Below are 45,553 nucleotides of genomic sequence, written 5' to 3'. Positions count from 1 at the left end.
CTCGCCGTGCACCACCGCCGTCAGCTCGCGTGCGAGCACCCGTTGGGCGTGACGGCGCTCCGGTGCCTGCTCGTGGGCGGCCACGACCTCGTCCACCTCGGCGGGGCCGAGAAACGTCAGCTGCAGCAACAGCTTGCGCATCTCGGAGTCCTCCGCCTGCATCCACGCCTGGTAGAAGCGGTAGGGGCTCATCCGATGGGCGCCGAGCCACATCTGCTCGCCTGCAGCCGACTTGCCGTACTTCGACCCATCGGGGCGGGTCAGCAACGGCCAAGTGAGCGCGTGGGCCTGGCGACCGAGACGGCGACGGACCAGGTCGACCCCCAGCGAGATGTTCCCCCACTGGTCGGATCCTCCGACCTGCATCTCACACCCCTCGAGCTCGGCCAGGTTCACGAAGTCGTTGGCCTGCAACAGCATGTAGCTGAACTCGGTGTAGGAGATGCCGGCCTCGCTCTCGATCCGGGTCCTGACCGACTCCTTGGCCAGCATCTGGTTGACCGAGACGTGCTTGCCGACGTCGCGCAGGAACTCGATCACGCTCATGGCGACCGTCCACGACCGGTTGTCGACCAGACGAGCACCCGTCGGCCCGTCGCCGAAGTCGAGGAACTGCTTGAGCTGGGGCACGATCCCCTCGAGGTTGCGGGCCAGCGTGTCGTCGTCGAGCAGGTTCCGCTCCTCCGATCGACCACCAGGATCGCCGATCATCCCGGTTGCACCACCCGCGAGCACGATCGGACGGTGCCCGGCCTCCTGGAACCGCCGCATCACCAGCAAGCCGATCAGGTTTCCGACGTGCAGGCTGTCGGCGGACGGATCGAACCCGCAGTAGACGGTGACCGACCCCTCCTCGAGTCGCGTCCGAAGCGCGTCGAGGTCGGTGTGATCGTGGATCAGACCACGGACGAGGAGATCATCGAGGATGGCGGAACCGTGTTCAGGCACCCGGCAATGGTGGTCGGCGCCCTCCGCCGTCGTCCAGCCGGTTCGACGCCTCACCCGGCCGGCGATCGGCGACGCTGGTCGGACATCGGCGCACCGATCGGCGACAATGGAGTCATGAGGCGATTCCTCACCCCATTGCTCGCGCTCGCGCTCATCGCCACAGCGTGCAGCTACTCCCCCATCACCATCGCTCCCGAGCTTCCCACCACTGCCCAGTCGTCGTCGATGTACGCATCCGACGGCACGCTCCTCACGGCGCTGCACGGCGAGGAGAACCGGGTCAACGTGCGCTACGGCCAGATGCCGTCGCACCTCATCGACGCCGTCATCGCCATCGAGGACGAACGCTTCTGGCTGCACCGGGGCGTCGACCCGATGGGGCTGGTGCGCGCCGCACGTCGCAACGTCGCCGAGGGCGGGATCACCGAGGGTGGGTCGACCATCACCCAACAGACCGTGAAGAACCTGCTGCTCGAGCGTGAGCGCAGCCTGGGCGGCAAGCTCGAGGAGGCCTCGCTCGCGCTGCAGCTCGAGCGCACCCACTCCAAGGAACGGGTGCTCGAGCTGTACCTGAACTCGATCTACTTCGGGAAGGGCGCCTACGGCGTCGAGGCCGCGTCCCGCACGTACTTCAACAAGTCGGTGACCGACATCACCCTCTCGGAGGCCGCGGTCATCGCGGGGCTGATCAAGTTCCCCAACGCCGCCAATCCCATCGACTACGAGGTGCGCGCCCTCGACCGCCGCGACATCGTGCTCGAAGCGATGTTCGACCAGGAGCTCATCACCCGCGACACCTATGAGCAGGTGCTCGCCGAACCACTACGGGTGCGCCCGCCCACCCCTGCGGCGCTCGAGCGCTATCCCGCCCCGCACTTCGTCGAAGAGGTCAAGCAGTGGTTCCTCGACAACCCTGCCTTCGGCGAGACCCGAGAAGACCGGATCCAGCTGCTCTTCGGTGGCGGTCTGCGCATCCACACCACGATCGACCTGGATCTGCAGGCCAAGGCCGAGGCTGCCCGCGACGAGATCCTTCCCGACCCCGAGACCCATCCCGAGGTCGCCATCGTGGCGCTCGAACCCCGCACCGGGCAGGTGCGGGCCATGGTCGGTGGCCGGGACTTCTTCGGCGAGAGCCGGTCGGCCAAGTACAACATGGCCATGGGCGTCGGGCGGGGCGGCGGATCGTCCTACAAGCCGTTCGTGCTCGCCACCGCGCTCAGCCAGGGCATGCCCCTGAGCCGCCGGTACCCCGCCCCCACCCGGCGCACCTTCGAGTTCCCCGGCCAGGATGACTGGACCGTCACCGGCGGTGGCGGCGGGTCGGCCGACCTGATCGGGATGACCGTCGGTTCCTACAACACCGCCTATGCCGCACTGATGCTCGACGTCGGTCCGGCCAACGCCACCGCCATGGCCCGCCAGCTCGGCATCACCACCCACCAGAACCCGGTACCAGCGGCGGTGCTCGGATCCGAGAACGTCACCCCGCTCGACATGGCCAACGCCTACGGGACCTTCGCCAACTCCGGGCTCCACGTGCCGCCGGTGATGGTCGAGCGCATCGTGCGAGCAGACGGGACCATCTTGTGGGAGCACACCCACGAGCAACGGCGCGTCATCTCGGCCGACATCGCCGACACCATCACCAACATCTTGGCCCAGGTCACCACCAGCGGCACCGGACGCAACGCCAACCTGCCGGGCCGGCCCCTCGCCGGCAAGACCGGAACCGGAACCGGGTTCAAGGACGCGTGGTTCGTCGGGTACACGCCCCAGCTCTCCACCGCGGTGTGGGTCGGCTTCCCGGAGGAGGAGATCTCCATGGAGCCACCCAACACCCCGATCCCGGTCTTCGGCGGGACCTACCCCGCGAGGATCTTCCGGGCGTTCATGGGTCCCGCCCACGAGGACGAGCCCGTCCTCGACTTCCGCCCTATGCCGACCACCACCACGATCCCGCGCCCACGCCCGGCACCGAGCCCCGGTCAGGCGCAACCGGCCACGACGACGCCACCCACCAGCGCCCCCGTTCCCGATCCGGGCGTCGAGGGCGGCGAGCTCCAAGAGGAGGACCCCGATGCCGCCGATGGCTGACACCGAGAACCTCGAGGCGCCACGACGGCGACGCCTGCGGCCGTCGGTGGTGGTAGCGGTGCTGTTCTTCGTGCTACTCGCCGGGTTCTGGGGGTGGATCTGGTACTACCACGTGAGCGGCTACGGCGAGCGCGACATGCCCGACCGCCTCGATGACCTGGCCTGGACCACCCAGGCCGACCGGATCTGTGAGGCCACCGACGCCCGGATCGATGGCCTCCCCGGCGCCCACACCGCCGCCTCGGCCGACGAGCGAGCCGTGGTCATCGAGGCTGCGACCGACGAACTCGAGACCATGCTGGGCAACCTCGAAGCCATCGCTCCCACCGGTTCCAGCCGCGACGCGACCATCACCGCGAGCTGGATCGACGACTACCGGATCTTTCTGGCCGATCGGTACCGGTACGCGGACGCACTCCGCGACGACCCCGGTGCACGATTCCTCGTCACCGAGAAGTACGGGAAGCACATCACCGCGCCCATCGACCGCTTTGCCCGGGTGAACGAGATGGAGCACTGCATGACCCCAGGCGACGTCTAGCCGGGTACAGCTAGCCCCGCGAGGCGTCGACGATCAGCGACACGCTGGTCTCGACCGACAGTGCGGTCGTGTCGATCCAGAGGTGGAAGTGGTCGGGGTCGCGCCAGTCGCACTGGTAGAGGCGACGCCAGTACAGGCGTCGCACCTCATCGGTGCGTTCCAACCTCTGTCGCGCCGCGTCCTCGTCGATGCCCTCGATCTCGGCGCCACGGCGAAGGCGACGTTCGGCGGGCCCGTCGAGGCGCACGCGGTAGGCACCGGGGAGCACCAGCGCCGCCGCCCAGCCCAGCACCACGCCTCCTTCACCCGACGCGGCGAACTCGCCGAGTCGCTGCTCGGCTTGGGCCCGGAGCGCCCGGTCGGGGTGCTCGGTCGTCTCGGTGCCACCTCCCAGCTCGATCGGGGCCGGAGTGGCGGCCAGCGCGTTCAACATCCGCTGCCAGAGGCCTCGTTCGAGCTCCTCCTCGGTGTAGGCGGCCTCGCGAGCCTCGCTCTCGATGCGCTGGCTGTCCCTGGCGGCCACCGCCCGAGCGAGATACGACACACCGAGCCGCTCGGCCACCAACGGGGCGATGACGCTGCCCCCGGCTCCGTAGCTCGAAGAGATCGTGACGACCTGCATCTGGGCTCATCCTTCCGTCGGCGACCTCATCACGGCAGCACCATCATGGCCGCGCCACAGACGCAGTCGCTCGATCCCCGCTCGGGCCATGCGCATCATCCCCGCATCGACGTCGAGGGACCCCAACTCATCGCGGCCCACCCATCGGAGCGCCTCCGACTCGTGGTTTCGCGTCGCCGCCGCGTGGGACGGGGCGACGACCAGGTACCGGGCATCGAGGTGGTCGTGTGCCGGTTCGCCCGGCGGGGCGACCCGGTGGATGTCGAGGTCGATCGGCACCGGGTCGATGCGCAACCCGTCGATGCCGGTCTCCTCGGTGGCCTCGCGCAGCGCGACGGCGGCGAGGTTGGCGTCGCCGTCGGCGTGCCCGCCGGGCTGCAACCAGCGCTGGAGTTTGCGGTGGAACAGCACCAGGATCTGCTCGGTGGCCTCGTCGACCACAAGGGCCGAGCCGGTGAGGTGGCCGTCGAGGCACGTGCGATGGAGCGCATCCGGATGGGCATCGATGAAGTCGAGCATCCGTTGCCGATGATGGTGCACCTCGGGATCGGATGCCAGCGATGAATCGACGATCGCCCGGGCGACGGCCAGGTCGTCGCTCGACGCCAGGTCTGGGTCGGCGTGCGAGAGCCACGGGCTCATCGGAGATCCAGCGAGCCGGTGACGGCCCAACGCCCGTCGCCGTCCTGTTGTAGGACGCTGAGCTCGGTGAAGGTCACTTCGATGACGAAGGTGAGCGCGCTCTCGCGCTCGACCGGGCTCACCGGCGAGCCACCGCTCGGGGCACGGGCTTGGAGAGGTTCGGGTCGCCGGGCAGGCACCACCGCCACGGATGTTCGGTGGCGACCGAGATGCCGACCCGAGGGCAAGCCGCCGGAGCGACATCGGACTCCCACCCGTCGTCGACGATGCGAACCGACGAGCGCCGGTCGCAGAGGTCGAGGCCGTCGTGCGCACCGTCGATGCCGAGGGCCTGGGTCAGCTTGGCGGGGCCGCTGCAGAGATCGCGCTCGGTGCGGGCCCGTGGACGGGCCCAGCGCATCTCCTCCACGCCGGTGATCGGCGCCAGCGCGCGCAGCAGCACCGCGCTGGCCACCCCCTCCTCACCGGTGACCACGTTGGCGCACCAGTGCATGCCGTAGGTGAAATACACGTAGAGGTGTCCGGCCGGCCCGAACATCGTGGCGTTGCGAGCTGTCTGGCCCCGGTGTGCGTGGCTCGCCGGATCGTCGGCGCCCATGTACGCCTCGACCTCGACGATGCGGCCGGCGAGCGCTCCGGCCACGAGGATCGTGCCGAGGAGCGATGGAGCGATCTCGGTCGCCGGGCCGGCGAGCTGCTCGCGCTCGATCACATGGGCGGTCGAGAGCTCCGACACCGTCACGCTTCGGTGGCCTGCACCCGAGCCTCGTCGAGGCGGAGGCGTCCGCGGAACTGCTCGATCTGGACGGCGACCGGTCCGGGGCCACCACCGCCGGGGGTGGTCCGCCGCTGGGCACCGATCCCCTTGCCGATGAGCGCGGCAGCGTCGGGGCCCAGATCGGGGTGGGCCACCACCAGATCGGCCAGCGACCGGTCGCCGTTCAGCGACTCGCGGACCAGACCCCCGACGATGGCATGGGCCTCGCGGAACGGCGTGCCACCGACGACGAGATGCTCGGCCAGGTCGGTCGCGGCCGAGGTGGGGGCGTCGGCCGCGTCGGCCATGCGGGCGTGGTCGAAGGTGGTCGTGGCCATGAGACCCTGCACCGCCGACAGGCCCAGGGCGATCTGGTCGACGGCGTCGAACAGGGGCTCCTTGTCCTCCTGCAGGTCGCGGTTGTAGGCCAACGGCAGGCTCTTGAGGGTGGCGAGCAGCCCCGTGAGGTGACCGATCAGGCGACCGGACTTGCCCCGTGCGAGCTCGGCGATGTCGGGGTTCTTCTTCTGGGGCAGCATCGACGAACCGGTGGCGTAGCCGTCGTCGAGATGGGCGAAGCCGAACTCCTCGCTCGACCAGAGCACGATCTCTTCTCCCATGCGGGAGAGGTGCACTCCCAACAGCGCCAGATCGAAGAGGGCCTCGGCGACGAAGTCTCGGTCGCTCACCGCGTCGAGCGAGTTGGTGAACACCCCGGCGAACCCCAGCTCTTCGGCCACCCAGGCAGGATCGAGCGGTAGCGATGAACCGGCCAGCGCCCCGGCTCCCAGCGGTGACACATCGAGACGAGCGCGGGTGGCCAGGAGCCGGTCGAGGTCGCGGGCCAGTGTCCAGCCGTGGGCCAGGAGGTGGTGGGCGAGCAGCACCGGCTGAGCCCGTTGCAGATGGGTGTAGCCGGGAAGATAGGCATCGCCTGCGTCCGCGGCCCGTTCTACCAAGGTCTGTTGCAGGCTCAGCACCCGCGCAGCGACCGCGGCCAGCTCGCGCTTGGCGAACAGCCGCAGATCGGTGGCCACCTGGTCGTTGCGGCTGCGCCCGGTGTGCAGCTTGGCTCCGGCCGGTGCCAGTTCGGTGACCCGCCGTTCGACCGCGGTGTGGATGTCCTCGTCGCTCGCCATGAACTCGAAGTTGCCGCTGCTCAACTCGTCGGCAACCGTGTCGAGGGCCGCCAGGATCGAGTCGACCTCCTCGTCGCTGAGCAACCCGGCGTGGCCGAGACCCTTCACATGGGCCCGGGAGCCGGCGATGTCGTCGATCGCGAGACGACGGTCGAAGGGCAAGCTGACCGTGTAGGCCAGCAGCTCCTCGGCGGGACCATCACCGAACCGACCGTGCCAGAGCGTCACGATCCCGCCTCAGGGCCGAGCACGTGGAGATCGGCAGCATCGGCGAGCGAACCCGCGGCACGGTAGATGCCCAGCTTGCTCCGGGAGTCGTCGATGTCGAGGTTGCGCATGGTGAGCTGGCCGATGCGATCGAGTGGTCCGAACGCGCTGTCGCTGCGCTCCATCGACAGCCGGTCGGGTTCGTAGGAGAACCCAGGACCGGTGGTGTCCACGAGGGAGTAGTCGTCGCCCCGACGCAACCGCAGCACGACCTCACCGGTGACGGCGGCTCCGACCCACCGCTGCAGCGGCTCGCGCAACATCAGCGCCTGGGGATCGAACCAGCGACCCTCGTACATCAGGCGGCCGAGGCGCCGACCCATGGCGCGGTAGTTCTCGATCGTCGCCTCGTTGTGGATGGCGGTGATGAGTCGCTCGTAAGCGATGTGCAGCAGCGCCATGCCCGGCCCCTCGTAGATGCCGCGGCTCTTGGCCTCGATGATGCGGTTCTCGATCTGGTCGCTCATGCCGAGTCCGTGCCGGCCACCGATCTGGTTGGCCCGCTGCACCAGCTCGACACGATCCTCGATGGACTCGCCGTTGATGGCCACCGGCCAACCGGCCTCGAACCGCACGGAGACGTCCTCGGGGTCGATCCGGACCGACTCGTCCCAGAACCGCACGCCCATGAGCGGCTCGACGATGTCGATGCCGACCGACAGTTGCTCGAGGTCCTTGGCCTCATGGGTGGCGCCCCAGATGTTGGCATCGGTGGAGTAGGCCTTCTCGGCGCTGTCGCGGTATGGCAGGTCGCGCTCGGCCAACCAGGCACTGAGCTCGGCCCGTCCCCCGAGCTCGTCGACGAAGGTCGGGTCGAGCCACGGCTTGTAGATGCGCAGGTTCGCGTTGACCATCAGCCCATAGCGGTAGAAGCGCTCGATGTCGTTGCCCTTGTAGGTCGAGCCGTCGCCCCACACGTCGACGCCGTCGTCCTGCATGGCGCGCACCAGCATCGTTCCGGTGACCGCCCGGCCGAGGGGGGTGCTGTTGAAGTAGGTGCGGCCCGCGGTGGTGACGTGGAACGCGCCGCACTGCAACGCCACCAGACCCTCGTGCACCAGTTCGTGGCGGCAGTCGATGAGCCGGGCGACCTCGGCCCCGAAGGCCTCGGCCCGGCCGCGCACGCCCTCGAGGTCGGGTTCGTCGGGCTGGCCGATGTCGGCGGTGTAGGTGTAGGGGACGGCGCCCTTCTCCCGCATCCAGGCGACCGCGACGGAGGTGTCGAGCCCGCCGGAGAAGGCGAGTCCGACCCGTTCACCGACGGGCAGGGAGGTGAGCACGCGTGCATCGGACCCCGAGGTCACGTTGCATCAGTCCTTTCGATCGAGGGGAAGGCCGGCCAGGCCCGCGAGGATGGCGCTCAGGCGCTCGCCGCCGAGAACCTCGGCGGCCACGCAGAGGAGGGTGTCGTCGCCCGCCACGGTACCGAGGAGCCCGTCGAGGTGTGACCGGTCGAGCGCGGAGCCGACGACGTGGGCCGAACCGGGCGGGGTGCGCAGCACCACCAGGTTGTGGGAGTGGTCGACCTCGACCACCCAGTCGCCCAGCACCCGGCGGAGGTGGTCCTCAGGGGCGTGCTGCTCGGCGGGCAGCTCGGGGATGGCATAGGCCACCTCTCCCCCCGCGACCCTCACCTTGACCGCACCGAGGTCCTCGAGGTCGCGCGAGACCGTGGCCTGGGTGGCCACCACCCCGTCGGCACCCAACAGCTCGACCAGCTGTGACTGGCTGACCACGGTGTTGGTCTCGAGCAGGTTGGCGATCCGGTGCTGGCGCTGGTTCTTCGACAGACGGGTCTCGGTCATGTCGCGGTCTGCTCCATGAGCCACCACAGCAGACCACGCGCCGCGTGCATGCGGTTCGTCGCCTGATGCCAGATGTGGCTGCGCGGACCGTCGACGACCTCGGCCTCGGCCTCCTCTCCCCGGTGGGCGGGCAGGCAGTGCAGGAAGATGCCTCCGTCGGCCATCGCGGCGAGCATGGTGTCGGTGATGGTGAAGCCCTCGAAGGCCCGGAGGCGGGCCTCGGACTCGGCTTCTTGGCCCATCGAGGTCCACACGTCGGTGTAGACGACGTCGGCGCCGTCGATCGCCGGTTCGGGTCGGTCGTGCTCCTCGACGGTCGTGCCGGCGGCGGCGATGCGGTCGAGGGTCGCTGGATCGAACCGGTGTCCCGGCGGGGCGGCGATGCGGAACCGCCCACCCGACAAGGCCACGGCGAGGGCGAGCGAACGGGCCACGTTGTTGGCATCGCCCACGTAGGTGACGGTGACATCGAGGCGGCCGACGGCCTGGCGGATGGTGAGCAGATCGGCCAGGGCCTGCATGGGATGGGCCTGGTCGGAGAGGAGGTTCACGATCGGAACCGCCCCCACGGCCGCCATGCGCTCGACCTGGAAGTGCTCGAACACCCGGGCACCGATGGCCGCGTGGTAGCAGGCGAGGGTGCGGGTGATGTCCTCGGTGGTCTCACGGACGTCGAAGCCGACCTCCTCGCCCCTGATGGTGACCGGATGGCCGCCGAGCGCCACGATCGCCAGCTCCATGGAGTTGCGGGTGCGCGCCGACGGCTTCTCGAACAGCAGCGCCATGCCCTTGCCGCCGAGCACGGGGTCGGCATCGGGGGCTTCGGCTCGGTCGAGCACCGCGTGCAGCTCGGCGCTGGTGAGGTCGTCGACCTCGAGCAGGTGTCTCATGCCAGCACCGTCCCGAGCGTGTCGATGGCGGTGTCGATCTCGTCGTCGGTGACCAGCAGCGAGGGAGCCAGCCGCAACGTGGTCGGGGTGACCCCGTTGACCACCAGGCCCGCGTCGAGCGCCGCCCCGGCCACCTCGCGCGCGTCGGGTCCGTCCAGCTCGACGCCGAGGAGCAGCCCCCGCCCCCGCACACCCGTGACGTGGGGAAGCGTCGACACCCGCTCGGTGATGGCGGCCCCCGCTCTGGTCGCCCTGGCGGGCACGTCCTCGGCCTCCATCGTCGCCAGGACGGCCCTGGCGGCGGCGGCGGCCAGTGGCTGGCCCCCGTAGGTGGTGGCGTGGTCGCCCGGTTCGAAGGCAGCGGCAATGCCGGCGATGGCCCAGCAGGCGCTGATGGGCACGCCGTTGCCGAGGGCCTTGGCCATGGTGACGACGTCGGGTCGGATGCCGGCGTGCTGGTGGCCGAACCACGCTCCGGTGCGTCCGAGTCCGGTCTGGACCTCGTCGAGGATGAGCAGCACTCCACGCTCGTCGCAGATCCGCCGAAGGCCGCGCAGGTAGTCGGCACTGGCCGGGTTGACCCCGCCCTCGCCCTGGACCGACTCGACCAGCACGGCCGCCACCGTGTCGTCGATGGCGGCCTCCACCGCGTCGAGGTCGTGCCAGGCCACGTGGCGGAAACCCTCCGGCAGCGGTTGGAACGCCTCCCACTTGCCGGGTTGGCCGGTGGCGTGGAGGGTGGCGAGGGTGCGTCCGTGGAACGAGCCGTAGGTGGAGATGACCTGGTAGCGGCCGTGACCTCCCCACTTGCGGGCCAGCTTGATGGCGGCCTCGTTGGCCTCGGCCCCGGAGTTGGCGAAGAAGACCTGGCCGCCGCCGCCCAGCAGTCGGTCGAGGGTGATGGCGACCTCGGCACCGGGTTCGGTGCCGAAGAGGTTCGAGACGTGCACGAGGGTCCTGGCCTGCTCGGCGAGGGCCTCGGCCACCGCGGGGTGGGAGTGGCCGAGCGAGGTCACCGCCAGGCCGGAGAGGAAGTCGAGGTAGCGGTTGCCGTCGCGATCCCACAGCCACGACCCCTCACCCCGGACGAACTCGATCCGCGGTGCTCCGTAGGTGGGCATGAGCGGGCAGCGGTCGAGGTCGGACGAGCCCATCGCCTCGGCATGGGCCGATGCGTCGGTCATGGTTGGACCTCCTCGTCGGCCTGGGGCTCGCCCACGGGCGGGTGGCGGGACACCATGGTGCCGATCCCTTCGTCGGTGAAGATCTCGAGCAGCAGCACGTGCGGGGTCGTGCCGTTGATCATGTGGGCCGAGTGGACTCCGTGGGTGGCCGCGTGGATGCAGGCCGCGACCTTCGGGATCATGCCGCCCCACAACGTGCCGGCGTCGAGCAGCTCGGCGAGGGTCTCGGGGGTGGCACGCCGGATCAGGCTGTGGGGATCGTCCACGTCGGCGAGGAGGCCCTCGACGTCGGTGAGGTAGACCACCTTCTCGGCGCCGAGCGCCACCGCGATGGCTCCCGCCACGGTGTCGGCGTTGATGTTGTAGGCCTGCCCGGCGACATCGGCACCGATGGTGGACACCACCGGGACCAGTCCCTCGGCGAGGAGACGCAGGATGATGCCGGGATTGACCGCCTCGACGTCGCCGACGAAGCCGAGATCGGGGTTGCGGGCGCTGGCCAGAAGGAGCCCGGCATCCTCTCCCGACAACCCGACCGCGATGGGCCCGTGCACGTTGATCGACGAGACGATGTCGCGATTGACCTTTCCGACCAACACCATGCGGGCGATGTCGAGGGTCTCGGCGTCGGTGACCCGCAACCCGTCGCGGAACTCGGGCTTCTTTCCGAGCCGATCCATGAGTTCGCCGATCTGGGGACCACCCCCGTGGACCACCACCGGCAGCATGCCGACCGAACGCATCAGGACCAGGTCCTCGGCGAAGGCTCGCGCCAGGTCGGCATCGACCATGGCGTTGCCGCCGTACTTCACGACCACGACCTTGTCGCGGAACTGGCGGATGTAGGGCAGGGCCTCGAGCAGGATCTCGGCCTTGGTGCCGGCCGGCAGCGTCGAGCGCGGTGTCGTCGTCATGAGGTGCCCATGTTCTCGTCGATGTAGGCGTGGGTGAGGTCGTTGGTGAGGATCGTCGCCCGGCCCGAGCCAAGACCCAGGTCGGCGGTGATCTCCAGGTGGCGTTGCTCCATGTATGCGCTCAGAGCGTCGTGGTCGTGGGCGACGGTCACCCCTCCGGCGGCGACCTGGTGCGGGCCGTAGCTGATCGTGATGGCGTCGGGATCGAACGCGATGCCGGCGCTGCCCAGTTCGCTGGCGATGCGACCCCAGTACGGGTCCTGGCCGTACCAGGAGCACTTGACGAGCTGGCTCTCGGCGGTCTTGCGGGCCCCGGCGGCGGCCTCGTCGTCCGAGGCCGCACCGGTGACGGTGAGGCGAACCACCTTGGTGGCCCCCTCGGCGTCGCCGGCCATCTGCAACGCCAGGTCGGCGCACACCTCGGCCACCGCCGAGGCGAGCGCGCCGGGGTCGACCGGGCCGGCGCGGCCGCTGGCCATGAGGATGACGGTGTCGTTGGTCGAGGTGCAGCCGTCGACGCTCAACGCGTTGAACGACACGGCCATGGCGTCGGTGAGTGCGTCGTGGAGCTGGGAGGGGTCGGCCTCGGCGTCGGTGGTGAGCACCGCCAGCATGGTGGCCATGTTGGGGGCGAGCATGGCCGCGCCCTTGGCCATGCCTCCGACCACGAAGCCGTCGCCGCGGGCCACCGAGAGCTTGCGAACGGTATCGGTGGTGAGGATGGCATCGGCCGCGGCCAGCCCGCCGTCGGCACCCGGGGCCCTGGCGGCGACCAGCGCGGGAAGGCCGGCCTCGATGGTGTCGATCGGAAGGGGGATGCCGATGAGCCCGGTGCTGCACACCAGCACTTCGGTCGGCTCGCACCCGAGCCCGGAGGCGGTGTTCGCGCACATCCGCTCGGCATGCTGGCGGCCGCTGGCCCCGGTGGCGGCGTTGGCGTTCCCGCTGTTGAGGACCACCCCGGCAGCCCGGCCGCTGCTGACCTCCAGATGGTCGCGAGTGGTGACGACCGGCGCGGCGGTCATCTGGTTCTGGGTGAAGACGGCGGCAGCCGGAACCGGCCGACCGTCGTCGGTGGCGACGAGGGAGAGATCCGGTGCTCCACCGGACTTGATGCCGGCGGCGATGCCGGCGGCGACGAAGCCTGCTGGTGCGGTCACGCTCATGTGGTGCTCGGGTTCCTTCGCGGGTTCAGGGGTGGAGTGCCACGAGCGGCAATCCGGTGGTCTCGTCGAGCCCGCAGGCCAGGTTGGCGCACTGGATCGCCTGTCCCGATGCTCCCTTGACCAGGTTGTCGATGGCGCCGATGACGATCAGCCAGCCGGTGCGGGGGTCGACCCTGGCGGTGAGCTGGGCGGTGTTGGCACCGAGGGTGGCCTTGGTCGACGGCGAGGCATCGGTGACCACCACGAACGGTTCGGCGGCGTAGTGGTTGCGGAGCACACCGATGGCGTCGGCGGTGGTCATCGCCTCGGTGGGCCGGGCGTAGCAGGTCGCCAGGATGCCCCGGTTCATGGGCACCAGGTGCGGGGTGAACAGCACCGAGGCGCCGAGGACCTGGTCCATCTCGGGGGTGTGGCGGTGCTCGAGCAGTCCGTAGGCGGCGAAGTTCTCGTCGACGGTGCAGAAGGTGGTGTTGGGCTTGGGTGGGCGACCGGCCCCGGAGACACCGCTCGCCGCGTCCACGATGATCCCGTCGGTGGCGACCAGCCCGTCGCGCACGAACGGCGCCAGGGCGAGGCTGGCCGCGGTGGGATAGCAGCCCGGGACCGCCACCGCGCGGGCACCGACCAGATCGTCGCGGAACAGCTCGGGAAGGCCGTAGGCGAAGCGCTCGAGCAGATGGGGGGCCGTGTGCTCCTCGCCGTACCACACCGGGTACAGCGTCGGGTCCTTCAGACGGAAGTCGGCCGCCAGGTCGATGACGACGATGTCGTCATCGAGGAGCTGAGGCACGATCGCCTGTGAGGCCCCGTGGGGCAAGCCGAGGAACACGAGGTCGACACCGCCGAGCAGCGATGGATCCCACTCGCTGAAGGCCAGGTCGGGGTGGGCGCCACCCAGGCTCGGGTAGAGGTCGGCCACCCGGGTGCCGGCCTGGGTGTCGCCGGTGGCGAAGGCCAGGTCGAGCTGGGGATGGCCGGCGCTGAGCCGGAGGAGCTCGGCGCCGGTGAACCCCGACGCCCCGATGATGCCGAATGTGATCACCCCACGACCATACATATGACTGAATGGCTATGCAACCCGAAGGTGGGTGCGTTACCCGCTGGGAAACTCTGGTGGCGAAGGCCGGTGACCCATGACCTAGTCTGGCCCTTCCGCAACCCAGGGGGGGAACCCGAATGACGATCCGAACCCGGCCGAGATGGTGGCGCGTGCTTGCCGCGCTGACTGCGCTGCTGCTGCTCCTCGCAGCGTGTGGCAACGACGACAGCACCGACGACGCCCAAGACGACACCACCACCGACGACACCGAACCTGACAGCGACGGCGACGACGACAGCGGCGACGACAGCGGCGACGACAGCGACGGCGACGAACCGCAGTACGGCGGGAGCATCGAGATCGGCGTCGAGGCCGAGGCCGGCGGCTATGTCCCCGCGCTGACCGCAACCGGTACCGCGAGCGCGACGGTGGACGGCGCGATCTACGACGCCCTGGTGATCATCAACGGTGAGGGCCAGTACGAGCCGTTCCTCGCCGAGTCGGTGGAACCCAACGACGACCTCAGCGAGTGGACCATCACGCTGCGCCCCGACGTCGAGTTCCACGACGGCACCCCTCTCGACGCCGAGGCCATCGTGTGGAACTACGAGAACCTCCACCGCGACCCCGAGTCGCTCACGGCCGGAACGCTGGACACCGCAGGTGTCGAGTCGGTCGAGGCCGTCGACGAACTCACCGTCGTCTACCGCCTCAGCGGGCCCAACGCCGCCTTCCCGGACCTGCTCTATGGCCGGATCGGCATGCCGGTCTCGCCCACCGCGTTCGAGGAGATGGGCCTCGACGCCTTCAGCTCCGCACCCGTCGGCACTGGCCCGTTCGTCGTGGAGCAGTGGGTCCGCGACGACCGGATCGAGCTCACCCGCAACGAGAACTACTGGCTCACCGACGAGCAGGGCAACCAGCTGCCCTATCTCGACGAGGTCGTCGTCCGACCCATCCCCGACGAGGACAGCCGCATCAACACCCTCCTCGCCGACGATGCCCAGGTCATCCACACCACCCGCGGCTTTGCGGGCAAGCGGATCGTCGAGGCCGCCGACACCGGCCCCTACGAGAGCAACATCGCGCAGGGCAACATCGCCGGGTCGTCGCTGTTCAACACCATCAGCCCGCCGCTCGACGACGTGCGGGTCCGGGCCGCGATGGTGATGGCCACCAGTGCCGACGACGTCGCCGTCGCCCAGGGCTATGACGGCATCACGACCCCCGCGAGCCAGTTCGTCGGAGTCGACAGTCCGTGGTACTCCTCGGCCGCCGAGGATGCCTACCCCGGGTCGGGCGGCCAGGACCTCGACGCCGCCGCCGAGCTGCTCGAGGAGTACATCAACGACCCCGACCGCTCCGACGGTCAACCGGTGGGCTCGCGCCTGAGCGTGCGGTACCAGTGTCCACCCGAGGCGAGCCTCCAGGACATGGCCGTGGTGCTCCAGTCGGCCTGGAACGAGATCGGCATCGATCTCGAGTTGGTCTCGGTCGACCAGCCCACGCTCATCTCCAACGTGATCGGCGGTCCCGACAACGGGTTCAGCGGTGACTACGACATGAGCTGTTGGCGCACCGGCTCCAACAACGACCCGCTCAACTACCTGTCCGGCTTCTTCGGCCCGGTGGAGAGCTCGGTCCTCAACTTCGTGAACTTCACCGATCCTGGAATCGACGAGGCATTGACCACCCTGCGCACCTCGGCCGACTTCGAGGAGCGCTACGAGGCCAACGAGGCGATCAACACGATCGCCAACGAGAACGTGGTCGTGGCGTGGCACATCAGCTACTCGTCGATCGTCGGATGGCGCGACGACCTCCACGACGTCAGTGAGTGGTCGACTCCCGAGGGCAGCCCGGGACGCGGCAACCTCGCCGGTCGGATCTGGGTCCACTGGATCTGGATGGACCAGTAATCACCGGGTCCACCATCTGAGCTGAACGATGGTGCCCCGGCCTCCAGGGCCGGGGCACCGTCGCGTGCGGGTCCGAGTCAGCCCCGGAGCGAGGCCGGAACCGCGGCTTCGACCGCCGCGACGCAGCGGCTGCGCACCTCGGCCAGCTCGGCGTCGGTGAGCGTGCGGTCCGAGGCCTGAAAGCGCAAGCGCCACGCCAGGCTCCGCCGACCTGGGGACACCGACGACCCACGGAAGACGTCGAAGAGCTCGAGCTCGACGAGGAGGTCGCCCGCGGCCTCGCGCAGGATCGGTTCGACCCGGCCGGCAGGAACGGACTCGTCCACCTCGAAGGCGAGATCGAGGTCGCTCGAGGGGAACAGCCGCACCGGGTCATAGGGCCGGGCGCTTCGGTCGACCGCCAGCACGGCGGTCAGGTCGAGGTCGAACCAGGCCACCCGCCCCGGCACCTCGAAACCCCTCAGCACGTCGGGGTCGACCTCGCCGACGGCACCGACCACCGTGGCGTCCACGACGATATCGGCGGCCCGGGTGGGGTGGAGACCGGGGATCTGGCGTGCCGACAGCTCGAAGGGCACCTTCAAGTGCTCGGCCACCGCCCGCCACGCCTGCACCGCTACCGGGGCCTCGGCCCCGGCGATGGCCGCCGCCACCCGCTCGGTCTCGTCGGGCAGGTCGGCAGCTGGGGAGCCGGGTCGCCGATAGACATGGCCCAGCTCGAAGACCGAGACGTCGGGGTTTCGGTGCGAGGCGTTGTAGGCGAGCACCTTGCACAGTCCCGGCAACAGCGAGGAGCGCATCACCGACTCCTCGGCCACGAGCGGGTTCGCGACCCGGATCCCGTCGTCGTCCAGGCCGGCTCTGGCCAGGTCTCCGGGAGCGAGGAAGGGCAGGGGCATGACCTCGCTGAACCCGAGTCCCACCAACGCCTGGCGCACCCGCCGGCGATCACGTTGGTAGCGGGTGAGTCCCCCGCTCTCGGTCGAGCGGGGGACCGAACGGGGGATGCGCCCGTACCCGTGGTGGCGGGCGATCTCCTCGATGACGTCGATCTCGGTCTCGGTGTCGGGCCGCCACGACGGGATGGTGACGTCGTGGTCGTCGCCCGCAGATTCGCACCCGAACCCGATCGGCTCCAGCAGATCTCGTACGGCGACCGGCACCAGGTCGATGCCGATAACGGCGTTGGCCCGGTCGGTGCGGACCCGCACCGGCGGCCGCGCGGGCAGCTCGCCACGCGCGTCGATGACACCAGGGGCGAGCGACGCGGTGTCGCCCAGCAGCTCGGCGAACCGCAGCGCTGCCAGCTCGAGCACCTCGGGGTCGGTGCCCTTCTCGAACCGGGCCGACGCCTCGGTGCGCAGACCGAGCCGCCGAGCCGTGCGGGCGACCGCGAGCGGCTGGAACCAGGCGAGCTCGACCAGGACGTCGGTGGTGTCGGCGGAGATCTCGGTGGCCTCACCCCCCATGATCCCGGCGATGCCGACCGCGGTGTCCTCCGCGTCGCAGATCAACAGGTCGTCGGCGACGAAGCGACGCTCGACATCGTCGAGGGTGACCAGCGCCTCGCCGTCGCGGGCCCGTCGGACCCGCAGACCACCGCCGGCCAGCCGCGACAGGTCGTACGCGTGGTTGGGCTGGCCCAGCTCGAGCATGACGTAGTTGGACACGTCGACCAAGCTGTTGATCGGGCGCATGCCCATGGCGGTGAGCCGGTTGGCGATCCAGGCCGGCGACTCCCCCACCGTCACATCGTGCAGCACCCTGGCGACGAACCGGCCGCACAGGTCACCGTCGATGATCTCGACGCTCGCCCGCTCCCCGGCTGCTGCTCCCGCCGATGGAGCCACCACCGGCTCGGGGATGGCGAAGGGCAGCTTCAGGCGTGCCGCCAGGTCGCGGGCCACACCGGCGATCGACATGGCGTCGGGCCGGTTCGGGTTGATCTCGAGGTCGTAGAGCACGTCGGACTCGATGCCCAGGGCGCCGGTGAGCGGGACGCCCACCTCGCTGTCGGGCGGCAGGACCATGATGCCGCTGTGATCAGCGCCGAGCCCGAGCTCCTGGCTCGAGCACAGCATCCCGTTGGACCACTCGCCGCGCATCTTGCGCCGCGCGATCTCCATGCCGCCGGGCATGGTGGTGCCGACGGTGGCCAGCGGGACGTGGTCGCCGATCGACATGTTGAACGCACCACAGCAGACCTGCTGGGCCTGGCCGTCACCGGCGTCGACGTCGACCAGCTGGATGCGGTCCGCGTCGGGATGCGGACGCAGATCGAGCACCCTGGCCACGACGATGCCATCGAGGCCCTCGCCCAACCGGTCGAGCGACTCGACCGCCATGCCGAGGTCGCTCATCGTCCGTCCCAGCTCGACAGGATCGCCCTCGAACGCAGCGAAGTCGCGGAGCCACGACAACAGGACCTTCATGTGGCCGCTCCCGGGAGCGGCGCGCTCGGCTGGCACGTGATGGTGGGAAGCATCTGCCTGCTCCTAGAACTGGCGGAGGAACCGGATGTCGTTGCTGAACATGTCGCGCAGGTCGCTGATGCCGTAGCGCATGAGCGACAGGCGGTCGGTGCCGAACCCGAAGGCGAACCCGGTGTAGACCTCGGGGTCGATCCCTCCGTTGCGCAACACGTTGGGGTGCACCATCCCGCAGCCACCCAGCTCGATCCAGCCGGTGCGGGAACAGGTGCGACAGCCCTCGCCCTCGCAGAGGACGCAGGTGATGTCGAACTCGGCTGAGGGCTCGGTGAACGGGAAGTACGACGGCCGGAGACGGGCGTGGATCGCGCCACCGAAGTACGCGGTGGTGAACTCGTCGAGGGTGCCGGCGAGGTCGGCCATGGAGATGTCGCGGTCGACGACGAGCCCTTCGATCTGGTGGAACACCGGCATGTGGCTGGCGTCGGGGGTGTCGCTGCGGAACACCCGCCCGGGGCAGACGACATAGATCGGGGGTTCGTTGTGCTCCATCACCCGCATCTGCACCGGCGAGGTGTGGGTGCGCAACAGGGTCGACTCCGGTTCGCCGAACTCGACATAGAGGGTGTCGTACATCGCCCGCGCCGGGTGGCCGGGCGGGAAGTTGAGCGCGCCGAAGTTGTACCACTCGGTCTCGATCTCGGGTCCCTCGGCGATGGTGAAGCCCATGCCGCAGAAGGTGTCCTCGAGCTCGTCGTGGGCCTGGGTGACCAGGTGGAGGTGTCCCAGCCGGGGCCCGTCGACCACCTCGGTGAGATCGAGTCGCTCGGCCTCGAGGCGCTGACGGCGAGCCGTGGCCTCGAGGTCCCGGCGGCGGTCGGCGATGGCCGCTTCGAGGTTCTGTCGGCATTCGTTGAGCCGGGCACCTGCGCTGCGGCGTTGGTCGGGGTCGAGCTGACCCAACCCGGCCTTGAGCCTGGTGAGTTCGGAGCGCTTGCCCAGAAGCTCGGTCTCGAGGGTCCGCAACCGGTCGAGGTCGTCGACGGCGGCCACGGCCTCGAGTCCCTCTCGTTCCAGGCGTTGCAGTTCGGCGATCATGAACCGATCACCTTGTCGCCACCAGGCGGCGTCGTCCAATCGGATTCGGACGAACCCATCGGTGGCACCGGTCCCCGTCGCCGCTGGCGCAGCGCCTCGAAGCACACGACCGAGGCCGCCATGGCCACGTTGAGCGACTCGGTGGAGCCTTCCATGGGGATGGTGAGCCGGTGATCGATCAGCTGGTCGACCGCCCGGTCGAGGCCGCGCGCCTCGTTGCCGAGCACGACGGCGAACGCCCCGCCCAACAGGGCTTGGTCATAGGCGGTGGCCTCGCCCACGACGGTTCCCCACGTGGGAATCTCCGCTTCGGCGCACGCCTGCAGCGTGGTGGCGAGATCGAGCCCGGTGACGATCGGGACCGACAACACCGCGCCCGCCGAGGACCGCACGACCTTGGGCGACCACGGGTCGACGGTGCCCTTCGTGGCGATCACGCCGGCCGCGCCCGAGGCGGCCGCGGCCCGGATGATCGTGCCGAGGTTGCCGGGATCGCGAACGTCGGCCAGCACCACCAGGTGGTGTCGGGTCGCCTGGCAGCGCTCCACCACCTCGCCGAGGCCGAACGTCGGGAGCGTCGCCACGCCCAGGATCGGGCGCGGGGTGACCACGTCGGTGAGGGTGCCCAGCACACCGGCGCTGACCAGGTGCACCGCCACCCCGGCCCGTTCGGCACGATCGACCGACCCCGTGGCGTCGTCGTACTGCTCGTCCACGAACACCGCCTCCACACCGCACTCGGCGTCGAGCGCCTCGCCCACGAGGGTGGGCCCCTCGAGCACGAACACGGCTTCGTCCAGACGCGCACTGCGGCGCCCGAGCAGGCGCCGCAGCCGACGGATCCGATGGTTGGATGCGGCCAGTGGCGGCATCGGGGCCCGGCTCAGGACGCGGTGGAGCCGGCCTCGTTGGCGTCGAGCGCCGTGCGCGACGCGTCGACCAGAGCGGCGAAGGCGGCGGCGTCGGTGACGGCGAGGTCGGCGAGGATCTTACGATCGACATCGATCTCGGCCAGGCGCAACCCGGCGATGAACCGGCTGTAGCTCATGTCGTGCTGGCGGCAGGCGGCGTTGATGCGCTGGATCCAGAGCTTGCGGAACTCGCCCTTGCGGGCGCGCCGATCGCGGTAGGCGTACTGCAACGAGTGCATGACCTGTTCGTTGGCGGCACGGTACGACCGGCTCTTGTTGCCGTAGTAGCCCTTTGCCCGCTCGAGGGTGGACCGGCGGTGCTTCTTGGAGTGAACAGCGCGCTTGACCCTGGCCATGGGGCGCTCCTTTCAAGTCGGTGGAATGAGGGGTGGCGATGCGGGCTCAGCGCATGCCGAGCTGGCGCTGCACCTTGGCCTTGTCGCCCCCGGTGACCTCGGCGGGTCGGGCCAGGCGGCGGGTGCGCTCCGATGGCTTCTTTTCGAGGAAGTGGCCTCGAAACGCCTTGCGGCGCACGATCTTGCCCGTTCCGGTGACCTTGAAGCGCTTCTTGGCCCCGCGGTGGGTCTTCATCTTGGGCATGGGATACCTCGTGGTGTGATCCCCGGGCCCCACGCGGATGCCGGGGCCGGGAGGTCGTTCAGTTGTCGGGGGTCGACGCGTCCGGGTCGGACGTGTCGGGATCTGGATCGGACGCATCGTCGGCGTCGCGCTTGGCTGCTGCGGCCTGGGCCTTCTTGTCGGGGGCCAGCACCATGATCATGTTGCGACCGTCGAGCTTGGGCACCACCTCGACCCTGGCCACGTCGGACACCTTCTCGGCCACCTCGTCGAGGATCTTCTTGCCGAGCTCGGGGTGCTGCATCTCGCGCCCCCTGAACATGATGGTGACCTTGACCTTGTGGCCCTCGCCAAGGAACTCCTCGACCTTGCGGGTCTTGGTGTCGAAGTCGCCGCCGCCGATCTTGGGACGGTACTTCATCTCCTTGACGACGATGTTGGTGCTCTTCTTGCGGGACTCCTTGACTCGCTGTGCGGCCTCGTACTTGTACTTCCCGTAGTCCATGATCCTGCACACGGGCGGGCTGGCCTTGTCGGCCACCTCGACCAGATCGAGGTCCTGCTCGCGTGCCATGGCCAGCGCCTCGGGAAGGGGCTTGATCCCGATCTGTTCGCCGCTGGCGGCCACGAGACGAACCTCGCGGGCTCGGATGCGATCGTTGATACGGGGCTCGTTGTTCGCCGGCGCAGCTATCGCCACTCACTCCTCATCGATGCGCAGATCCTCTCTGTGCGCTGGGTGTCTGGGACCGTCCGCAAAACCACGAAGCGGACGCCGGAAAGCCGACGTCCGCGACCGCTGTCACCGGTGGCGACAGCAGCGTGTCGATCGACCCGACTCACCTGGTGGTTCCGGCCAGCGCCGGACCCGGTGGAAGGGTGGGGGTTGGGACCCCGCTTTCCGTTCTCAATTGTCGGCCTAGAGTACCAGGAACGAACAACGAGAACCACGCCGGTGCAGCGCCATGCCGGGCGGCCTGGCAGAACCGATGACGACCGAAGGATCGACCCGATGAGCTTGTGGACCCCCGGTGGAGAACACCCCGTCGACCGCAACCAGCCCTCCGAACCCGCCGATGGCCAGACCCCACCCAGCCAGGGCGACGCCGGACCTGACATCCTGGCCGGGCTCACCGAGGAGCAGCGGGCCGAGTTCGACCGCCTCTCGCCCGAGGAGCAGGAGCAGGCCAAGGCGATGATCGCCCAGATGGCCGAGTCTCGCCAGCACATGGCCGAGACCCCCGCCGCGGTGGTGGTCGCCAACCACGCCATGGGGCTCTACGAGCTGGCCGCCATCCACCTCGGCGCCGACGCGCCCAAGGTCGACGAGGCCAAGCTGGCGATCGACGCCCTGGCGGGCGTCCTCGACGCGGTCGGCGACCAGATGGGCGAAGACGGAACGACCCTGCGCGACGCCCTGGCCCAGATCCAACTCGCCTACGTGCAGGTCAAGGCAGCCGCCGATGCCGGCAGCGGTGACCCCGGCGGCGACGACGGCTCCTGAGTCACCCAGCGATCCGTCGCCGGCATCAGGACGGGGGAGGCTCGGCCACCTGCAGCGGGCGCAGGCCTGAGGCCTCCCACTCGCCGAGGCGCCCGGCGACGAGGTCGAACGCGACCTTGGTGCCGATCTGGATGGTCCGGGTGCCATCGGCGATGGCGGTGCAGTGGAAGAACCACTGCTCGCCCCCGCTGTCGGTGACGGTCCCGTAGCCCGCGGCGTCGTCGAAGTCGGTGACGGTTCCGGTGGCGGTCTCCATCACGTGTCCTTGGTGAGCGTCCGCACCAGGTTGGCCATCTCGATCGCTGCCGCAGCCGCCTCCTCGCCCTTGTTGCCCGCCTTGGCCCCGGCGCGCTCGATGGCTTGGTCGACGGTGTCGGTGGTGAGCACCCCGAAGATCACCGGCACACCGGTGTCGAGGGCGGCGCGTTGCACCCCCGCTGCACACTGGCCGGCGACCTGCTCGTAGTGCCCGGTGGCCCCGCGTATCACGGCCCCGAGGGTCACCACGGCGTCGACGGTGCCCCCCACGGCAAGCTGCCGGGCGGCGAAGGGGATCTCGAACGCTCCGGGCACCCACACGACCGTGGTGTCGGCCGGGTCGACCCCGTGTCGGCGCAGCGCCCGTTCGGCCCCACCGAGGAGCCGGTCGGTGACGAAGTCGTTGAACCGACCGCACACGACCCCGATGCGCAGGCCGGCACCGGCGAGCGATCCCTCAATCACCTGCAGCCTCCTGTCCTGGCTGGTGCTGGGCGGGATCGGCGTCGTGAGGCTCGAGTCCGGTGTCATCCAGTCCCTCCAGGAGGTGTCCGAGGCGGGCGCGCTTGGTCCGCAGGTAGTTGATGTTCTCGATGGTGGGCGTCGACTGCAGCGGCACCCGTTCGACCACCTCGAGCCCGAATCCTTGCAGACCCCCGTACTTCGCGGGGTTGTTGGTGAGGACCCGCAGCTTGTCCACGCCGAGATCGACCAGGATCTGGGCGCCAACACCGTACTCCCGGCTGTCGATCGGCAACCCGAGCTCGAGGTTGGCATCGACCGTGTCGTGACCCGAGTCCTGGAGCCCGTAGGCCCGCAGCTTGTGCCCGAGACCGATCCCACGGCCTTCGTGGCCTCGCAGGTAGACCACCACGCCCGAGCCCTCCTCGGCGATCCTCGACAGTGCCGCGTGGAGCTGAGGGCCGCAGTCGCAGCGCAGTGAGCCGAAGATGTCGCCGGTGAGGCACTCGCTGTGCACGCGCACCAGGACCGGATCTCCGCCGGCGACGTCGCCCTTCACGAACGCCACGTGCTCGGTCCCGTCGATGAGCGAGCGATAGGCGTGGGCGACGAAGGTTCCCCACCGCGTGGGCACCCGGCCCTGACCGGTCGCCACCACCAGCTTCTCGTTGGCCCGCCGGTGGCGGATCAGGTCCGCGATGGAGATCATCAACAGGCCGTGCTCGGCGGCGAAGACCGCCAGATCGGGTACCCGGGCCATGGTCCCGTCGTCGTTCACGATCTCGCACAGGGCGCCGGCCGGCTGGAGCCCGGCCAGGCTTGCCAGGTCGACCGCCGCCTCGGTGTGACCGGCCCGCTTGAGCACTCCCCCGTCACGGGCCCGGAGCGGGAACAGGTGGCCGGGACGGTTGAAGTCGCTCCAGGCCACGGTGGGGTCGGCCAGTGCCCGGATGGTGGCCGTGCGGTCACCGGCGGAGATGCCGGTGGTGGTGCCGTGCCGGTAGTCGACGGTGTGGGTGAAGGCGGTGCGCTGGTACTCGGTGTTGTCGGCGACCATCAGTGGCAGACCGAGCGCGTCGCAGCGTTCGCCGGTGAGGGCCACGCAGATCACCCCCGAGGTGTGGCGCACGTAGAACGCCACCTTCTCGGGCGTGGCCGCCTCGGCGGCCATGATGAGATCGCCCTCGTTCTCGCGATCCTCGTCGTCGACCACGACGACGACCTCACCCCGCCCGATCGCGGCGATGGCATCGGGGATGGCGGCGAACACTGGGTCGCGACGCTCGGTCATGTGGGGATCTCCTCTTCGAGACGGGTCGAGGCCGACCCGTCAGGGACGCCATGGGTGGTGTCGGCTGGTAGGGGGTGGAGGTCGATGCGGAGGTCGTCGCCGAACCGCTCGATGCCCGCCACCGACCCCCGCCACAGCGCGTCGATGGTGGACGCACCGGCTCCGGTGAACAGGGGGCGGGCATCGTCGCCGCCGAAGAGCGCCGGTGCGAGGTAGACGACGTAGTGGTCGACGAGACCGGCCCGGTGGAAGGCTCCGGCCACCGTCGGCCCGCCTTCGACCAGCAGCTGCAGGACACCCCGGCGGCCGAGCTCGTCGAGCACCTCTCCCAGATCGCCCGACATCTCGACCGCGGGGTGGACCCGCGCGTCGGGCGGGGCGTGACCCAGCACCACCCGCAACGGTTCGTGGACGATTCCGGGCAGCGGGGACTCGACGCCGCGGACGGTGAGCGCGGGGTCGTCGTCGCGAACGGTGCCGGCACCGACGAGGATGGCGTCGCTGGCCGCTCGGAGACGGTGGACATCGGCACGGGCTTCGGGCCCGGTGATCCAGCGGCTGGTGGCGTCGGGGGCTGCGGTTCGGCCATCGAGGGTGGCCGCCAGCTTCAGCACGACAGAGGGGCGCCCGGTCCTGCGGTGGGTGAGGTAGGGCGCCAGCAGCCGGGTGGCCTCACCGGCCATCGAGCCGATCTCGACCGCGATGCCTGCAGCACGCAGGGCGGCGACGCCACGACCACCCACGTTGGGATCGGGATCCTCGATGGCGACGACCACCCGCTCGACCCCAGCGGCGATGATGGCGTCGGTGCAGGGCGGGGTGCGACCGTGGTGGGCGCAGGGCTCGAGGGTGACATACAGGGTCGCTCCCTGGGCCGCACCGCCGAGCTGTTCGAGCGCGTGGGCCTCGGCGTGGGGTCCACCGGCGGGATGGGTGACACCGTCGACGGTCCGGCCGTCGGCCAGCGCGACCACGCACCCGACCCAGGGGTTGGGCGCGGTGAGGCCCTGCACGGAGGCGGCATTGGTCAACGCCCGCTCCATGTGGCTCGTGTCGCGCTCGTCGCTCATCCGGTGCTGCTCGCTCCTCGCCTCACGGGCGGGCGCCCGGACAGGCGCGAGCGGGCAGGGACCGGTGCCCTGCGTGCTCTCGCTCCCATCCGGACTGTCACCGTCGGCCCCGGAGTTCCACCGGGTCGGCCCTGGCCGGAGCCAGGGTTCGCGGGCTCTCACCGCCGGTCGGGAGTTTCACCCAACCCCGCGAGATGTCGTGTAGTTGTCACATCAAACGGTACCCGGCCCGGTCGCGAGCAGCACACTCGACCTCGGTGCGGGCACCGAGACCACCCGGACTCTGGTCACCTCCGCTGGCGCAGGTGACACGCCACGGTGACCAGACGCGAGATCAGTGGGCGGTGTCGCCTGCGAGCAGCCGGACGGCGTGGGGCAGCACGTCGAGCACGGCTTCGAGGGTCTCGACCGCGCCCGCGGTGGACCCGGGCCCGTTGACCACGAGCGCCTCACCGATGGTACCGGCGACGCCTCGGGACAGCCGCCCGAGCGGGTTGACCAGCCGCATGGCCTCGGCGATGCCCGGAGCCTCACGGTCGATCGCCTCCGCGGTGCCCTCGGGCGTGAGGTCGCGAGGACCGAACCCGGTTCCGCCGGTGGTGGCGATGAGCCCGTTGAAGTCCCGCGCCATCTCCAGCAGCACCTCACGGACGCTCTGGGTGCCGTCGGCGACCACTCGGTGGTCGAGCACGGTCCATCCCGCCTGGGTCAAGCGCGTCGCCAGCGCCTCACCCGAGCTGTCCTCGCGGGTCCCGGCCACCACCCCGTCGGACACGGTGAGGACCTTGGCACAGAGCGGTTGTGGATGATCGGACATGTCGACTCCTCGGTGATCAACGGGGCCGGCGAAGGCGCAGCACCATCATGGCGTCGGTCCCGGCGGCCTGGGGCAACAACAGCGCTCCCCGACCGTGGGGGACCCACGGTTCGCCTGGGGGCTCGAGCGCCTCCATCTCGGGGTGATGCTGGGCCAGGTGCTGGTCGATGCCGAGTGTCTCGGCATCGGTCATCGTGCACACGCTGTACACGAGCACACCCCCGGGCCGAACCAGCGGCACTGCCGCGTCGATGATCCGACGTTGCAGGGCGGCGAGGTGCTCGACGTCATCGGGGGCGATCCTCCAGCGTGCATCCGGGCGGCGGTGCAGCACCCCGAGCCCCGAGCAGGGCGCATCGACGAGCACCCGGTCGAAGCTGTCCGGGGCATAGGGCGCAGCAGTGGCGTCGGCCACCACCACCGCGACCCCGCGGTGGCCGGTTCGTTCGACGTTTCCACCGATCAGCCCCGCGCGCTGGGCGGTGAGGTCCGACGCCACCACCCACGCCCCCGATGACGCGAGTCCGGTCGCCTTCCCCCCGGGGGCGGCACACAGGTCGCCAACCCGCTCCCCCGGCTGGGCGCCCACCAGCTCGACCACCCACTGCGAGCCCCGATCCTGGGTGTAGCCGTCGGATCGAACCGTCACCGCCGGAGCCTGGTTCATGGCCTCCAGCGCCGCCAGGGCCACGTCGGCACCGAGATCGATCGAGAGCCGATCCACGATCCAGTCGGGGTAGCTGAGTCGGGTAGCGAGGTCGGGCCACTCGATGGCGGCGCCCGCCACCTTGCGGAGGATGGCGTTGACGAACCCCCGGGCCGCTCCATCGACCGCACCCACCGTCGCCGACACCGCCGCGTGGGCGGGGATGTTGGTGAACGCCAGTTGGTAGACACCGACCCGTAGCGCCGCTCGAACCGCCGGATCGACATCGCGCAGGACGAACCGGTCGGCCAGGTGGTCGCAGGCCCGTTGCATGCGGGTCGCTCCATAGACCAGTTCGGTCACCAGGCCACGATCGCGCTCATCGAGCGTGCTGCGCCCCAGCATCGGCGGCAGGGCCAGGTTCGCGTACGCCCGATCGACCTCGATGCGCACCATCGCCTCGATGGCCAGGCGGCGCACCACGACGCCGGGTGGCTCGGTCCTGGTGATGGTCTGCCGGGAGCCGCTCCGGCGCCGGGTCATCGACCCAGCCGGTCGTCGGGGCCCGGTCGGGCGCCGTTGAGCCATGCCGCGGCGTCTTGTCGAGGTTTGCCTTCGGGCTGGACCTCGATCAGCTCCAACCCGCCCTCACCGGCGGCGACCGTCCGACCGTCGAGCGAACCCGGCTCACCACGGTGTTCGGGCACCAACCGGGCGACGTGGACCTTGAGGCGACGCCCCCGCCAGGTGGTCCAGGCACCGCCCAGCCGCACGACCCGATGCAGCTCGACTGCGCGACGACCCCAATCGAGTTCGAGCTCGGAGGGCTCGATCTTGTCGGCGTAGGTGGGTTCGCCCTCCTGCGGCACGGGATCACCGAGGTCTTCGCTCAGGGAAGCGACCAACAGTTGCGACCCCCGCTCTACCAACCGCCCGCGCAACTCGTCGAGAGTCTCGTCCGGGCCGATGTCGACCTCCGCCGAGCGGTAGACACCGCCGGTGTCGAGCCCCTCCTCGACCGCCATGACGCACACGCCGGTCACGTCGTCGCCGGCGAGGATGGCCCGCTCGACCGGGGCGGCACCGCGCCACCGGGGCAGCAGGGAGAAGTGCAGGTTGACCATGGGGACGGCGTCGAGCACGTGGGGCTTGATGATGCGGCCGAAGGCCACGACGACCCCGAGGTCGGCACCACTGTCGATCACGGCATCGACGTCGGTGGTGACAGGGATCCCCAGCTCGCTCGCTGCCACCTTCACCGGACTTGGCGACAGACCGGATCCGCGGCCGCGGCGCTTGTCGGCGCGGGTGACCACCAGGGCGATCTCGAAGCCGGCGTCGTGTAGGGCCTGCAGCGGCGCCACGGCGGCCTCGGGTGTGCCGAGATAGACCAGACGTCGAGGCTGGTTCGGCGCAGGAACGACCACGGTCAGCCGAGCGCGAGCCCACCGGTGGGCCGCGTCTGGTCGTCGGCTGCAGCCAGCGTGTCCTCGCGCAGCGCCCTGAGGGCGCGCGTGCGTTCGTCGTCGGCGAGGCGCTCGAGCAGGAGGATCCCGTCGAGATGGTCGAGCTCGTGCTGGAACAACCGAGCGAGCAGCTCGTCGGCCTCCAACGAGACCTCGTTGCCGTCGAGGTCGAGCCCGGTGAGGTGCACCTGCTTCGGCCGCACGATCTCGAAGGTGTAGCCGGGCACCGAGAGGCATCCCTCCTCGTAGCACCACTCGCCGTCGGACTCGGCGATCGTGGGGTTGACCAGCGCCTCGGGACCCTCGCCGACGTCGTAGACGAACACCCGCTTGCCGACACCGATCTGGGGTGCGGCGAGCCCGAGCCCGGGAGCTCCGTACATGGTCGTGAGCATGTCCTCGACCAGGCGGGCGAGACGGCCGTCGATGTCGGTGACCTCGTGGGCGACACGGCGCAGCACCGGATCGCCGAAGGTGCGGATCTCGAAGGGGGCCATCCGGCAAAGACTACCGTCGCGGTGTGGAACTGCTGCAGCCGGACAACCGATGAGCCCGGGGCACTACTTCGACCCCGACCCCACCGCCCGCTCCCGGATCCGGGAGGTGGCGCTGGTGCTGCCTGACCTGTCGTGTCACCTGCAGACCGACTCGGGGGTGTTCTCCGCCGATCGTGTCGATCCGGGCACCAAGCTGTTGCTGCTCGAAGGACCCGAGCCCGATGCCGGTCACGGCCCCCTGCTCGATCTGGGGTGCGGGTACGGCCCGATCGCCATCACCCTCGCCCACCGTTGTCCGGACGCGACGGTCTGGGCGGTCGATGTCAACCAGCGGGCCAGGGACCTGTGCCGGCGCAACGCCGAGCTCCAAGGAGTCGCCGACCGGGTGCTGGTCGCCTCCCCCGACGATGTCGACCCCGACCTGGTGTTCGGACAGATCTGGTCCAACCCTCCGATCCGCATCGGGAAGCAGGCCGTCCACGACATGCTGTCCTCGTGGTTGGCGCGGATGCACCCGCAGGGCGGAGCTCACCTCGTGGTGAGCCGCCACCTCGGGGCCGACTCACTCGCCCGATGGTTGTCCGAGGCCGGGTTCGAGGTGACACGCCGTCGATCGCGGATGGGGTACCGCCTCCTCGACGTCGCTCCCAGGGTCGGCCATCGGGACTGAGGCCACCTCACCGAGGCTCAAGATGTCACCCCGAGTGGTCGAAGGGTGACAGATGGCACGCAGGCGGCGGCAACCGGGCACGGGGACCGGGATCACCGACTCACGGGGTTGGATCTGTCAGTCTGTGGAACGCAGCGGTCGAGACGACAGGGGGCGGGAGTACACGTGGTGAGCGGCGAGGAACTCCACATCATCGTGAAGCGGAGCATCCACCAGGGACGGATCTGGTCGGCGCAACCCCAGTTGCTCCTCGACGACGGCCCCGACGAGCTGGTCACCCTCAGCATCCCGGGAAGCACGTGTCACCTACCCCGGAACAGTCACGACATGCACCATGTCCGGGAGAGCTTCCGGTCGGGCGAGTGGACGCTCGAGGCCTCCTCCGGGGCGCAGTTCGTGGGCGTGTGCCGTCACCGCCCGGACCGCTACTTCAACGTCATGCACCTGTTCGCCCCCGAATCCGGCGAGTTCCTCTGCTGGTACCTGAACTTCGAGCGCCCGATCAGCCGCCACCCCGACGGGCTGGTGATCGACACGCTCGACCTGTGGCTCGACCTCATCGTGTTGCCGGACGGCAACACCTTCTGGAAGGACACCGACCACTGGAACTGGGCGAGCGAGCAGCGGCTGTTCTCGCCGGGCGAGGTGCGCCGCGTCGAAGCGCTCCGCGACGACCTGCAGACCGCTGCCCGCAAGGGTGTCGGGCCCTTCGACGGCACCTGGACCGAGTGGGTACCGATCGAGCTCGACCCGCTCGACCCGCCTCCGTACTGGGACCGGCCGCCGGTGGTGGTCGACGCACGCGAGGCGTTCGACCGCGCCTGACCCCGAAGCGTTCGGACCGGCCAGGTTCAGGTTCGGATCCTCGTCACACCCGGACCGGATCCATGGCGATCCGCAGCCGGCCCGATGGCCGCGGTGTCGATGCCACCGCATCGCAGAGCGTGTCGTGGTCGGGTGCCCGCAGCAGGTAGCGCCCGTCGGAGGGCCCGAGCACCTCGACCCCGGCCGGCGAGCCGAGCTCGGCCACGAAGGCGGCGGCCGACTGGCCCGACACCTCGGCGATCGCTGTCTCCGGAGGCATGTGCAACGTCGCACGGCGTGCAGCCTCGGCCGCGGAGAACCGTGCGGGATCGGCCGTCAGCGCCGCTTGGAGCACGTCGTGGCGGGGCACCCGGGTCTGCACGGCGACACGACCACCACCGGAACGGGGCCCCACCAGCCGGGCGGCCCTCGCCAGCAGCGCCAGCGCCTCCTCGCCGGCACGGTATCGGGGCGCCAGCAGCTCCTGGTCGATGTCGAGGAACGCCACCAGCGAGGCCCCACCGACGCGGTGAAGCACCGCTTCTGTGCCGATGTAGACGCGCGCATCGGCGATCTCGGTGTCGGACGCACCCGTCACCTCGACCACCGGTTCGCCCACCAGCGCCTCGAGCTCCTCGCGCGCCCTGGTGACGCCCGCTCTGATGTTGCGCAGGTTCGTCGCACCGCACGCCTGGCAGATCACCGGGCGCTCACCGCCGCAACGTCGGCATTGCAGCCGATCACCGTCGGCCTGGACCATGGCTCCGTCGCAGTGCTCACACCGGCTGACGTCGCCGCACCGGCCGCACGCCATCAGGCGCGAGCGTCCGGTTCGGTTCAACACGCACACCGCGCGCTCGGCCGACCGCAGCATGGGCGTGAGGCGCTCGGACCACAGTCCGCCTCTCATCGGGTCGTCCTGTCTGCGGTCGATCACATCGAACAGCGGCCATCCCGCCCGCTCGCCCGCACGCGTCGGCGCCGAGAGCGACCCGACGGTCAGCGCCTCGAGTGACGGCGTGGCCGACACCAGCACGCACGGAGCTCCGGCGCGACGAGCCCGTTCGACCGCGACCTCGCGCGCGTGCCAGGTGGGGGCCCGTTGCTCTTGCCACGCCTCGTCGTGCTCGTCGAACACCACCACCGCCGCGAGATCCGGAGCAGGCGCCCACGCCGCAGCCCTCGTACCCACCACCGACGCCCCCGCTGCCGCCGCCGCCCAGTCGCGTGGGTGCAGTGCCACCTCGATCCCGGCGCGGCGCAGCGCCAACGCCATTTGCCTGGCACCGGTGACCGTGGGCACGAGCACCAACGCCTGGCCTCGAGCGCACGCGGCGACCGCGACCGGGACCGGATCGGTCGTGGGAGGTCGGCGCAGCACCGACACACCGGTGCCGAAGGCGGCGACGATCTCGTCGGCCACCACCGGCACCGGGTCGTTCGAGCGAGGCCGCCGCTCGATCCCCGCGACGGTGGTGGGAGGCGAGGCCGTGGCCAAGAAGCTGGCCCGGCGACCGGCGAAGCGCCATGCCGCCCAGGCCGCCATCTCGATCAGCTCGCCCGACGGGCCGACGCCGCTGCGCTTGGAGAGCGCCAGCAGTCGCACCCCTGGTGGGGGCTCGACATCGGTGGCGACGACCCACCCACCCACGCGCCGACCGTGCAACGAGATGCGGACCATGTCGCCGATCCCGATCTCGGGGATCGAGTCGGGGACGAGGTAGTCGAACTCGCGGTCGATGGCGGGTACGTCGGGAAGGACCCGAACAACCCGCGGCGCGGTTGGCAGCGGCTCAGAGCCCGAGTGCGGACTTGAGGTCGTCGACCCGATCGGTGCGCTCCCAGGTGAACGACATGTCGTCGGGGCGGCCGAAGTGCCCATAGGCGGCGGTGGGCCGGTAGATGGGGCGGCGCAGATCGAGTTCCTTGACGATGGCCGCGGGACGCAGGTCGAACACCTCGCTGACCGCCCGCTCGATCTCGGCCTCCTCCACCCGTCCGGTGCCGAAGGTGGAGACCATGACAGAGATCGGACGAGCCACGCCGATCGCATAGGCCACCTGGACCTCACAGCGCTCGGCCGCGCCGGCAGCCACGAGGTTCTTGGCCACCCACCGGGCGGCGTAGGTGGCCGAGCGGTCGACCTTGGACGGGTCCTTTCCGGAGAAGGCGCCACCTCCGTGGCGACCCATGCCGCCGTAGGTGTCGACGATGATCTTGCGCCCGGTGAGCCCGGCGTCGCCGACCGGGCCGCCGATCACGAAGCGGCCTGTGGGGTTGACATAGACCTCGTAGTCGTCGTCGGCGTAGCGCTCGGGGATGACCGGACGGATGACCTGTTCGATCAGGTCGGGACGGATCATCGAGTCGCGATCGATGCCCTCGTCGTGCTGGGTGGACACCAACACGGTGCGCAAGCGGACCGGCTTGCCGTCTTCGTAGTCGAAGCTGACCTGGGTCTTGCCGTCGGGGCGCAGGTAGGGAACGGTGCCCGCCTTGCGCACCTCGGACAAGCGCTCGGCCATGCGGTGCGCGAGGTGGATCGGCAGGGGCATCAGCGCGTCGGTCTCGTTCGAGGCGTAGCCGAACATCATCCCCTGGTCGCCCGCACCCTGTTGCATCAGGGCTTCCTCGCCGGAGCCGCCCGAGCGCACCTCCTCCGACGCGTCGACACCCTGGGCGATGTCGGGCGACTGCTCGTCGATGGTGACCATCACCCCGCAGGTGTTCCCGTCGAAGCCGTACGACTCGCGGTTGTACCCGATCTCGTTGATGGTGCGACGCACCACGCTCGGGATGTCGACGTAGGCCTCGGTCGTGATCTCTCCGGCCACGATCGCCAACCCGGTGGTGACCAGCGTCTCGCATGCGACCCGGCTCTGAGGATCCTGCTCGAGCAGGGCATCGAGGATGGAGTCAGAGATCTGGTCGGCCATCTTGTCGGGGTGGCCCTCGGTCACGGACTCGGACGTGAAGGTGAAACGGCTCATTGTGCTCCTGGATAGGTGGACAGGGATGGGTTCAGGTCGTGGGAACGGGCGAGTGCCGTGCCACGACCGCGTCGATGACCGCTCTGGCCACCGAACGCTTGTCGGTGAGACCAACAGTGTGGTCCATTCCGTCGGTGCCGATGATCATGACGGCGTTGGTGTCGTGCTCGAACCCCACCTGGGGGGCCGAGACGTCGTTGGCGACGATGACGTCGGCGTTCTTGCGGGTCAGCTTGTCGCGGGCGTTGGCGACGACGTCGTCGGTCTCGGCGGCGAATCCCACCAGGATCTGTCCCGACGGCTTGTCTCGCCCGAGCTCGGCCAGGATGTCGACGGTGGGCTCGAGGACGATCCGGGGTGCACCGTCGTGCTTCTTGAGCTTGGTGTCGGCCACCTCGACGGGTCGGAAGTCGGCGACGGCGGCCGCCATCACGACGATGCCCGCCGACGCCGCGTGGGCCCTGACCGCATCGAGCATCTGAGCGGCGGATTCGACGGTGACGACCTCGACGCCCAGGTTCGGTGGCGGCGCGACGCTGGTCACGAGCACGACCTCGGCGCCTCGTGACCTGGCCTCGGCCGCGAGGGCGAAGCCCTGCTTGCCCGAGGACCGGTTGCCGATGAAGCGCACCGGGTCGATGGCCTCGCGGGTGCCGCCGGCGGTGACCACGACCTTGGTGCCGGTGAGGTCGCCGGGCCCGAGCACCCGTTCGACCGCGGCGACGACGGCGGCGGGGTCGGCCAGGCGTCCGGCACCGACATCGCCCCCGGCGAGGCGGCCCGATTCGGGGGCGACGATGTACACCCCCCGCTCGGCGAGCACCGAGAGGTTCTCCTGCACTGCGGGGTGTTCCCACATCTCGGTGTGCATGGCCGGGCAGATGACGACGGGGGCACGGGTGGCCAGTGACGTGGCGGTGAGCAGGTCGTGGGACCGACCCGTGCGCAGGTCGGAGATGACCTTCGCGGTGGCGGGACAGATCAGGACGAGGTCGGCACCCTGACCGAGCCGGGTGTGGGGGATGGGGCTGGCTTCGTTCCACAGCGACCGCTGCACCGGTTCCGACGCCAATGCCGAGAAGGTGGTCTCACCGACGAAGTGGAGCGCCCCGTTGGTGAGGACGGGGCTGACGTGCGCGCCCGCGTCGACCAACCTCCGGCAGACCTCGACCGCCTTGTACGCGGCGATGCCGCCGGTGACACCGAGGACGATGCGGCGACCGTCGATCACGACGGTGGGCTACTCGGTCGGGCTGTCGGTGTCGGCAGCGGACTCATCGGACGCGTCCGGCGTGTCGGTGCGCCGCGCCACGATCTTGTCGGCTGCGATCTCCTCGAAGGCGATCGACAGCGGCTTGCGAGCGGTGGAGGCCACCTGCGGTGGGATGGCGGGGCCACCGGCGTCGCCGAGCTGGCCGAAGTAGCTGTTGATCTGGCGGGCTCGGAGCGAAGCGAGGGTGACCAGGTCGAACTTGGATCCGGTGCGCTCGAGCAGGTCCTCGAGCGAGGGGTTCATCATCGAGTCGTTGAACTGGGTCATGGGTGCTCCAGAGGTGGGCGAGGCCGACCAACAAGACTAGCAGCGGGAGGTGCTGCCACCCCAGCATCGCCTCAGCTCGCTCGTCGGTCCCTGGCCTCGGCGATGAGTGCCTCGAGCTCGGCGACGGTTTTCTCGACCTGGTCGTTGACCACCACCGTGGCACCCAGGGCTTCTCCGCGTGCACGTTCGGTATCGGCGTTGGCCAATCGCCTGGCGACCTGTTCCTCGGAGTCGCCACGCACCCGCAGCCGTGCCGCCTGCTCCTCGCGCGACGGTGCGTCCATGAAGACGAACAGCGAATCCGGGTCGCGGGACAGGACCTGCTCGGCCCCCTGGACATCGATCTCGAGCACCAGGTCGACGCCCTCGGGGAGGCCGTCGGGCGTGGGGGTGCCCATCAGCTGACCGAGGAAGTCGGCCCATTCGAGGAACCCGTCGGCGGCGACGCGCGCCTCGAACTGCTCGCGGGAGACGAAGTGGTAGGCATCCTCGGCTTCGCCCGGGCGGCGGTCGCGGGTGGTCCACGAACGGCTCAACCAGAGCTTGGGGTCGCGCTCGACGAGCTCGCGCACCACGGTTCCTTTGCCCACCCCGCCGGGGCCGGCGACGATCACGATGATGGTGGCACCTACCGGTAGGGCGAGGGGAAGGCCTCGATGAGGGCCTTGCGCTGCTGGTCGCCGAGCCCCCGCACCCGCCGGGTCTCGCTGATGCCGATGCGCTCCATGGTGCGGCGGGCCTTGACCTTGCCGACACCAGGCAGTGATTCGAGCACGGCGAGGACCTTCATCTTGGCGATGGTGTCGTTGGTGCCGGCGGTGTCGAGCAGCTCGGCGAGGCTGATGGAGCCCATCTTGAGACGCTCCTTGACCTCGGCGCGCTCGCGACGCACTTCGGCAGCCTTGGCCAGCGCGGCCTGGCGTTGCTCGTCGGTGAGCTGAGGGGGCTGGGTCATGTTCCGACAGTAGCGCCCGCGGACGGGTTCGGGGCACGGTTCAGGAGAGGCTCTCGACGATGTCGACGGCGGCGGCCTCGGGATCATCGGCTTGGGTGACCGCGCGGCCGATGATCAAGAGGTCGGCCCCGGCGTCGAGCGCGGCACGCGGGGTCGCGACTCGAATCTGGTCGTGGTGGTCGGCCCCTTCGGGTCGGATACCGGGGACGACGGTGAACAGGCTCGGTCCGACCTCGCGAACCGTGGCCAGGTCGGGAGCGCCACAGACCACTCCCCCACACCCGGCTTCGACGGCGACGTCGAGCCGGTGGCGCAGGACCGATTCGGATGAGTCCTGGTCGCTGGTCAGCACGGTGACGCCGAGCATCATCGGTTCCGGGAGGCCCGCCCGCTCGGCCCCATCGGCGAACCCCTCCACCCCGGCGCGCACCACGTCGACTCCGGCCGAGGTGTGGACGTTGAGGTAGCTCGCACCGAGCGCGCCGATCACCCGGGAGGCCCGGTTGACCGTGGTGGGGATGTCGTGGAGCTTCAAGTCGCAGAACACGTCGTAGCCGAGGTTCATCAGCCCGGTGACCACTTCGGGTCCGACGGCGCTGTAGAGCTCGAGGCCGACCTTGGCGACCCGGAAGAACGGACGGAGCTGCCCGGCGAGGCGCATGGCGGCCACGTGGTCGTCGACGTCGAGGACGAGCGCGAGGTGATCCCAGGGACCGGGGTCGTCGAAGTCGTCGAGGTCGACCTCGGTGGCCGAGGTGGAGCTCGTGGGATCATCGGTCATGGACTGCTCCTGTCAGGTCGGCGACTCGGGTGATGCCGTGGTCGACACACCAGTTCTCGAGCTGGTGGAGGACCTTGGCGACAGACCGGGGATCGGCGAAGGTGGCGGTGCCGACCTGGACCGCGTCCGCGCCCGCCATCACCATCTCGACCGCGTCGGCACCGGTGGCGATGCCGCCGACACCGATGATCGAGGCGTGGGGGTGGGCGACGCGGCAGTCGCTGACGGCCTTGACCGCCACCGGATGGATGGCGGGACCCGACACGCCCCCGGGACCTCCCCCGAGGACCGGCCGGCGATCCTCGAGATCGATCACCAGTCCGGGAACGGTGTTGATCAGGGTGAGCGCCTCGGCGCCGGCATCGAGCACCGCCCCGGCGATCGCCGGCAGATCGGTGACCAGAGCGGTCAGCTTCGCCCACCGCGGACGTCCGCACACCGCCGCGGCCTCGATGACCGCGGCGCTGTCGGCGGCCGACTGGGCGAAGATGCCGTGACCGGACAGGTTGGGACACGACAGGTTGACCTCCACGGCCACCACCTCGGGGGGCGCGGCCGCGACGGCTTCGGCCGCGGCACGGTACTCGTCGACGGTGCGGCCCCAGATGCTGACCACCACCCGGGCACCGGCGTCGATCAGCGGCGGTAGATCCTCGGCCAGCCACGCTTCCACCCCGGGACCCTGCAGACCCACCGAGTTGATCATCCCCGCAGGAGTGTGATGAACACGCAGTGGCGGGTTCCCGGGCCAGGGCTCGGCCGACAACGACTTGACCACGACCGCGCCGAGGCCGGCCAGATCGACATAGGCGCCGAGCTCGGCGCCGTGACCCGCGGTCCCCGATGCGGTCATCACGGGATTGGGAAGCCGCACCGAGCCCACCTCGACCGACAGGTCGACCGAGTCGCGAGGACCGCGCCGGTGTCGGGTCATCTGGTGGCCCCCAGCTCCGACGCCGCCACGCCGCGGTGGTACTCCTGCAGGCTCCGGACCCGCAGGGGATGAGCCATCATGTCGGCGATGCCGGTCGCTGCGGCCAGCGCCGCCTTGGCGGTGGTGAGCAGCGCGACATTGTGCACCCCGGCCGCCTGTCGGATGTGGGCACCGTCGGCACGCGGGCCCCGACCACGGGGACTGTTGACGACCAGGTCGATCTCGCCGCTGGCGATCAGATCGACCGCGTTGGTGCCGTCCTCGCCGATCTTGGCCACGACGGTGTCGACGGGGATCCCCGCTTCGGCGAGGTGGGCGGCGGTCCCACTGGTGGCGACGAGCCGGAACCCGATCGCGTCGAACCGGCGGGCCGCCTCGACCCCCACCGCCTTGTCGCGGTCGGCGAGGGACAAGAAGACGGTGCCCTCGGTGGGCAGCCGGAGGCCGGCGGCCAGCTGGGACTTGGCGAAGGCGAGTCCGACCGTGAGGTCGATTCCCATGACCTCTCCGGTGGATCGCATCTCGGGGCCGAGCACCGCGTCGGCCTCGGGGAACCGGTTGAACGGCAGGACCGCCTCCTTGACCGAGATGTGGTCCCCCACCGCCCGCGGCCGCAGGATCCCCTCGTCGCGCAGCTCGGCCAGGGTGGCGCCGAGCATGATCCTGGCCGCGACCTTGGCGAGGGGCACACCGGTGGCCTTGGCCACGAACGGCACGGTGCGCGAGGCCCTGGGGTTGGCCTCGATGATGAACACCTGGTTCGCCTTCACCGCGAACTGCACGTTGATCAGGCCGCGGACGTCGAGCGCCTCGGCCAACGCCGCGGTGTAGGACTCGATCACCGCGATCGTCTCGCCGGACAGCGTGGTGGGCGGCAGTGAGCAGGCGCTGTCGCCGGAGTGCACGCCGGCTTCCTCGACGTGCTCCATCACCCCGCCGATGTGGACCTCGCCGGTGACGTCGCGCAGGGCGTCGACGTCGACCTCGGTGGCGTCCTCGAGGAAGCGGTCGACCAGCACGGGACGGCTGGCCGACAGGCCACCCTCGCGGCCGAGGGTGCCGAAACCGGCCAGCTCGGCCATCGCCCGGGTGAGGCTCTCGTCGTCGTAGACGATCTCCATGGCGCGCCCGCCGAGCACATAGGAGGGCCGCACCAGCACCGGGTAGCCCACGCGCTCGCTGATCGCCAGTGCTCCGTCGAGATCGGTGGCGGTGCCCCCGGCGGGCTGGGGGATCTCGAGGCGGGCGCACAGCGCGTTCCACTTGTCGCGGTCCTCGGCCAGGTCGATCGAGTCGGGGCTGGTGCCCGCGATGAGCGCACGGTCGAGCAACCCGGCCAGCTTGAGCGGGGTCTGGCCTCCGAGCGCCACGATCACCGCGACGGGCGCTTCGGCATCGATGACGTTCTGGACGTCTTCCTGGGTGAGGGGCTCGAAGTAGAGCCGGTCGCTGGTGTCGTAGTCGGTGGAGACCGTCTCGGGGTTGCAGTTGAGCATGATCGTCTCGTAGCCGGCGTCGCGCAGGGCGAAGCTGGCGTGGACGCAGCAGTAGTCGAACTCGATCCCCTGACCGATCCGATTGGGGCCGGAGCCGAGGATCAACACCTTGGGGCGGTCGCTCGGGCGGACCTCGTCCTCGTCCTCGTAGGTGGAGTAGTGGTAGGGCGTCTGCGCCTCGAACTCGGCACCGCAGGTGTCGACGGTCTTGAACGTGGCCCGCACGCCGGCATCGAGGCGCCGCCGGCGGACCTCGTCCTCGGAGACGTCCCACAACCATCCCATCTGAGCGTCGGCGAACCCCAGACGCTTGGCCCGGCGCCACGTGGCGGTGGTCATGGCGTCGATCCCCACCCCGGCGAGATGGGCGCGCTCCTCGACCACCATCGACATCTGATCGAGGAACCAGGGGTCGACCTTGGTGGCCTCGGCGACCGCGTCGACCGACAGCCCCCGCCGCAACGCCGCTTCGAGCTGGAACGGACGGTCGGGGGTGCCGATGCCAGCCCGGGCGAGCAGCTCGTCGTCGTCGAAGCGGTCGAGGTCGGCTTCACCGGGATCGCAGTTGAGCCCGTAGCGTCCCTGTTCGAGCGACCGCAGCGCCTTCTGCAGCGATTCGGGGAAGGTACGACCGATCGCCATGACCTCGCCGACCGACTGCATCGAGGTGCCCAGCACCCCGGTGGTTCCCGGGAACTTCTCGAACGCCCAGCGCGGGATCTTGGTGACCACGTAGTCGATCGTCGGCTCGAAGCTGGCCGGGGTCTTCTGGGTGATGTCGTTGTCGATCTCGTCGAGCCGGTAGCCGACGGCCAGGCGGGTGGCGATCTTGGCGATCGGGAACCCGGTGGCCTTCGACGCGAGCGCGGAGGACCGACTGACACGGGGGTTCATCTCGATGATGACCATGCGGCCGGTCTCGGGGTGCAGGGCGAACTGCACGTTGGAGCCGCCGGTCTCGACCCCCACCCGGCGGATGCAGGCGAAGGCGGCGTCGCGCATGAGCTGGTACTCGACGTCGGACAGGGTCTGGGCCGGGGCGACGGTGATCGAGTCGCCGGTGTGGACACCCATCGGGTCGACGTTCTCGATCGAGCAGATGATCACGCAGTTGTCGGCGTGGTCACGCATCACCTCGAGCTCGAACTCCTTCCAGCCCGCGATGGACTCCTCGATGAGGATCTCGCTGATCGGGCTGGCCGAGAGCCCGAACCGGGCCATCCGCTCGAACTCCTCGGGGGTCGAGGCGATGCCGGTGCCGCGGCCACCGAGGATGTAGGCCGGTCGGATGACCACCGGCAGCCCGATCTCCTCGACGACGTCGAGCGCGCCCTCGATGGTGTGGGCGATGGCCGACGACGGGGCATCGATGCCGATCTCGGCCATCGCCACCTTGAACTGCTGGCGATCCTCGGCGGTGGCGATGGCCTCGGCGTTGGCGCCGATCAGCTCGACCCCGTACTGGTCGAGCACCCCGGCCTCGACCAGCTCCATCGACAAGTTGAGCGCGGTCTGGCCGCCAAGGGTGGGCAGCAGCGCGTCGGGCCGCTCCTTCTCGATGATCGCGGTCAGCACCTCGATGTCGAGCGGTTCGACGTAGGTGGCGTCGGCGAAGTCGGGGTCGGTCATGATCGTGGCCGGGTTGGAGTTGGCCAGGATCACCCGGTACCCCTCCTCGCGCAGCACCCGGCAGGCCTGGGTACCCGAGTAGTCGAACTCGCAGGCCTGGCCGATGATGATCGGCCCCGAGCCGATGAGCAGGATCGACGACAGATCGTCGCGACGGGGCATCAGTTCGCTCCCTTCAGCGCGGCGAGGTCTTTGCCCTCCATGAGCCGGTCGAACAGCGTGAACAGATAGCGCGAGTCGTGGGGCCCGGGACCGGCTTCGGGGTGGTACTGGACGCTGAACGCCGGAACCTCGGTGCTGCGGATGCCTTCGATGACCCCGTCGTTGAGATTGACGTGGGTGACCTCGGCCGAGTCGAGGCTGCCCTCGGTGACCGCGTAGTTGTGGTTCTGGCTGGTGATCTCCACTGCGCCGCTGTGGAGGTGTCGCACCGGGTGGTTGCCACCGTGGTGACCGAACGCCAGCTTGTGGGTGCTGCCCCCGAGGGCCACCGCCATGAGCTGGTGGCCGAGGCAGATGCCGAACACCGGTACCTGGCCCAGCAGGTCACGGACCGCGTCGACGGCGTAGGAGACCGCGGCAGGGTCGCCGGGCCCGTTGGAGAGGAACACGCCGTCGGGCCGGCGCTCGAGCACCGCCGCCGCCGGGGTCGAGGCCGGCACCACCTCGACCACCCCGAGCTCGCCCAGATGGCGCAGGATGGTCGACTTGATGCCGTAGTCGTAGGCGACGATGCGCTTCGGCCCGTGGCCGACGGTGTAGGCCTCGCCGGTGCTGACCGTGTCGACGAGATCGATGCCCTCGGTGCCCGGCTCGGTCGCCGCGGCCGCGACCAGCGCCGAGTGGTCGGCGGTACCGAAGGCGGCGGGCATCGACCCTGCCTCGCGGATGTGGCGGGTGAGGCGTCGCGTGTCCACCCCACCGATCCCGGCCACACCGTGTCGGCGCAGGAACGAGTCGAGGCCGTCGGTGGCCCGCCAGTTGCTGTGCCGGCGCGCCATCTCGCGCACCACGACGCCCCGGCAGGCGGGATGGGCGGCTTCGTCGTCGCCCGCGTTGGTGCCGTAGTTGCCGATGTGGGGATAGGTGAAGGTGATGATCTGACCGGCATAGGACGGGTCGGTGATGACCTCCTGGTAGCCGGTGAGCACGGTGTTGAACACGACCTCACCGGTGGCGATCCCACCGGGTGGTTCGGCGCCGATGGCCTCACCTTCGAAGGTGGTGCCGTCGGCGAGGACCAGCAGTGCAGGGCGTATGGTCATCGGGTGGTTGCTCCATCGATCACGGTGGGTTGGCCCCACAAGAGGGTGTGGCGGACTCGGCCGGTGAGGGTGCGACCGGCATAGGGGGTGTTGCGGCTTCGGCTGGCGGTGTCGGCGGGGTCGACGGTCCAGGTGGCGGTCGGGTCGAACACGGCCAGGTTGGCCGGCTCGCCCGGAGCGACGGGACGACCGTGGCGGTCGGCGGCGCCGGCGATGACAGCGGGGCGCCACGAGAGCAGTGCGACGATGTGGTCGAGGTCGAGCTGATCACCGAGCTCGGTGATGGCCAGCGCCAGGGCCGTCTCGAGCCCCAGCATGCCCGGCGGCGCGGCGTCGAAGGGTCGTTCCTTGTCCTGGCTGGTGTGGGGCGCGTGGTCGGTGGCGATGGCGTCGATGGTGCCGTCGACGAGCCCGGCGCGCACTGCAGCCACGTCGGCACTGCTGCGCAGGGGCGGGTGGACCTTGAACACCGGGTCGTAGGACCCGACGCACGCGTCGGTGAGGGTGAAGTGGTGGGTGGCGGCCTCCGCGGTGACGGGGAGGCCCTGGGCCTTGGCTGCCCGCACCAGCTCGACCGAACCACCGGTGGAGAGGTGCTGGAAGTGGATCCGTGCACCCGTGAGGCCCGACAGGGCGATGTCGCGGGACACCATCAGCTCTTCGGCCTCTGCGGGCTGGCCCGGCAACCCGAGACGGGTCGACCACTCGCCCTCGTGCATGCAGGTCCCGGCCGACAGGCTGGTCACCTCACAGTGCTGGGCCAGGGTCACCCCCAGCCCGCGGGCGTACTCCATGGCGCGCCGCATGACCGCGTCGTCCTGCACCCCGGTTCCGTCGTCGGTGAAGATGTTCACCCCCAGATCGGCCAGCTCGCCCATGGGCGACAGCTGTTCGCCCTCGCGCCCCACGGTGATGGCACCCGACGCCAGGATCTCGCAGGAGACGCCGTTGCCGAGCTCGAGGACCTCGGCCACCACCGAGGCCGAGTCCATGGCCGGCGTGGTGTTCGGCATGGCGACCACGGCGGTGAAGCCGCCCCGGGCGGCCGCCCTGGCCCCACTCCCGATGGTCTCGGCCTCTTCGCGGCCGGGCTGGCGAAGATGGGTGTGGAGGTCGACGAAGCCGGGACTGACGATGCAGCCCGACGCGTCGAGGATCCGGTCGCCATCGAGATCCGTTCCGAGCTCGACCACCCGACCGTCGGCGATGGCCACGTCGGTCTCGTGACTGCCGTTCGGGTCGATGATCGTCCCGCCCCTGATGACCAGTTCAGCCACGTGCGGCCACCGTCCCCTCCACTCGTTCGTCGGGACGTCCCGACCCCAACAACAAGAACAGCACCGCCATGCGCACCGCCACCCCGTTCCGGACCTGGTCGAGGATCACCGACCGGGGCCCGTCGGCCACCTCGGCGGCGATCTCGACACCCCGGTTCATGGGTCCGGGGTGCATCACCAACGCGTGCTCGGGCAGCCGCGCGGCCCGCTCGGCGCTGAGCCCGTAGCGGTGGGTGAACTCGCGGAGGCTCGGCACCGGCGCGGCGCGCTGGCGTTCGAGTTGCATCCGCAGGGTGTAGGCGACATCGACGGTGGGCAACACGGCATCGAGGTCGTGGCTCACCTCGACCGGCCAGGCATCGAGGTTCGCCGGTAGCAACGTTGGCGGTGCCACCAGCACCACCTCGGCACCCATGGCGGTGAACGCGTGCACGTTGCTGCCCGCCACCCGCGAGTGCTTGATGTCGCCGATGATGGCGATGCGCCGGCCATCGAGGCCTCCCAGCCGCTCGCGCAGCGTGTAGGTGTCGAGCAGTGCCTGTGTCGGGTGTTCGTGCCACCCGTCGCCCGCGTTGACGACCGAGGCGTCGAGCCAGCGGGTGAGCTGCCACGGCACCCCCGCCGAGGCGTGGCGCACCACGATGGCATCGACGCCCATGGCCTGGATGGTGAGGGCGGTGTCGCGCAGCGATTCGCCCTTGTTCACCGACGACGACCCGACGCTGAAGTTCACCGTGTCGGCCGACAGTCGGCGGGCGGCGGCCTCGAAGGAGGTGCGGGTGCGTGTGGAGTCCTCGTAGAACAGCCACGCCACCGTTCGGCCCCGCAGCGCCGGGACCTTGGGGATGGCCCGGGAGCTGACCTCGACGAAGCTGTCGGTGAGGTCGTGAACCTCGGCGATGCCGTCGGCTCCGAGATCGCGGATCGACAGGAGGTGCTTCACCTGTCCCCCTCCCCCGTTGGTGGGTCGCCGAGCTCGCCCAGGCGCACGCCATCGAGGGTCACATCGACCACCTCGTCGCGACGGGTGGGCAGGTTCTTCCCCACGAAGTCGGGACGGATGGGCAGCTCGCGGTGGCCACGGTCGACCATCACCGCCAGCTGGATGGCCTGCGGCCGCCCGAAGTTGGCGAGCGCGTCGAGACCAGCCCGCACGGTGCGCCCGGTGAACAGCACGTCGTCGACAAGGACGACCACTCGCCCGGTGAGGTCGACCGGGATCTCGGTGACCGCCTCGGGCATGATCGGCCGCAGCCCGATGTCGTCACGGTGGAAGGCCACGTCGAGCGAGCCGGTTGGGACCTGACGACCTTCGATGGCGGCGAGAGCCTCGGCCAGCGCCCCGGCCAGGGGGACCCCGCCGGTCTGGAGCCCGATCACCACCACGTGTTCGAGCCCGTGGTTGCGCTCGATCACCTCATGGGCCATGCGGCGCAGCGCCCGCCGGATGTCGTCGGCGTCGAGGACCTGGCTGCGGGCAAGAAAAACGCCCCCGCGCGGGGGCGTGTGTGGTCGTTCACGTCGAGCCAAGTGCGTGCCTTCCTGTCCGTTCGGGCCTCACGGGACCCGCTTCACGGTCAGAGCGAGATCATAGCAGGCACGGTCAGGGGTCGGGACGGACCTCGGCGGCGATGCGCGACAGCATGCCGTTGACGAACCGGCCCGATTCGTCGGTGGAGTACTGGGTGGCGAGATCGACCGCTTCGGAGATGGCGACACCGGTCGGCACCTCGTGGCACGACATCAGCTCGTGGATCGCCATCCGCAGCACCGCCCGGTCGATCGCAGGCATGCGTTCGAGCTTCCAGTCCTTGGCGAAGCGCCCGATGAGCTCGTCGATGGTCTCCTGGTCGTCGCCCACCCCGACGACGAGGTCGACGGCGTAGGGATCGGGAGGCACCGGAAGCGATTCGAGCACCGCCGCCGGGGCGACGTCGCGTGCCTCGGCTTCGTAGAGGAGCCCGAGGGCCCGTTCGCGGGCCTCGCGGCGGCTGGCGCTCACGCGCGGGTGATGTACTCGCCCGAGCGGGTGTCGATCTTGAGCCGATCACCCACGTTGACGAACAGTGGCACCTGCACGACCAGACCCGTCTGGAGGGTCGCCGGCTTGCGGGCACCCGAGACCCGATCGCCCTGCATGCCCGGCTCGGTCTCGGCCACGGTGAGCTCGACCGCCGCGGGCAGCTCGACCCCGACGATCTCGGTGCCGAACATCTGGAGCACGGCCGTGTCGCTCTCGACCAGATAGCCCGCC

48 protein-coding genes and 1 riboswitch (2 of these 49 only partly in view) are annotated in these 45,553 nt (G+C 70.0%); of the genes, 6 read left to right on the top strand and 42 right to left on the bottom strand.

Features of this window, described 5'->3' with window-relative positions:
• Positions 1-948: the 5' portion of a tyrosine--tRNA ligase gene (tyrS, locus tag U5K29_01780; protein MDZ7677265.1), read on the bottom strand. It extends 345 nt beyond the left edge of the window; 948 of the gene's 1,293 nt are visible here — the first part of the coding sequence; the start codon lies at positions 946-948; its stop codon lies beyond the left edge, outside the window.
• Between the two features lie 114 nt (positions 949-1,062).
• On the opposite strand from tyrS, the gene U5K29_01775 reads away from it, so the two are divergent.
• On the top strand, positions 1,063-3,045 hold the full coding sequence (locus U5K29_01775; GenBank protein ID MDZ7677264.1) for a transglycosylase domain-containing protein: 1,983 nt from the start codon (positions 1,063-1,065) through the stop codon (positions 3,043-3,045).
• On the top strand, positions 3,038-3,586 hold the full coding sequence (locus U5K29_01770) for a hypothetical protein (protein MDZ7677263.1): 549 nt from the start codon (positions 3,038-3,040) through the stop codon (positions 3,584-3,586). Before U5K29_01775 ends, U5K29_01770 begins: the two co-directional genes overlap by 8 nt.
• A 10-nt stretch (positions 3,587-3,596) precedes the next feature.
• On the opposite strand, the gene U5K29_01765 is transcribed toward U5K29_01770, so the two are convergent.
• The 12 genes from U5K29_01765 to argC are packed head-to-tail and all read right to left on the bottom strand — an operon-like array spanning position 3,597 to position 14,014.
• Entirely contained in the window at positions 3,597-4,208 is a 612-nt protein-coding gene (locus U5K29_01765; GenBank protein ID MDZ7677262.1) for a cytidylate kinase-like family protein, read from the bottom strand.
• A 6-nt stretch (positions 4,209-4,214) separates the two neighbouring features.
• Positions 4,215-4,850, bottom strand: a complete 636-nt coding sequence (locus U5K29_01760) for an NUDIX hydrolase (GenBank protein MDZ7677261.1) — start codon at positions 4,848-4,850, stop codon at positions 4,215-4,217.
• Complete coding sequence (locus tag U5K29_01755) at positions 4,847-4,972, bottom strand: hypothetical protein (GenBank protein ID MDZ7677260.1); 126 nt, start codon at positions 4,970-4,972, stop codon at positions 4,847-4,849. The genes U5K29_01760 and U5K29_01755 overlap by 4 nt, the downstream gene beginning before the upstream one ends.
• Positions 4,969-5,586 (bottom strand): DNA-3-methyladenine glycosylase, encoded by a 618-nt coding sequence (locus tag U5K29_01750; GenBank protein ID MDZ7677259.1) that lies wholly within the window; start codon positions 5,584-5,586, stop codon positions 4,969-4,971. Before U5K29_01750 ends, U5K29_01755 begins: the two co-directional genes overlap by 4 nt.
• 2 nt (positions 5,587-5,588) lie before the next feature.
• Positions 5,589-6,974, bottom strand: coding sequence for an argininosuccinate lyase (gene argH, locus U5K29_01745; protein ID MDZ7677258.1), 1,386 nt, complete (start codon positions 6,972-6,974; stop codon positions 5,589-5,591).
• Positions 6,971-8,317 carry an argininosuccinate synthase gene (gene argG, locus U5K29_01740; GenBank protein ID MDZ7677257.1) on the bottom strand — a complete coding sequence of 449 codons (1,347 nt, stop codon included), beginning with the start codon at positions 8,315-8,317 and terminating at the stop codon, positions 6,971-6,973. The genes argH and argG overlap by 4 nt, the downstream gene beginning before the upstream one ends.
• Positions 8,318-8,323: 6 nt before the next feature.
• On the bottom strand, positions 8,324-8,818 hold the full coding sequence (argR, locus tag U5K29_01735; protein MDZ7677256.1) for an arginine repressor: 495 nt from the start codon (positions 8,816-8,818) through the stop codon (positions 8,324-8,326).
• Positions 8,815-9,708 (bottom strand): ornithine carbamoyltransferase, encoded by an 894-nt coding sequence (locus U5K29_01730; GenBank protein MDZ7677255.1) that lies wholly within the window; start codon positions 9,706-9,708, stop codon positions 8,815-8,817. Before U5K29_01730 ends, argR begins: the two co-directional genes overlap by 4 nt.
• The gene (locus tag U5K29_01725; GenBank protein ID MDZ7677254.1) at positions 9,705-10,892 is read right to left on the bottom strand and encodes an acetylornithine transaminase; all 1,188 of its coding nucleotides are present in this window, start codon (positions 10,890-10,892) and stop codon (positions 9,705-9,707) included. Before U5K29_01725 ends, U5K29_01730 begins: the two co-directional genes overlap by 4 nt.
• Complete coding sequence (gene argB / locus U5K29_01720; GenBank protein ID MDZ7677253.1) at positions 10,889-11,806, bottom strand: acetylglutamate kinase; 918 nt, start codon at positions 11,804-11,806, stop codon at positions 10,889-10,891. Before argB ends, U5K29_01725 begins: the two co-directional genes overlap by 4 nt.
• Complete coding sequence (gene argJ, locus U5K29_01715) at positions 11,803-12,966, bottom strand: bifunctional glutamate N-acetyltransferase/amino-acid acetyltransferase ArgJ (GenBank protein MDZ7677252.1); 1,164 nt, start codon at positions 12,964-12,966, stop codon at positions 11,803-11,805. The genes argB and argJ overlap by 4 nt, the downstream gene beginning before the upstream one ends.
• Before the next feature lie 31 nt (positions 12,967-12,997).
• Complete coding sequence (gene argC / locus U5K29_01710) at positions 12,998-14,014, bottom strand: N-acetyl-gamma-glutamyl-phosphate reductase (protein MDZ7677251.1); 1,017 nt, start codon at positions 14,012-14,014, stop codon at positions 12,998-13,000.
• A gap of 134 nt (positions 14,015-14,148) precedes the next feature.
• On the opposite strand from argC, the gene U5K29_01705 reads away from it, so the two are divergent.
• A complete protein-coding gene (locus tag U5K29_01705) occupies positions 14,149-15,930 on the top strand; it encodes an ABC transporter substrate-binding protein (protein ID MDZ7677250.1) in 1,782 nt (593 codons plus the stop codon).
• A gap of 77 nt (positions 15,931-16,007) precedes the next feature.
• Here U5K29_01705 and pheT read toward each other — a convergent pair whose 3' ends face one another.
• The 6 genes from pheT to infC form a co-directional block, all read right to left on the bottom strand.
• Positions 16,008-18,362 (bottom strand): phenylalanine--tRNA ligase subunit beta, encoded by a 2,355-nt coding sequence (gene pheT / locus U5K29_01700; protein MDZ7677249.1) that lies wholly within the window; start codon positions 18,360-18,362, stop codon positions 16,008-16,010.
• Positions 18,363-18,425: 63 nt separating this feature from the next.
• The gene (gene pheS, locus U5K29_01695) at positions 18,426-19,457 is read right to left on the bottom strand and encodes a phenylalanine--tRNA ligase subunit alpha (GenBank protein ID MDZ7677248.1); all 1,032 of its coding nucleotides are present in this window, start codon (positions 19,455-19,457) and stop codon (positions 18,426-18,428) included.
• Positions 19,454-20,329, bottom strand: a complete 876-nt coding sequence (locus tag U5K29_01690; protein MDZ7677247.1) for an RNA methyltransferase — start codon at positions 20,327-20,329, stop codon at positions 19,454-19,456. Before U5K29_01690 ends, pheS begins: the two co-directional genes overlap by 4 nt.
• Positions 20,330-20,340: 11 nt before the next feature.
• Positions 20,341-20,724, bottom strand: coding sequence for a 50S ribosomal protein L20 (gene rplT, locus U5K29_01685; GenBank protein MDZ7677246.1), 384 nt, complete (start codon positions 20,722-20,724; stop codon positions 20,341-20,343).
• 46 nt (positions 20,725-20,770) lie between these two features.
• Positions 20,771-20,968, bottom strand: coding sequence for a 50S ribosomal protein L35 (rpmI, locus tag U5K29_01680; GenBank protein MDZ7677245.1), 198 nt, complete (start codon positions 20,966-20,968; stop codon positions 20,771-20,773).
• Between the two features lie 58 nt (positions 20,969-21,026).
• Positions 21,027-21,647: a translation initiation factor IF-3 gene (gene infC, locus U5K29_01675; protein MDZ7677244.1), complete on the bottom strand. Its 621-nt coding sequence runs from the start codon at positions 21,645-21,647 to the stop codon at positions 21,027-21,029.
• 312 nt (positions 21,648-21,959) lie between these two features.
• Here infC and U5K29_01670 point away from each other — a divergent pair, with 312 nt between their 5' ends.
• Positions 21,960-22,451, top strand: a complete 492-nt coding sequence (locus tag U5K29_01670; protein ID MDZ7677243.1) for a hypothetical protein — start codon at positions 21,960-21,962, stop codon at positions 22,449-22,451.
• 25 nt (positions 22,452-22,476) lie between these two features.
• On the opposite strand, the gene U5K29_01665 is transcribed toward U5K29_01670, so the two are convergent.
• The 8 genes from U5K29_01665 to def form a co-directional block, all read right to left on the bottom strand.
• Positions 22,477-22,707: a cold shock domain-containing protein gene (locus U5K29_01665; GenBank protein ID MDZ7677242.1), complete on the bottom strand. Its 231-nt coding sequence runs from the start codon at positions 22,705-22,707 to the stop codon at positions 22,477-22,479.
• Positions 22,707-23,174 (bottom strand): 6,7-dimethyl-8-ribityllumazine synthase, encoded by a 468-nt coding sequence (ribH, locus tag U5K29_01660; GenBank protein ID MDZ7677241.1) that lies wholly within the window; start codon positions 23,172-23,174, stop codon positions 22,707-22,709. Before ribH ends, U5K29_01665 begins: the two co-directional genes overlap by 1 nt.
• A complete protein-coding gene (locus tag U5K29_01655) occupies positions 23,167-24,462 on the bottom strand; it encodes a bifunctional 3,4-dihydroxy-2-butanone-4-phosphate synthase/GTP cyclohydrolase II (protein ID MDZ7677240.1) in 1,296 nt (431 codons plus the stop codon). The genes ribH and U5K29_01655 overlap by 8 nt, the downstream gene beginning before the upstream one ends.
• On the bottom strand, positions 24,459-25,532 hold the full coding sequence (gene ribD, locus U5K29_01650) for a bifunctional diaminohydroxyphosphoribosylaminopyrimidine deaminase/5-amino-6-(5-phosphoribosylamino)uracil reductase RibD (GenBank protein ID MDZ7677239.1): 1,074 nt from the start codon (positions 25,530-25,532) through the stop codon (positions 24,459-24,461). Before ribD ends, U5K29_01655 begins: the two co-directional genes overlap by 4 nt.
• Positions 25,533-25,605: 73 nt before the next feature.
• A riboswitch (FMN riboswitch) is annotated at positions 25,606-25,731 on the bottom strand.
• 135 nt (positions 25,732-25,866) lie between these two features.
• Positions 25,867-26,349: a MogA/MoaB family molybdenum cofactor biosynthesis protein gene (locus U5K29_01645; protein MDZ7677238.1), complete on the bottom strand. Its 483-nt coding sequence runs from the start codon at positions 26,347-26,349 to the stop codon at positions 25,867-25,869.
• Between the two features lie 16 nt (positions 26,350-26,365).
• Positions 26,366-27,538 carry a transcription antitermination factor NusB gene (locus U5K29_01640; GenBank protein MDZ7677237.1) on the bottom strand — a complete coding sequence of 391 codons (1,173 nt, stop codon included), beginning with the start codon at positions 27,536-27,538 and terminating at the stop codon, positions 26,366-26,368.
• Positions 27,535-28,422, bottom strand: a complete 888-nt coding sequence (locus tag U5K29_01635; protein ID MDZ7677236.1) for a methionyl-tRNA formyltransferase — start codon at positions 28,420-28,422, stop codon at positions 27,535-27,537. The genes U5K29_01640 and U5K29_01635 overlap by 4 nt, the downstream gene beginning before the upstream one ends.
• A 2-nt stretch (positions 28,423-28,424) precedes the next feature.
• Positions 28,425-28,958: a peptide deformylase gene (gene def, locus U5K29_01630; GenBank protein MDZ7677235.1), complete on the bottom strand. Its 534-nt coding sequence runs from the start codon at positions 28,956-28,958 to the stop codon at positions 28,425-28,427.
• A gap of 49 nt (positions 28,959-29,007) precedes the next feature.
• Between def and U5K29_01625 the strand changes: the two genes are divergently transcribed.
• Together U5K29_01625 and U5K29_01620 are read left to right on the top strand one after the other, a co-directional pair.
• Positions 29,008-29,628, top strand: coding sequence for a methyltransferase (locus tag U5K29_01625; GenBank protein MDZ7677234.1), 621 nt, complete (start codon positions 29,008-29,010; stop codon positions 29,626-29,628).
• A gap of 168 nt (positions 29,629-29,796) precedes the next feature.
• Positions 29,797-30,453, top strand: coding sequence for a DUF402 domain-containing protein (locus U5K29_01620; GenBank protein ID MDZ7677233.1), 657 nt, complete (start codon positions 29,797-29,799; stop codon positions 30,451-30,453).
• 43 nt (positions 30,454-30,496) lie between these two features.
• Here U5K29_01620 and U5K29_01615 read toward each other — a convergent pair whose 3' ends face one another.
• The 15 genes from U5K29_01615 to efp form a co-directional block, all read right to left on the bottom strand.
• The gene (locus U5K29_01615) at positions 30,497-32,314 is read right to left on the bottom strand and encodes a hypothetical protein (GenBank protein ID MDZ7677232.1); all 1,818 of its coding nucleotides are present in this window, start codon (positions 32,312-32,314) and stop codon (positions 30,497-30,499) included.
• Entirely contained in the window at positions 32,226-33,422 is a 1,197-nt protein-coding gene (metK, locus tag U5K29_01610; protein MDZ7677231.1) for a methionine adenosyltransferase, read from the bottom strand. The genes U5K29_01615 and metK overlap by 89 nt, the downstream gene beginning before the upstream one ends.
• Before the next feature lie 31 nt (positions 33,423-33,453).
• Positions 33,454-34,653: a bifunctional phosphopantothenoylcysteine decarboxylase/phosphopantothenate--cysteine ligase CoaBC gene (gene coaBC / locus U5K29_01605; protein MDZ7677230.1), complete on the bottom strand. Its 1,200-nt coding sequence runs from the start codon at positions 34,651-34,653 to the stop codon at positions 33,454-33,456.
• Positions 34,654-34,662: 9 nt separating this feature from the next.
• Complete coding sequence (gene rpoZ, locus U5K29_01600; protein MDZ7677229.1) at positions 34,663-34,962, bottom strand: DNA-directed RNA polymerase subunit omega; 300 nt, start codon at positions 34,960-34,962, stop codon at positions 34,663-34,665.
• A gap of 71 nt (positions 34,963-35,033) precedes the next feature.
• Positions 35,034-35,576 carry a guanylate kinase gene (locus U5K29_01595; protein ID MDZ7677228.1) on the bottom strand — a complete coding sequence of 181 codons (543 nt, stop codon included), beginning with the start codon at positions 35,574-35,576 and terminating at the stop codon, positions 35,034-35,036.
• Positions 35,577-35,590: 14 nt separating this feature from the next.
• Positions 35,591-35,917 carry an integration host factor, actinobacterial type gene (gene mihF, locus U5K29_01590; protein MDZ7677227.1) on the bottom strand — a complete coding sequence of 109 codons (327 nt, stop codon included), beginning with the start codon at positions 35,915-35,917 and terminating at the stop codon, positions 35,591-35,593.
• Between the two features lie 40 nt (positions 35,918-35,957).
• On the bottom strand, positions 35,958-36,698 hold the full coding sequence (gene pyrF / locus U5K29_01585; protein MDZ7677226.1) for an orotidine-5'-phosphate decarboxylase: 741 nt from the start codon (positions 36,696-36,698) through the stop codon (positions 35,958-35,960).
• Complete coding sequence (locus U5K29_01580) at positions 36,688-37,632, bottom strand: dihydroorotate dehydrogenase (GenBank protein ID MDZ7677225.1); 945 nt, start codon at positions 37,630-37,632, stop codon at positions 36,688-36,690. Before U5K29_01580 ends, pyrF begins: the two co-directional genes overlap by 11 nt.
• Positions 37,629-40,919 (bottom strand): carbamoyl-phosphate synthase large subunit, encoded by a 3,291-nt coding sequence (carB, locus tag U5K29_01575; protein MDZ7677224.1) that lies wholly within the window; start codon positions 40,917-40,919, stop codon positions 37,629-37,631. The genes U5K29_01580 and carB overlap by 4 nt, the downstream gene beginning before the upstream one ends.
• Complete coding sequence (gene carA, locus U5K29_01570; GenBank protein ID MDZ7677223.1) at positions 40,919-42,022, bottom strand: glutamine-hydrolyzing carbamoyl-phosphate synthase small subunit; 1,104 nt, start codon at positions 42,020-42,022, stop codon at positions 40,919-40,921. The genes carB and carA overlap by 1 nt, the downstream gene beginning before the upstream one ends.
• A complete protein-coding gene (locus U5K29_01565; GenBank protein MDZ7677222.1) occupies positions 42,019-43,299 on the bottom strand; it encodes a dihydroorotase in 1,281 nt (426 codons plus the stop codon). Before U5K29_01565 ends, carA begins: the two co-directional genes overlap by 4 nt.
• Positions 43,292-44,242, bottom strand: a complete 951-nt coding sequence (locus U5K29_01560; protein ID MDZ7677221.1) for an aspartate carbamoyltransferase catalytic subunit — start codon at positions 44,240-44,242, stop codon at positions 43,292-43,294. The genes U5K29_01565 and U5K29_01560 overlap by 8 nt, the downstream gene beginning before the upstream one ends.
• On the bottom strand, positions 44,239-44,829 hold the full coding sequence (gene pyrR, locus U5K29_01555) for a bifunctional pyr operon transcriptional regulator/uracil phosphoribosyltransferase PyrR (protein MDZ7677220.1): 591 nt from the start codon (positions 44,827-44,829) through the stop codon (positions 44,239-44,241). The genes U5K29_01560 and pyrR overlap by 4 nt, the downstream gene beginning before the upstream one ends.
• A gap of 73 nt (positions 44,830-44,902) precedes the next feature.
• A complete protein-coding gene (nusB, locus tag U5K29_01550; protein MDZ7677219.1) occupies positions 44,903-45,301 on the bottom strand; it encodes a transcription antitermination factor NusB in 399 nt (132 codons plus the stop codon).
• Positions 45,298-45,553, bottom strand: the final stretch of a protein-coding gene (gene efp, locus U5K29_01545) for an elongation factor P (protein ID MDZ7677218.1). It continues 308 nt past the right edge of the window; the window shows 256 of its 564 coding nt (coding positions 309-564); its start codon lies beyond the right edge, outside the window; it ends in the stop codon at positions 45,298-45,300. The genes nusB and efp overlap by 4 nt, the downstream gene beginning before the upstream one ends.

The organism is Acidimicrobiales bacterium, from assembly GCA_034521975.1.
Taxonomy (GTDB): Bacteria; Actinomycetota; Acidimicrobiia; order Acidimicrobiales; family SKKL01; genus SKKL01.
The sequence above is the reverse complement of the archived record's forward strand: the minus strand, read 5'-3'. Positions and strand labels throughout refer to the sequence as shown.

Coding starts and splice junctions, on each gene's coding strand:
- U5K29_01775 (MDZ7677264.1), top strand. CDS start 1,063: ATGAGGCGATTCCTCACCCCATTGCTCGCGCTCGCGCTCATCGCCACA.
- U5K29_01770 (MDZ7677263.1), top strand. CDS start 3,038: ATGGCTGACACCGAGAACCTCGAGGCGCCACGACGGCGACGCCTGCGG.
- U5K29_01765 (MDZ7677262.1), bottom strand. CDS start 4,208: ATGCAGGTCGTCACGATCTCTTCGAGCTACGGAGCCGGGGGCAGCGTC.
- U5K29_01760 (MDZ7677261.1), bottom strand. CDS start 4,850: ATGAGCCCGTGGCTCTCGCACGCCGACCCAGACCTGGCGTCGAGCGAC.
- argR (MDZ7677256.1), bottom strand. CDS start 8,818: ATGACCGAGACCCGTCTGTCGAAGAACCAGCGCCAGCACCGGATCGCC.
- U5K29_01730 (MDZ7677255.1), bottom strand. CDS start 9,708: ATGAGACACCTGCTCGAGGTCGACGACCTCACCAGCGCCGAGCTGCAC.
- U5K29_01725 (MDZ7677254.1), bottom strand. CDS start 10,892: ATGACCGACGCATCGGCCCATGCCGAGGCGATGGGCTCGTCCGACCTC.
- argB (MDZ7677253.1), bottom strand. CDS start 11,806: ATGACGACGACACCGCGCTCGACGCTGCCGGCCGGCACCAAGGCCGAG.
- U5K29_01705 (MDZ7677250.1), top strand. CDS start 14,149: ATGACGATCCGAACCCGGCCGAGATGGTGGCGCGTGCTTGCCGCGCTG.
- pheT (MDZ7677249.1), bottom strand. CDS start 18,362: ATGAAGGTCCTGTTGTCGTGGCTCCGCGACTTCGCTGCGTTCGAGGGC.
- pheS (MDZ7677248.1), bottom strand. CDS start 19,457: ATGATCGCCGAACTGCAACGCCTGGAACGAGAGGGACTCGAGGCCGTG.
- U5K29_01690 (MDZ7677247.1), bottom strand. CDS start 20,329: ATGCCGCCACTGGCCGCATCCAACCATCGGATCCGTCGGCTGCGGCGC.
- rplT (MDZ7677246.1), bottom strand. CDS start 20,724: ATGGCCAGGGTCAAGCGCGCTGTTCACTCCAAGAAGCACCGCCGGTCC.
- rpmI (MDZ7677245.1), bottom strand. CDS start 20,968: ATGCCCAAGATGAAGACCCACCGCGGGGCCAAGAAGCGCTTCAAGGTC.
- U5K29_01670 (MDZ7677243.1), top strand. CDS start 21,960: ATGAGCTTGTGGACCCCCGGTGGAGAACACCCCGTCGACCGCAACCAG.
- U5K29_01665 (MDZ7677242.1), bottom strand. CDS start 22,707: ATGGAGACCGCCACCGGAACCGTCACCGACTTCGACGACGCCGCGGGC.
- U5K29_01655 (MDZ7677240.1), bottom strand. CDS start 24,462: ATGACCGAGCGTCGCGACCCAGTGTTCGCCGCCATCCCCGATGCCATC.
- ribD (MDZ7677239.1), bottom strand. CDS start 25,532: ATGAGCGACGAGCGCGACACGAGCCACATGGAGCGGGCGTTGACCAAT.
- U5K29_01645 (MDZ7677238.1), bottom strand. CDS start 26,349: ATGTCCGATCATCCACAACCGCTCTGTGCCAAGGTCCTCACCGTGTCC.
- U5K29_01640 (MDZ7677237.1), bottom strand. CDS start 27,538: ATGACCCGGCGCCGGAGCGGCTCCCGGCAGACCATCACCAGGACCGAG.
- def (MDZ7677235.1), bottom strand. CDS start 28,958: ATGGCCCCCTTCGAGATCCGCACCTTCGGCGATCCGGTGCTGCGCCGT.
- U5K29_01625 (MDZ7677234.1), top strand. CDS start 29,008: ATGAGCCCGGGGCACTACTTCGACCCCGACCCCACCGCCCGCTCCCGG.
- U5K29_01615 (MDZ7677232.1), bottom strand. CDS start 32,314: ATGGGCACTTCGGCCGCCCCGACGACATGTCGTTCACCTGGGAGCGCA.
- metK (MDZ7677231.1), bottom strand. CDS start 33,422: ATGAGCCGTTTCACCTTCACGTCCGAGTCCGTGACCGAGGGCCACCCC.
- rpoZ (MDZ7677229.1), bottom strand. CDS start 34,962: ATGACCCAGTTCAACGACTCGATGATGAACCCCTCGCTCGAGGACCTG.
- mihF (MDZ7677227.1), bottom strand. CDS start 35,917: ATGACCCAGCCCCCTCAGCTCACCGACGAGCAACGCCAGGCCGCGCTG.
- pyrF (MDZ7677226.1), bottom strand. CDS start 36,698: ATGACCGATGATCCCACGAGCTCCACCTCGGCCACCGAGGTCGACCTC.
- U5K29_01580 (MDZ7677225.1), bottom strand. CDS start 37,632: ATGACCCGACACCGGCGCGGTCCTCGCGACTCGGTCGACCTGTCGGTC.
- carB (MDZ7677224.1), bottom strand. CDS start 40,919: ATGCCCCGTCGCGACGATCTGTCGTCGATCCTGCTCATCGGCTCGGGG.
- carA (MDZ7677223.1), bottom strand. CDS start 42,022: ATGACCATACGCCCTGCACTGCTGGTCCTCGCCGACGGCACCACCTTC.